50 protein-coding genes and 3 pseudogenes (2 of these 53 cut by a window edge) are annotated in these 57,513 nt (G+C 72.9%); 32 read left to right on the forward strand and 21 right to left on the reverse strand.

Annotation, left to right across the window (positions count from 1 at the left end; all coding sequences use genetic code 11):
• The 5 genes from FRAAL_RS23810 to FRAAL_RS23830 all read left to right on the forward strand — a co-directional run.
• Window positions 1-330 carry the final stretch of a Zn-dependent alcohol dehydrogenase gene (locus FRAAL_RS23810; protein WP_011606548.1) on the forward strand. 747 nt of this gene lie to the left of the window's left edge, so the window shows 330 of its 1,077 coding nt (coding positions 748-1,077); the start codon falls outside the window, past its left edge; the stop codon is at window positions 328-330.
• A gap of 47 nt (window positions 331-377) precedes the next feature.
• Window positions 378-1,118 carry an SDR family oxidoreductase gene (locus FRAAL_RS23815; RefSeq protein ID WP_011606549.1) on the forward strand — a complete coding sequence of 247 codons (741 nt, stop codon included), beginning with the start codon at window positions 378-380 and terminating at the stop codon, window positions 1,116-1,118.
• Window positions 1,119-1,261: 143 nt separating this feature from the next.
• The gene (locus tag FRAAL_RS23820) at window positions 1,262-2,185 is read left to right on the forward strand and encodes an LLM class F420-dependent oxidoreductase (protein ID WP_050997235.1); all 924 of its coding nucleotides are present in this window, start codon (window positions 1,262-1,264) and stop codon (window positions 2,183-2,185) included.
• A 154-nt stretch (window positions 2,186-2,339) separates the two neighbouring features.
• Entirely contained in the window at window positions 2,340-2,870 is a 531-nt protein-coding gene (locus tag FRAAL_RS33265; RefSeq protein WP_011606555.1) for an effector-associated domain EAD1-containing protein, read from the forward strand.
• Window positions 2,871-3,048: 178 nt separating this feature from the next.
• The gene (locus FRAAL_RS23830; protein ID WP_011606556.1) at window positions 3,049-3,675 is read left to right on the forward strand and encodes a malonic semialdehyde reductase; all 627 of its coding nucleotides are present in this window, start codon (window positions 3,049-3,051) and stop codon (window positions 3,673-3,675) included.
• Between the two features lie 153 nt (window positions 3,676-3,828).
• Here the strand turns inward: FRAAL_RS23830 and FRAAL_RS23835 are convergent, their stop codons facing one another.
• The 4 genes and pseudogenes from FRAAL_RS23835 to FRAAL_RS23845 all read right to left on the reverse strand — a co-directional run bounded on the left by FRAAL_RS23835 (window position 3,829) and on the right by FRAAL_RS23845 (window position 7,564).
• The gene (locus tag FRAAL_RS23835; protein ID WP_197537222.1) at window positions 3,829-4,464 is read right to left on the reverse strand and encodes a class F sortase; all 636 of its coding nucleotides are present in this window, start codon (window positions 4,462-4,464) and stop codon (window positions 3,829-3,831) included.
• 175 nt (window positions 4,465-4,639) lie between these two features.
• Window positions 4,640-4,948, reverse strand: a complete 309-nt coding sequence (locus FRAAL_RS34330) for a hypothetical protein (RefSeq protein ID WP_197537223.1) — start codon at window positions 4,946-4,948, stop codon at window positions 4,640-4,642.
• 568 nt (window positions 4,949-5,516) lie between these two features.
• Window positions 5,517-6,212: pseudogene (locus tag FRAAL_RS36200) on the reverse strand (ice-binding family protein); the annotation flags it as partial.
• A 509-nt stretch (window positions 6,213-6,721) separates the two neighbouring features.
• Entirely contained in the window at window positions 6,722-7,564 is an 843-nt protein-coding gene (locus FRAAL_RS23845) for a metal-dependent hydrolase (RefSeq protein ID WP_011606560.1), read from the reverse strand.
• Window positions 7,565-7,952: 388 nt separating this feature from the next.
• Here FRAAL_RS23845 and FRAAL_RS23850 point away from each other — a divergent pair, with 388 nt between their 5' ends.
• A complete protein-coding gene (locus tag FRAAL_RS23850; protein WP_011606561.1) occupies window positions 7,953-8,870 on the forward strand; it encodes an LLM class flavin-dependent oxidoreductase in 918 nt (305 codons plus the stop codon).
• Between the two features lie 101 nt (window positions 8,871-8,971).
• Here FRAAL_RS23850 and FRAAL_RS23855 read toward each other — a convergent pair whose 3' ends face one another.
• Entirely contained in the window at window positions 8,972-9,739 is a 768-nt protein-coding gene (locus FRAAL_RS23855; RefSeq protein WP_011606562.1) for a helix-turn-helix domain-containing protein, read from the reverse strand.
• 87 nt (window positions 9,740-9,826) lie between these two features.
• Between FRAAL_RS23855 and FRAAL_RS23860 the strand changes: the two genes are divergently transcribed.
• Window positions 9,827-10,948 (forward strand): LLM class flavin-dependent oxidoreductase, encoded by a 1,122-nt coding sequence (locus FRAAL_RS23860; RefSeq protein WP_011606563.1) that lies wholly within the window; start codon window positions 9,827-9,829, stop codon window positions 10,946-10,948.
• Here FRAAL_RS23860 and FRAAL_RS23865 read toward each other — a convergent pair.
• Window positions 10,853-11,608, reverse strand: coding sequence for an IclR family transcriptional regulator (locus tag FRAAL_RS23865; protein WP_041939713.1), 756 nt, complete (start codon window positions 11,606-11,608; stop codon window positions 10,853-10,855). The two genes, FRAAL_RS23860 and FRAAL_RS23865, sit on opposite strands and share 96 nt — an antisense overlap.
• A gap of 279 nt (window positions 11,609-11,887) precedes the next feature.
• Between FRAAL_RS23865 and FRAAL_RS23870 the strand changes: the two genes are divergently transcribed.
• From FRAAL_RS23870 to FRAAL_RS23885, 4 genes are all read left to right on the forward strand, one after another.
• Complete coding sequence (locus FRAAL_RS23870) at window positions 11,888-13,273, forward strand: FAD-binding oxidoreductase (RefSeq protein WP_011606565.1); 1,386 nt, start codon at window positions 11,888-11,890, stop codon at window positions 13,271-13,273.
• Window positions 13,274-13,389: 116 nt separating this feature from the next.
• Window positions 13,390-15,567: a malate synthase G gene (locus FRAAL_RS23875; protein WP_011606566.1), complete on the forward strand. Its 2,178-nt coding sequence runs from the start codon at window positions 13,390-13,392 to the stop codon at window positions 15,565-15,567.
• A 64-nt stretch (window positions 15,568-15,631) separates the two neighbouring features.
• Window positions 15,632-16,780 (forward strand): thiolase family protein, encoded by a 1,149-nt coding sequence (locus FRAAL_RS23880; RefSeq protein ID WP_041940940.1) that lies wholly within the window; start codon window positions 15,632-15,634, stop codon window positions 16,778-16,780.
• Window positions 16,781-16,878: 98 nt separating this feature from the next.
• Window positions 16,879-17,667 carry an enoyl-CoA hydratase/isomerase family protein gene (locus tag FRAAL_RS23885; protein ID WP_011606568.1) on the forward strand — a complete coding sequence of 263 codons (789 nt, stop codon included), beginning with the start codon at window positions 16,879-16,881 and terminating at the stop codon, window positions 17,665-17,667.
• Between the two features lie 70 nt (window positions 17,668-17,737).
• Here the strand turns inward: FRAAL_RS23885 and FRAAL_RS30685 are convergent, their stop codons facing one another.
• Complete coding sequence (locus FRAAL_RS30685) at window positions 17,738-18,577, reverse strand: ABC-2 membrane transporter-related protein (RefSeq protein WP_011606569.1); 840 nt, start codon at window positions 18,575-18,577, stop codon at window positions 17,738-17,740.
• 95 nt (window positions 18,578-18,672) lie between these two features.
• Between FRAAL_RS30685 and FRAAL_RS35640 the strand changes: the two are divergent.
• A pseudogene (locus FRAAL_RS35640) lies at window positions 18,673-18,771 on the forward strand (helix-turn-helix domain-containing protein); the annotation flags it as partial.
• Window positions 18,772-18,783: 12 nt separating this feature from the next.
• Window positions 18,784-18,978 (forward strand): annotated as a pseudogene (locus FRAAL_RS35260) (RNA-guided endonuclease TnpB family protein); the annotation flags it as partial.
• Between the two features lie 101 nt (window positions 18,979-19,079).
• Here the strand turns inward: FRAAL_RS35260 and FRAAL_RS23900 are convergent.
• From FRAAL_RS23900 to FRAAL_RS23910, 3 genes are all read right to left on the reverse strand, one after another.
• Window positions 19,080-19,949 (reverse strand): ATP-binding cassette domain-containing protein, encoded by an 870-nt coding sequence (locus FRAAL_RS23900; RefSeq protein WP_011606571.1) that lies wholly within the window; start codon window positions 19,947-19,949, stop codon window positions 19,080-19,082.
• The gene (locus FRAAL_RS23905; RefSeq protein WP_041939714.1) at window positions 19,946-20,356 is read right to left on the reverse strand and encodes a GntR family transcriptional regulator; all 411 of its coding nucleotides are present in this window, start codon (window positions 20,354-20,356) and stop codon (window positions 19,946-19,948) included. Before FRAAL_RS23905 ends, FRAAL_RS23900 begins: the two co-directional genes overlap by 4 nt.
• Window positions 20,357-20,488: 132 nt before the next feature.
• On the reverse strand, window positions 20,489-21,058 hold the full coding sequence (locus tag FRAAL_RS23910) for a TetR/AcrR family transcriptional regulator (protein WP_011606573.1): 570 nt from the start codon (window positions 21,056-21,058) through the stop codon (window positions 20,489-20,491).
• 119 nt (window positions 21,059-21,177) lie between these two features.
• Between FRAAL_RS23910 and FRAAL_RS23915 the strand changes: the two genes are divergently transcribed.
• From FRAAL_RS23915 to FRAAL_RS23935, 5 genes are all read left to right on the forward strand, one after another.
• Window positions 21,178-22,404 carry a cytochrome P450 gene (locus FRAAL_RS23915; RefSeq protein WP_041939715.1) on the forward strand — a complete coding sequence of 409 codons (1,227 nt, stop codon included), beginning with the start codon at window positions 21,178-21,180 and terminating at the stop codon, window positions 22,402-22,404.
• Window positions 22,405-22,610: 206 nt separating this feature from the next.
• Window positions 22,611-23,054 carry a nuclear transport factor 2 family protein gene (locus tag FRAAL_RS23920; RefSeq protein WP_011606575.1) on the forward strand — a complete coding sequence of 148 codons (444 nt, stop codon included), beginning with the start codon at window positions 22,611-22,613 and terminating at the stop codon, window positions 23,052-23,054.
• Window positions 23,051-24,124: a ResA-like WAxxUGC motif-containing protein gene (locus FRAAL_RS23925; RefSeq protein WP_041939716.1), complete on the forward strand. Its 1,074-nt coding sequence runs from the start codon at window positions 23,051-23,053 to the stop codon at window positions 24,122-24,124. The genes FRAAL_RS23920 and FRAAL_RS23925 overlap by 4 nt, the downstream gene beginning before the upstream one ends.
• A complete protein-coding gene (locus FRAAL_RS23930; protein ID WP_011606577.1) occupies window positions 24,121-25,539 on the forward strand; it encodes a phosphotransferase family protein in 1,419 nt (472 codons plus the stop codon). Before FRAAL_RS23925 ends, FRAAL_RS23930 begins: the two co-directional genes overlap by 4 nt.
• Before the next feature lie 87 nt (window positions 25,540-25,626).
• Window positions 25,627-26,766 (forward strand): ResA-like WAxxUGC motif-containing protein, encoded by a 1,140-nt coding sequence (locus FRAAL_RS23935; protein WP_011606578.1) that lies wholly within the window; start codon window positions 25,627-25,629, stop codon window positions 26,764-26,766.
• Here the strand turns inward: FRAAL_RS23935 and FRAAL_RS23940 are convergent.
• The 5 genes from FRAAL_RS23940 to FRAAL_RS23960 all read right to left on the reverse strand — a co-directional run bounded on the left by FRAAL_RS23940 (window position 26,745) and on the right by FRAAL_RS23960 (window position 33,523).
• Window positions 26,745-26,966: a hypothetical protein gene (locus FRAAL_RS23940; protein WP_011606579.1), complete on the reverse strand. Its 222-nt coding sequence runs from the start codon at window positions 26,964-26,966 to the stop codon at window positions 26,745-26,747. The genes FRAAL_RS23935 and FRAAL_RS23940 overlap by 22 nt on opposite strands.
• A gap of 31 nt (window positions 26,967-26,997) precedes the next feature.
• Window positions 26,998-29,715, reverse strand: a complete 2,718-nt coding sequence (locus FRAAL_RS30690) for an MFS transporter (RefSeq protein WP_050997236.1) — start codon at window positions 29,713-29,715, stop codon at window positions 26,998-27,000.
• Window positions 29,716-29,773: 58 nt separating this feature from the next.
• Entirely contained in the window at window positions 29,774-31,279 is a 1,506-nt protein-coding gene (locus FRAAL_RS23950; protein WP_231861286.1) for a N,N-dimethylformamidase beta subunit family domain-containing protein, read from the reverse strand.
• Window positions 31,280-31,408: 129 nt separating this feature from the next.
• Window positions 31,409-31,651: a hypothetical protein gene (locus tag FRAAL_RS23955; RefSeq protein WP_041939717.1), complete on the reverse strand. Its 243-nt coding sequence runs from the start codon at window positions 31,649-31,651 to the stop codon at window positions 31,409-31,411.
• Window positions 31,652-31,837: 186 nt separating this feature from the next.
• Window positions 31,838-33,523, reverse strand: a complete 1,686-nt coding sequence (locus tag FRAAL_RS23960) for a toll/interleukin-1 receptor domain-containing protein (RefSeq protein ID WP_011606583.1) — start codon at window positions 33,521-33,523, stop codon at window positions 31,838-31,840.
• A gap of 566 nt (window positions 33,524-34,089) precedes the next feature.
• On the opposite strand from FRAAL_RS23960, the gene FRAAL_RS23965 reads away from it, so the two are divergent.
• From FRAAL_RS23965 to FRAAL_RS23975, 3 genes are all read left to right on the forward strand, one after another.
• Window positions 34,090-34,299 (forward strand): DUF397 domain-containing protein, encoded by a 210-nt coding sequence (locus FRAAL_RS23965; RefSeq protein ID WP_011606585.1) that lies wholly within the window; start codon window positions 34,090-34,092, stop codon window positions 34,297-34,299.
• Between the two features lie 632 nt (window positions 34,300-34,931).
• Window positions 34,932-35,840 carry a helix-turn-helix domain-containing protein gene (locus FRAAL_RS23970; protein ID WP_041940943.1) on the forward strand — a complete coding sequence of 303 codons (909 nt, stop codon included), beginning with the start codon at window positions 34,932-34,934 and terminating at the stop codon, window positions 35,838-35,840.
• Between the two features lie 238 nt (window positions 35,841-36,078).
• The gene (locus FRAAL_RS23975) at window positions 36,079-36,315 is read left to right on the forward strand and encodes a hypothetical protein (RefSeq protein ID WP_011606587.1); all 237 of its coding nucleotides are present in this window, start codon (window positions 36,079-36,081) and stop codon (window positions 36,313-36,315) included.
• Window positions 36,316-36,350: 35 nt separating this feature from the next.
• On the opposite strand, the gene FRAAL_RS23980 is transcribed toward FRAAL_RS23975, so the two are convergent.
• From FRAAL_RS23980 to FRAAL_RS23990, 3 genes are all read right to left on the reverse strand, one after another.
• Window positions 36,351-36,614: a hypothetical protein gene (locus FRAAL_RS23980; RefSeq protein WP_157734434.1), complete on the reverse strand. Its 264-nt coding sequence runs from the start codon at window positions 36,612-36,614 to the stop codon at window positions 36,351-36,353.
• A gap of 279 nt (window positions 36,615-36,893) precedes the next feature.
• Window positions 36,894-37,469: a flavoprotein gene (locus FRAAL_RS23985; RefSeq protein WP_041939721.1), complete on the reverse strand. Its 576-nt coding sequence runs from the start codon at window positions 37,467-37,469 to the stop codon at window positions 36,894-36,896.
• A gap of 51 nt (window positions 37,470-37,520) precedes the next feature.
• Window positions 37,521-39,971, reverse strand: a complete 2,451-nt coding sequence (locus FRAAL_RS23990) for a serine/threonine-protein kinase (protein WP_011606590.1) — start codon at window positions 39,969-39,971, stop codon at window positions 37,521-37,523.
• A 514-nt stretch (window positions 39,972-40,485) separates the two neighbouring features.
• On the opposite strand from FRAAL_RS23990, the gene FRAAL_RS23995 reads away from it, so the two are divergent.
• From FRAAL_RS23995 to FRAAL_RS24035, 10 genes are all read left to right on the forward strand, one after another.
• The gene (locus tag FRAAL_RS23995; RefSeq protein WP_011606591.1) at window positions 40,486-42,630 is read left to right on the forward strand and encodes a TIR domain-containing protein; all 2,145 of its coding nucleotides are present in this window, start codon (window positions 40,486-40,488) and stop codon (window positions 42,628-42,630) included.
• Between the two features lie 4 nt (window positions 42,631-42,634).
• Window positions 42,635-43,531 carry a hypothetical protein gene (locus FRAAL_RS24000; RefSeq protein WP_011606592.1) on the forward strand — a complete coding sequence of 299 codons (897 nt, stop codon included), beginning with the start codon at window positions 42,635-42,637 and terminating at the stop codon, window positions 43,529-43,531.
• Window positions 43,528-46,914, forward strand: coding sequence for a helicase HerA domain-containing protein (locus tag FRAAL_RS24005; RefSeq protein WP_011606593.1), 3,387 nt, complete (start codon window positions 43,528-43,530; stop codon window positions 46,912-46,914). The genes FRAAL_RS24000 and FRAAL_RS24005 overlap by 4 nt, the downstream gene beginning before the upstream one ends.
• 102 nt (window positions 46,915-47,016) lie before the next feature.
• Window positions 47,017-47,325 carry a ParA family protein gene (locus tag FRAAL_RS36205; RefSeq protein WP_372667087.1) on the forward strand — a complete coding sequence of 103 codons (309 nt, stop codon included), beginning with the start codon at window positions 47,017-47,019 and terminating at the stop codon, window positions 47,323-47,325.
• Between the two features lie 29 nt (window positions 47,326-47,354).
• A complete protein-coding gene (locus tag FRAAL_RS24010) occupies window positions 47,355-47,600 on the forward strand; it encodes a hypothetical protein (RefSeq protein WP_011606595.1) in 246 nt (81 codons plus the stop codon).
• 504 nt (window positions 47,601-48,104) lie between these two features.
• Window positions 48,105-49,400, forward strand: a complete 1,296-nt coding sequence (locus tag FRAAL_RS24015) for a PIN-like domain-containing protein (RefSeq protein WP_231861309.1) — start codon at window positions 48,105-48,107, stop codon at window positions 49,398-49,400.
• 22 nt (window positions 49,401-49,422) lie between these two features.
• Window positions 49,423-49,854, forward strand: a complete 432-nt coding sequence (locus tag FRAAL_RS24020) for an NUDIX hydrolase (RefSeq protein WP_011606598.1) — start codon at window positions 49,423-49,425, stop codon at window positions 49,852-49,854.
• A gap of 113 nt (window positions 49,855-49,967) precedes the next feature.
• On the forward strand, window positions 49,968-51,236 hold the full coding sequence (locus FRAAL_RS24025) for an esterase-like activity of phytase family protein (RefSeq protein ID WP_011606599.1): 1,269 nt from the start codon (window positions 49,968-49,970) through the stop codon (window positions 51,234-51,236).
• 462 nt (window positions 51,237-51,698) lie between these two features.
• Window positions 51,699-53,042, forward strand: a complete 1,344-nt coding sequence (locus tag FRAAL_RS24030) for an ATP-binding protein (RefSeq protein ID WP_011606600.1) — start codon at window positions 51,699-51,701, stop codon at window positions 53,040-53,042.
• 153 nt (window positions 53,043-53,195) lie between these two features.
• Window positions 53,196-53,750: a flavoprotein gene (locus tag FRAAL_RS24035; protein WP_011606601.1), complete on the forward strand. Its 555-nt coding sequence runs from the start codon at window positions 53,196-53,198 to the stop codon at window positions 53,748-53,750.
• A 95-nt stretch (window positions 53,751-53,845) separates the two neighbouring features.
• Here FRAAL_RS24035 and FRAAL_RS24040 read toward each other — a convergent pair whose 3' ends face one another.
• From FRAAL_RS24040 to FRAAL_RS24050, 3 genes are all read right to left on the reverse strand, one after another.
• Window positions 53,846-54,289 (reverse strand): hypothetical protein, encoded by a 444-nt coding sequence (locus FRAAL_RS24040; RefSeq protein WP_011606602.1) that lies wholly within the window; start codon window positions 54,287-54,289, stop codon window positions 53,846-53,848.
• Between the two features lie 47 nt (window positions 54,290-54,336).
• The gene (locus FRAAL_RS24045) at window positions 54,337-55,659 is read right to left on the reverse strand and encodes a sensor histidine kinase (RefSeq protein WP_231861313.1); all 1,323 of its coding nucleotides are present in this window, start codon (window positions 55,657-55,659) and stop codon (window positions 54,337-54,339) included.
• A 217-nt stretch (window positions 55,660-55,876) separates the two neighbouring features.
• Complete coding sequence (locus FRAAL_RS24050; protein ID WP_011606604.1) at window positions 55,877-56,797, reverse strand: NmrA family NAD(P)-binding protein; 921 nt, start codon at window positions 56,795-56,797, stop codon at window positions 55,877-55,879.
• A 142-nt stretch (window positions 56,798-56,939) separates the two neighbouring features.
• Between FRAAL_RS24050 and FRAAL_RS24055 the strand changes: the two genes are divergently transcribed.
• A protein-coding gene (locus FRAAL_RS24055; protein ID WP_157892207.1) for a TetR/AcrR family transcriptional regulator crosses the window boundary here: on the forward strand, window positions 56,940-57,513 show its 5' portion. 146 nt of this gene lie beyond the right edge of the window; the window shows 574 of its 720 coding nt (coding positions 1-574); it begins with the start codon at window positions 56,940-56,942; the stop codon falls past the right edge of the window.

A 57,513-nucleotide genomic window follows, 5' to 3' on the forward strand; every position in this document is an offset into this window, starting at 1 on the left:
GCGTTCGAGGCGGCGGGACGCGTCGACACGACGCTGGCCGCCTACCGGATGACCCGCGCGGCGGGAACCGTCGTCGCCGTCGGAGCGGCGGAGGCGACGGCGGTCCTCGCCCTGGGCGCCTGGGAGCACGTCAGCAGCGGCCGAAACTTCACCAGCGCGGTGTACGGCTCCGCCGACATCGACGTCGACTTCCCGCTGCTGGTGCGCCTGGCGGAGGCCGGCCGCCTGAACCTCGAACGGCTCGTCTCCACGCGCATCGGCCTGTCGGCCGCCGACATCACCGCCGCGTTCGCCGACACCGAGTCCGTCCGCTCCGTGATCCTCCCCTGACCGCCCGACGAGAACGGCACCGCCGCCGTTCCCCGCGAAAGGCTGACATGACACTCTCCGGCAAGACCGCGCTCGTCACCGGCGCCGGCCGTGGCATCGGCCGCGCGATCGCCCGTCGGCTCGCCCGCGACGGCGCGGCCGTCATCGTGAACTACGCGAGCAGCGCCGAGCAGGCCGCCAGCCTGGTCAAGGAGATCGAGGCGGCCGGCGGCGACGCCTGGGCGGAGCAGGCCGACGTCGCCGATCTGGCCCAGATCGACGATCTGTTCACGCGAATCCAGGCCCGCACCGACCGCGTCGACGTCCTCGTCAACAACGCCGGACGCGGGGCCGGTGGCATGCCGGCCCTGGCCGCGACGACGCCGACCATCTACGACTCCACCTTCGGCCTCAACGCCCGCGGCCTGTTCTTCGTGACGCAGGGGGCGGTCGCGCTCATGCCCGACGGCGGGCGCGTCATCAGCATCAGCAGCGGCAGCTCGTCGACCCGCCAGCCCGGACTGTCGGCCTACGCGGGCAGCAAGGCGGCGATCGAGGCCTTCACCCGCGTCTGGGCCACCGAGCTGGCCCCCCGCAAGGTGACGGTGAACGCGGTGGTCCCCGGCATCGTGGACACCGATCTGATCCGCAACGGGATGACTCCACAGCTCGCCGAGCACTACGGCAGCCTGGTCCCGCTCGGCCGGCTCGGACAGCCTGAGGACATCGCGGACGTGGTGGCCTTCCTCGCCGGCGACGACGCCCGCTGGATCACCGGCCAGTGCGTGACAGCCAGCGGCGGCGCCTGACCGACAGCCCTGATCCCGTGCCCCTGATCCCGTGCCCTGGTCCAGTCGGCCTGGGCCAGTCCCCCTGATCCAGCAGCTCGCCTGCCTGCTTGATCCAGCAGCTCGCCTGCCCGCCGCCCGCCATCGCAGTCAGGAGCGCCGTCGTGCACGTCACCGTCGAGTTCCCCGTGTCGGACCCGCACTACAGCCCCGAGCTGGTGACCGCGGCGGGGGTCACCCGGGTGGTCCAGGCGGCCGAGCGTCTCGGCTACGCGGCGGTCGCCTTCACCGAACACCCGGCGCCGTCGACGAAGTGGCTCAGGTCGGGCGGGCACGAGGCGCTCGACGTCGTCCCGGCGCTGGCGTTCTGCGCCGCGGCGACGACGCGGCTTCGCCTCATGACGTACCTGCTCGTGCTGCCGTACCGCAATCCCCTGCTCACCGCCCGGGCGGCGGCGACCGTGGACATCCTGTCCGCGGGCCGGTTGACCGTCGTCGTCGGAACCGGCTATCTGCGCTCGGAGTTCCGGGCCCTGGGCGTGGACTTCGACGAGCGCAACCTGCTGTTCGACGAGGCCCTCGAGGTGCTGCGGGGGGTGTGGAGCCGATCCCCCTTCGACTATGAGGGCAGGCACTTCACCGCCGCCTCGATCGCCTCGCTCCCGATGCCCGTCACGCCGGGCGGACCGCCGATCTGGGTCGGCGGCAACAGCGCCGTGGCCCGGCGCCGGGCGGCCCGGGTGCAGGGCTGGAGCCCCCTGATGATCCCCGACGCGATCGCCGGCACGACGCGCACGCCCGCCCTGACGACGTTCGCCCAGCTCAGGTCGGCGGTGACGGAAGTCAACGAGCTTGCCTCCCGGGAGCGCGGACGGGACGTCACCGTCGACGTCCAGCTCCAGTCCCTGCAGAGCACGTGGCTCCAGGACCCGAACGGCTCCCCCGACGAGCACCTGAACTTCCTGGGCCAGGCCAGGGACGCGGGCGCCACCTGGTTCGTCGTGCAGCCCCCCGGACACAGCGTCGCGGCCTGCATCGAGGCCCTCGAGCGCTATGCCGAGGTCGTCCACCTCACGGGCGAGTCCTGAGCTGCGTCGTGTACGCGATCTGATTCGCGCTTGCCCGTGCCCGTCGGGGTTCAGGCGGAACCGTGCCGCGTAGAGTGATCCCTCCGTCACCTGCCTCGGGGAGGGAAAGATCGCGGGGATTCCGGGCGGTTCCCACGCGGCGCACATCGGGGCGATGTCGGTGTCCCTGGGGCTGTCCCTGCTGGGGCTGGTGCCCGCTCTCCTCGCCCGGGAGCATCCTTCTCGTCCCGCTCGCTTCGACGCGGCCCCGCGGTCGACGGCAGCGCCAGCAGCGTCGGGCGCGCGTACGGGTCGAACGGGCCATGGTCGCGCTCGCACCCCGGCCGGATCTGTTGCCGGCCGATCGGGTCACGGAGAACTGCTGCGGCGGGAGCTGGCCAGGATCTACACCTCGTCCGCGGCAGCGGACCAGGTGCTGGCACGGGTGGATTATCCCCGGGAACAGCGTCCGAGCATCGACTATCACCGGCCCGACGTCGCCTGGCGGGAGATATTCCATGACTTCGAGCTCGGAGTCGTCGCGGACCCGTATCGGCGCCTGCTCGCCGGAGCGCTCGAAACCTACGGCGCGAATGTTGTGCTGCGGGACCTGGCGCACCGACACGGCGTTCCCGTTCCGCCGGCGCGGGCGCCCCTGCGACGGATCACGAACTTGAAACGATGGCTGCGCCGCCCGCCCGTCTGACGTCCGAGATGATGACCACCGCGGGCCAGCCGCCCCGGCAGGGCCCGCCCCGAGGCCGGGTTCGCCGTCGATCTCGAGCGGCATGTGGCGCAGCGGACAGCGGAACGGGGACTCCGGACGGCCCGGCTAGAGTTACGACGGTAGTACGGGGGGCCACACATACTCAGGGAGCACACGCATGACCTCTGCCGTCGAGAGCATCGAGGCGACGGGCGTTCCCGGCCTCGACGAGGCCGGGCGCGCCCTGCTGTTCACCGAGGCCCGGACGGCGAACGCCTTCGCGGACACCCCGGTCAGCGACGAGGAACTCGCGGGCATCTGGGAGCTCACCCGGTGGGCGCCGACCAGCGCCAACCTGCAGCCGCTGCGGGTGACCTTCGTGCGCACGCCCGAGGGCAAGGAGCGGCTGCTGCCGCTGATGGCCGAGGGCAACCGGGTCAAGACCGCCTCGGCGCCCGTCACCGCCATCCTCGCCGTCGACTCGCGCTTCCATGAGCACGCCCCCACGCTGCTGCCGATCCGGCCGCAGATGAAGGACGTACTCGAGGCGGACGAGTCCCTGCGGACCACGATGGGCCAGTTCAACGCGCCCCTGCAGGCGGGCTACTTCATCCTCGCCATTCGTGCCCAGGGGCTCGTCGCCGGGCCGATGGCCGGCTTCGACGCCGCGGCGATCGACGCCGAGTTCTACCCGGACGGCCGGTGGAAGTCCGTGCTCGTCGTCAACATCGGCCACCCCGGGGAGAACCCCTGGTTCGACCGGCTCCCCCGGCTCGACCCCGCCGACGTCGTCCGCTGGGCCTGACCGCCGGCGCGGGCTGAAGAGGCCCGAGTCCAGCGTCTCGCGTCTCCGCATCATCGCCGACGGCCACGTCGCCCCCAGGGCGACGAGCCGTCGGTGATGGTCCGCATCGAGAACTCCGGACCACTCGTTACCAGAACGGCCGCCTGCTGGGGACTAGTTCTTGGGGGTGGTCATCCCCGGAGCCCTTGCCGTGGTGATGGAGACGAGTGAGGTGTACGCGACGACGTTGGACTGATAGCTGTGGGTCCGGGTGTCGAACACCCCTCCGCAGGTGACGAGTTGCAGCGCACTGTAGCCATGCGATCCGTATACCTGGCGTGCCGGAAACTGTCGTTTCGGATACGTCCTCACCGCGTTGACCTCGAAGTGCGCGATCGCGCCGTCGGCCAATGTCACGTCGACCCGGTCACCCGCATTCAGGTACCGCAGCCGGAAGAAGACCGCCGGACCGCTGTGCGAGTCGACGTGACCCAGGATGACCGCCGAGCCCACCTGCCCGGGCGAGGGCCCGAGCCGGAACCAGCCCGGTTCCCGAAAATCGGTGGGTACCTGCACCGTGCGATCGGGATTGAGCCCCAGCGCGGACACCGGAACCTCCACCCCGATGGCCGGAATTCGCAACGCGACCGGAGTCGAGCGGACCGCCGTACTCACGGCCCGCCGTCCGTTCCCCCTGTTGTCGGTGGCCTCAGGCGGCCGTGCGGCCGAGGATTCCTCCGAGCCTTCCAGAACGGTTCGATGGCCGCGCAGGCCCGCCTCGAAACTCCCTCCCGCGATGAGCAGGAGCACAGCGGCGAGCGCCCACCAACGCCACGCCCGGCGCCGAACGGCCTCCGTCGCCCGGGCGGAGGTCATTCATCGCCGTCCCGCTTACCGCCGTTCACCCCGTCCTGGCTCGAACCGTCATCGGTGAGAAGCTCACGGCGCCGTCGGCCGGCGAACCCGATCGCGAGGCCGGCTCCCATCACGGCCATCGCGCCGATGGCCAGCTGCGTGCGGCCACTCGTGTGAGCCGCTCCCCCGGCACCTGTCTCCGGATGCCCCGCGGGGATGACCTCACCACCGGTGCCGGCGCCTCCGGCACCACCAGCCCCGGCACCACCAGCCCCGATGCCACCAGCCCCGATGCCACCAGCCCCGGCACCACCAGCCCCGGCACCACCAGCCCCGATGCCACCAGCCCCGGCACCACCAGCCCCGATGCCACCAGCCCCGGCACCACCAGCCCCGGCGCCGCCACCCCCGGGACCGAAGCCGCCCGCCCCACCGCCACCGGAGCCACCGGAGCCACCCGGACCGAAGATCTCGCCGATGTCTCCAAGGTCGAATCCGCCACCGCCGAAGCCTCCGCCCCTTGGCATGGTCGGGGTCGGAGTAATCGATGGACTTGGCGTGGTCGTAGGCGTCGCCGTCGGTACGACGGTCGGAGTCGCGGTCGGCGCGACCGTCGGAGTCACAGTCGGCGCGACCGTCGGGGTGACCGTCGGAGTCGCGGTCGGCGCGACCGTCGGAGTCACAGTCGGCGCGACCGTCGGGGTGACCGTCGGAGTCGCGGTCGGCGCGACCGTCGGAGTCACAGTCGGCGCGACCGTCGGAGTCGCGGTCGGCGCGACCGTCGGAGTCACAGTCGGGGTGACCGTCGGAGTCACAGTCGGGGTGACCGTCGGAGTCACAGTCGGCGCGACCGTCGGAGTCGCAGTCGGCACGACCGTCGGAGTCGGCGTCGGCGCGACCGTCGGAGTCGGCGTCGGGGTCGAGGGAGGCAGGCATCCCCAGCGCGTGGCCGTGTTGGTGTCAAGACTGACCTGGCCGTTACGAGCCAGGATCCGGCCGGCGACGGTGGATCTGGTTTTTACCGTAACCGAGGTCAACGCCAGGATGTTGCCGACGAAGGTGGTGTTGGTTCCCAGGGTCGCCGAACTTCCGACCTGCCAGAAGACGTTGCAGGGCCGGGCGCCGTTGACGAGCGCGACGGTGCTGTTCGGTGCAGTGATCAAGGTCGATCCCGCCTGGAAGATGAACACCGCGTCCGGATCGTTCTGTGCATCCAACGTGACCGTGCCGGTCACGCCCATGGCGGCAGCCGTTTTGTACACACCTTGGACCAGGGTCTGGCCACCGAGATCACTGGGCGCGGCGATGGCCGGCGTCCGCCCAGCCGCATCGTTGTAGGCCGTCGTGAGGTCCGACTTGGCCTGGAGGGCGACAGCATCGGCCACATGCCGGGCGCCGTTGATCACAATGCCTGGAGGAAATCCGGTGACCGCCGTGCCGGGGCTCAGGCCCAGATCACCCGAGATGACCGAGGGTCCAGTATTGGTGATGGTCGCACCCGCCAGAACCGCGAATGACGTGGCGGTTCCCAACCCGACGACAGGCTGGGCCGCCGATGCCGCGGGTGTCCCGACCAGTCCGGTAAGAAATATTATGACGAGCGCGGTTCCGGCGGCAAGTACTGTAGCGAGCCATCCGCGCACAAACCCTGTGCGAGGTGTACCGATCACAGATGTCCCCTTACCGACAGATCCCCGCTCCACCGGCAGACTCTCACGGCGAACAGCCAGGTTATTGCAACTCGACTGGGCGACGGCGTGTCCAGCGGATCAGGAGGACAGGAATTTCCTGGATACGGGAGGAATAAGAATGGGATGGCGAGGGCGAATGGCCGCGACTCCGACGCCCGGCAGACAACCGGCCACCCTCCAGCGACAACACGCATGGACTGCGACTGGCAGTGAAACGGTCGCCGGGGTCCGCCGGAATCCGCATAACCGCCGGTTGGTCGGCGAGGAGGTCCCCGGGCCGCCTGGTGTGGCGCAGCGTCCGTTCGTGCAGCCAGGCGAGCTGGTCGCCCCGGCGAGCGTGGCGGGTGCCTCGGCCCCGCCGGCCGAGGCACCCCATCGATCACTTCTTCGATTTCCGCGGCGGCTCCGTCCGAACCTCGAAGGTCGATCAGCCCCCGGCTGAGCCCGTGGCTGCCCGCGGCGGTGTCCCGCTGGTCAGGGCGGCGCGACTCTGCCACCCATCCGAGGCCCCGGCGTCGGGATCACGTGTTCGTCGGCCGTCCGGCGGCCGCGGGGTAGCGGGCCAGGGTGGCCTGCTGACCCGCGGGCGGGGGCGTCGTGGCCGGGTCGTAGAACGGGGAGAACGCGCGGGCGAGCCGGCGGAGGTTCGCCGCGCCGAGTCTCCTGGCGGTGGCCGCCTCCCGCTCCTGCGACTGCCGACGCTGCTCGTCCGTCATCGTGCGGCGGTCGGTGTCCAGCAGATATCGCCGTAGCGGCGAGGTGCGCCGGTTCAGGTGCCGGGACGCGGTGACGATGCCCCGGGCCCGGTACAACCACGCGAACAGCCGGGGGCGGCCGTAAAGGCGGTGATAGACGCGGTTCACAACCGTGCGGTGTTCGTACTCCTCGGCGAGATGCCATTTCCACAGCTCGACCGCCGGTGACGGCGCGGCGCCGAGTTCGGCCTCCATCAGGCCGTCGACCCACAGTTCCGCGCCGGTCGAGCCGATGGTCTCGAAGCCCTCGCAGTAGGCGAGCAGCCAGCGTAACGACCTGGTCCGCAGGAAGTGCTCGTAGTCCCGTTCGAAGACGGCCTCATAGTCGGTCATGTCCGGGTAACCGCCGTCGCGGATCATCGCGTTGAACGCCCGGTGCAGCCGGTAGTGCTGGCCCTCCTGCCGGTTGAACAGGTCGATGTCCCGCAGCAGCTCGGCGTCGACCAGCGGATCCAGCTCCTCGGCCGCGCGGCGCATCACCTTGATGAGGAACGGTTCGATGTAGGCCGGGATGATGCCCTGCGCGTTGACCAGGTGGACAGCCTCCAGATTCGCGCCCCAGCGCGGCGAGACGTCGGTGAAGTCGAATTCCGGCGAACGGACACGCATAGCCACACCAGACCCTTCCGAGCACGGACGGTACGACCCGGGAGCGGATCGTGATCTCGACGTCCGATTCGCCGACAATGATCCGACACTCGGGGGCCGCGGGAGGCGGATCTCGCTGCACAGGCCCGGTAGGTGCCCACGACCGTCGCTGCCGCGTGCTCCGGATCCGAGCCCGCCAAGAGTGGCCCTGTCCGTACCAGCCCCGGCCCGGCCTTCCTGTACTCCGCGCCGAGGCCGAGAGTGAGAGACCGGGCCGCGCCGAGGCTCGACGGTCGGCGCCGAGGCTCGACGCTCGACGCGGGGCCGGGCCGGGCCGGGCTCGCCGATCTCGGCGGGACATCATGACCACCGGGCCGAGGCCCGCGACCGACAGGACAGGAATGGAGGCGTGAACGCCGTGACTCACGAGAAGGTGCTGTTCGGATTCGGCCTCGAGACCGGCGTCGGCGAGGTGGACGCCCTGCTCGCGCACGCGACGCAGGCGGATCGCGACGCTCTTGACCTGGTCACGCTGTCGGATCATCCGTACTTCGCCGACCGGCTGGACGCCTACGCGGTCCTCGGTGTCGTCCTGGGCCGGACGGTGCGGGTCACCGGGGCGGTGAACGTGACCAACGTGCCGAGCCGACCCGCGCCGATGCTGGCCCGGACGGTCACCGCGCTGTCCGCGCTGTCGGGCGGGCGCGTCGCGCTCGGGATCGGGGCGGGCGGCCTGTGGGACGACATGGCCCGGCTCGGCCTCCCCCGACGTTCTCCGGCGCAGGCCGTCCGGGCGATGGAGGAGGCGATCGTCGTCGTGAAGGCACTCTGCGGCGGCGGGGACCCGGTGACCTTCGACGGGGAGTTCTACCAGGTCGCGGGCCTCGTTCCGGCGTCCGTCGCGGCCCCGCCGATCTGGACGGGTTCGGGCGGCCCGATGTCGCTGGCGGTCACGGGCCGGCTCGCCGACGGCTGGCTGCCCGGCTACGCCGCCGACTGGCGCAGTGCCCGGGTGGCCCGCTCGCGCCCCCTCATCGACGCGGCGGCCGCGGCGGCCGGCCGGGATCCCGCGCAGATCGCGACCATCTACAATCTGCCCGGCCGCTTCACCGCGGCGCCGCTGGCCGCCACCCGCGACGATGCCGGCCGCTGGATCGGTGGTTCGGTCACCCAGTGGGTCGACGAGCTCACCGCGGCCGTGTTGACATCCGGCGCCGGCGGATTCGTCTACTTCCCGGTCCAGGACGATACGACGACGGACCTCGCCCTCGGAACGTGGGCGGGCGAGGTCGTGCCGGCCGTCCGCGAGGCGGTCGCCCGAGGCTAGCCAGACCCGAGGCCAGCCAGAGCAGTGTCGCGGATGACCCACTTCCCGCCGTGCTTCAACCCCGATTTGTCCCCGCAGGAAGCGCCGTCACGCCGGGGCCGCTACCGGGCGGCCGCGCGGCGCAGGAGGGTGGCGGTGGGCTGGTCGGCGGGGAGGAAGGCCTCGAGCTTCAGTTCGGCGATGGTGACGTCGACGGCCGTGGCGAAGGTGGTGATTGTGCTGATGAGCCGCAGCTCCCCGCCCGCGGAGCGAAGGTGCAGAGGAACGGCGAAGCCGAGATGATCTGGCCGAAGCGGTTCGGCCGGCACGTACCGGCGGAGTTCGGCGTGGAGATCGCCGAGGCGGTCGTCGGGATTGCGCAGGATCTCGGCGTGAATGCCGTCGAGGATGTGCCGGCACCATTCGGCGAGGTTCACGATGCGCGGCGCGAGCCCCGCGGGATGCAACGCGAGGCGGTAGACGTTGGCGCCGGGCCCGAGCAGGTCCGGCGCCGCGCCGTCGGCGAGGAGGGCGAAGGCCTCGTTGGCGGCGACGAGGTCGCCGTGGTGGTCGACGACGATCGCCGGGTAGGGCAGGTGCCCGGTCAGAACGTGCGTCAGCGCGGCGCGCACCGGCGCCAGCGGCGGGTCGTCCAACGAGGTGCGCGGATAGGCGGGGGCATAGCCCGCGGCGAGCAGCAGACTGTTGCGCTCCCGCAACGGCAGGTCGAGAGATTCCGCAAGCCGGACGACCATGGCCCGGCCCGGTTCCGACCGGCCGTTCTCCAGAAAACTGACGTGCCGCTGGGTGGTCCCCGCCCGCTCGGCCAGTTCGAGCTGGCTGAGGCGCCGACGAAGCCGACGTTCACGCAGCGCCCGCGGGAAGTCCACGAGCCTCGTTGTACCGCCCGGGAACGACCGCCGGCCATTCCTCCCGGGGAATTGCCGCCCGTCACCGCCGCGGACACCATGCGGCGCATGGATGATGACAGCTGCACGACCGATGACAGGCAGCCGAACGATGCCAGGCAACCGACCGGCATCCGCCTCGGCGTGCTCGTCCCGGTCGGAAAGGCCCAGTGGGGCGCGGGAACCGACCCACGTGAGCTCGTCGACTTCGCGGTCCGGGCCGAGGAACTCGGGTACGACTCGCTGTGGGTCAACGACTCGCTGCTCGGTCCGCGCATCGAGGCGCTGACCATGCTCGCCGCCGTGGCACCGGTCACCCACCGCGTCACTCTCGGCACCGCGACCCTCCTGCCGGTACTGCGCCGGCCCGTGCAGGCGGCGCAGACCCTCGCCTCCCTCGACCTGCTGTCCGGCGGACGGCTGACGGTCGCTGTGGGCGCGGCCTTTCCCGGCCGCTTCGGCCGGCCGTTGCACGACCTATCCGCGGTTCCCTGGGCCGACCGGTTTGCCCGGCTCGACGAGACAGTTGCCCTGTGGCGCCGGCTGTGGACCGCCGACGGTCCGACCTCGTTCCACGGCGACGTCCTGCACGTCGACGACATCCCGCCGGCCACGGCGCCCAGCCAGGCCGGTGGCCCGCCGATCTGGCTCGGCGGCGCCGCGCCCGCGGCGCTCATCCGCGCCGGCCGGCGCTACGACGGGTGGCTGCCCTACCCGCCCGACCGGGCGGACTACCGGAGCGGTCTGGCGCAGGTACGAGCGGCGGCCGCCGACGCGGGCCGCGGGCCGAACACGATCACGCCTGCCCTGTTCGCGTCGGTGCTGATCGCCGACTCCGTGGCGAGCGGGCGCGACACCCTGGCGGCCTACAGCCAGGCCAACTACGGGCTCGGGCTGCGCGAGCTCGAGGCCATCCAGGCCGTGATCACCGGACCGGCGGCGCAGGTGGTCGCGCGGCTGGCGGGTTACATCGCCGCCGGCGCGCGCCACCTCGTCTGCCGGCTCGGCACCGTCGACCTCGGGGCCGCCCGCGACCAGCTCGAACGGCTCGCCGACATCCTCCCGCTCCTACGGCGGGCTGCCGGTGGTTCAGGCTCAGGTGAGGGCGGTGGCGAGGGCGGCGCAGGCGTGGACGAGGGCCGGCGCGGCCCGGCCGGCGAGGTCGTCGCTCATGCGCGCCGCGGGGCCTGACACGGACAGCGCCATCGGCGCCATGCCGGGCACGGACACCGGCATCGCGACGCAGCGCACCCCGACCTCCATCTCTCCCTCGTCGAGCGCGTAGCCGCGGGCGCGGATGCCGGCCAGCTCGTCGAGCAGCGCGTCGACCTCGACGATGGTCGTGGCGGTGTGGGTGGACAGCGTCGAACGCGCCAGGATGGCGCGGGCCTCGTCGTCACCGAGGGTCGACAGCAGCGCCTTGCCGACGCCGGTGCAGTGCAGGGGGACCCGCCGGCCCACCTCGGTGAAGGTGCGCATCGAGTACACCCCGGGGGCCTGGGCGACGTACTCGGCCCGCTCGCCGGCCAGGACCGCGAGGTTGGCCGACTCGCCGAGCCCGTCGGCGAGCGCGCGCAGGACCGGGGCGGCCCGCTCGCCGAGCAGCGCGTTCGCGCCGGCGCCCAACGGGACCAGCCGGGAACCCAGGCAGTACCGGCGGTCGGGCAGGCGGCGCAGGTAGCCGCGGGTGGTGAGGGTCTGCACCAGCCGGTGGATGGTCGGCAGCGGCAGGCCGGTCGCCGTGGCCATCGCGCTGATCGAACAGCCGCCGCCCGCCGCCTCGACCACCTCGAGGATGTCCAGGGCACGCTGGACCGACTGCACCCCCGCCGCACGCTGCTCGACCGGCATCCCCACACGCCTTCCTCTCACCTCGGGCCGGACATCGGCCCCGGGCACCCACACCCGGCTCGCACTCCACCGTCATGGCCCCCTCACGGCCCGGACGGCCAGCACGCGGCCTGCGCATCGCCCGCACGCCCGCCTGCACATCGTCGACCGCCTTGACCGAGGCGGCGGTACCGCCCTACGTTCGTATCACGATACAGATTTCTTTTTCCGTATGGTGGAAGCTGACAGGGTCGCCCGCGACGTCGCGGGCGGACCCTCCCCTCGGAAAGGCTGGCCCCTGTGACTGTGGAGGACGTCACCATCGCCGAGCTCGCCGAGCTGGTCGACGCGCTGCCCGCCGGGGTGGTTGTCACCGATCCGGACCAGCTCGACAAGTACCGCCGTGACCGCGCGGCGGACCCGCTGGCCGGGCAGCCGCTCGCGGCGGTGCGCGCGGAGTCGACCGACCATGTCCAGATCGCCGTCCGGTGGGCGGCGCGGCACCGCGTGGCGGTGGTGCCGCGGGGAGCGGGCACCGGGTTGTCCGGGGGCTCCACCGCCGTCACCGGGGGCATCGTGCTGTCGACGGAGCGGATGCGCGCGATGCGCGTCGACCCGCTCACCCGGATGGCCGTCGTGCAGCCGGGCCTGCTCAACGCCGAGGTCAAGGCGGCGGCCGCGGCCCACGGGCTGTGGTACCCGCCGGACCCGTCGTCGTTCGAGATCTGTTCGATCGGGGGAAACGTCGCGACGAACGCCGGCGGCCTGTGCTGCGTGAAGTACGGCGTCACGACCGACTACGTGCTCGGGCTGCAGGTCGTGCTCGCGGACGGGCGGGCGGTGCGCCTCGGCGGCCCGCGGCTCAAGGACGTCGCCGGGCTGTCGCTGACCAAGCTGTTCGTCGGTAGCGAGGGGACGCTCGGCATCGTCACCGAGGCCACCCTGCGGCTCATCCCGGCCCAGCCGCCGTCGAGCACGCTGGTGGCCACCTTCCCCACCACCGAGGCGGCCACCGCGGCCATCCTGGCGATCACGTCCGCCATCCGGCCCGCGATGCTGGAGTACATGGACCAGACGTCGATCAATGCCGTCGAGGACGTCCTGCACATGGGGCTCGACCGCGGCGCCGCCGCGCTGCTCGTGGCCCGCTCCGACAGCCAACATCTCGCCGCCGAGCGAGAAATGACGATCATGAACGACGCCTGCGTGGCCAGCGGCGCCACCGAGACGCTGGCCACCGACGATCCGGGCGAGGGCGAGGCGTTCGTCGCCGCGCGCCGGGCAGCCATCCCCGCGGTGGAGCGGCGCGGGGCCCTGCTGCTCGAGGATGTCGGCGTGCCTTTACCGCGATTACCGCAGCTCGTCCAGGGCATCGAGACGATCGCGGCCGACCGTGCGCTGACGATCGCGCTGATCGCGCACGCCGGCGACGGCAACACCCATCCCCTCATCGTCTTCGACCCGGCGGACGAGGACATGACCCGCCGCGCCGAACTCGCCTTCGGCGAGGTGATGGACCTCGCCCTCACGCTCGACGGCACGATCACCGGCGAGCACGGCGTCGGCCGGCTCAAGAAGGCCTGGCTGCCCGGCCAGCTCGGCCCGGAGGTGATGGAGCTGTCCCTGCGCATCAAGCGGGCGCTCGATCCCCTGGGCATCCTCAACCCCGGGGCGATCTTTCCCTGACGGCGAGGGCCGCCGGCGGACGACCGCCCCGGGCCCCGTTCACGCGAGACCTCCCGACCGCGCCGAACATTCCGACCACGCCGCTCGGCACCGCAACCACACGACAAGGACAGACGATGACCGAACGGATCCAGATCGGCGCTCTCCAGGTGGCGGCGAGCCTGCACGAGTTCGTGCAGACCGCCGCCCTGCCCGGCTCGGGCGTCGAGCCCGCGGCCTTCTGGCGGGGCGTCGAGGAGATCTTCACCGCGCTCACGCCCGTCAACCGGGCCCTGCTCGCCGAGCGCGACGAGCTGCAGAGGAAGATCGACGACTGGCACCGCGCCCGCGCCGGCAGCGGGCACGACGCGCAGGCCTATCACGACTTCCTCGTCGAGATCGGCTATCTGCGGCCCGAGCCCGAGCCGTTCGAGATCGCGACCGAGAACGTCGACGACGAGATCGCGCTGACCGCCGGTCCGCAGCTCGTCGTGCCGGTCCTCAACGCCCGGTACGCGCTCAACGCCGCGAACGCCCGCTGGGGCTCGCTGTACGACGCGCTCTACGGCACCGACGCGATCGCCGAGGACGACGGTGCGCACCGCGACGGGCCCTACAATCCGGTCCGCGGCGCGAAGGTCATCGCCCAGGCGCGGGCGCTGCTCGACGAGGTCGCGCCGCTGCGCGAGGGCGGCCACGCCGACGCGGCGCAGTACGCCGTCGTCGACGGCGAGCTGGTCGTCACGCTGACCACCGGTACGACGACCGGCCTCGCCGACCCCTCGGCGCTGCGCGGCTACACCGGCGCGGCGGCGTCCCCCAGCGGAATCCTGCTGGTCCACCACGGCCTGCATGTCGAGATCCTCATCGACCGCGCCGGTGCGATCGGCGCCGGCGACCCCGCCGGGGTGCAGGACGTCGTCCTCGAGGCCGCGCTCACCACGATCGTCGACTTCGAGGACTCCATCGCCGCCGTCGATGCCGAGGACAAGGTGGCGGCCTACGCGAACTGGCTGGCGCTGAACCAGGGCACCCTGACCGCGACGGTGACCAAGGGCGGGTCGTCGTTCGACCGCGCGCTGGCCGCGGACCGGACGTTCACCGCGCCGGACGGCGGGCAGATCCTGCTCCCGGGCCGGGCGCTGCTGCTGGTCCGCAACGTCGGGCACCTGATGACCACCGACGCGATCCTCGACGCCGACGGCGCGGAGGTGTTCGAGGGCATCCTCGACGCGATCATCACGTCCCTGGCGGCGCTGCCGAGCCTGCGCGCGGACGCGGCCCGGCGCAACAGCCGCACCGGTTCGATCTACATCGTCAAGCCGAAGATGCACGGCCCGGCCGAGGCCGCCCTCACCGTCGACCTGTTCACCCGGGTCGAGAAGCTGCTCGGCCTGCCCGCCGACACCCTCAAGATCGGGATCATGGACGAGGAACGCCGCACCACGGTGAACCTCGCCGCGTCGATCGAGGCGGCGCGGCGGCGGGTGGTGTTCATCAACACCGGCTTCCTGGACCGGTCCGGCGACGAGATCCACACCTCCTTCGAGGCCGGGCCGATGGTGCGCAAGGCCGACATGAAGACGCAGACCTGGATCACCACCTACGAGAACAACAACGTCGACCAGGGGCTGGCGGCCGGCATGTCGGGGCGCGCACAGATCGGCAAGGGCATGTGGGCGATGCCCGACCTGATGGCAGACATGCTGACCCAGAAGATCGGCCAGCTCCGGGCCGGCGCGACGACGGCCTGGGTGCCCTCCCCCACCGCGGCGACCCTGCACGCGCTGCACTACCACCAGGTCGACGTCTTCGCCCGCCAGCGCGAGCTGGCCGAACGGCCCCGCGCGGACCTGGCCGACATCCTGCGGATCCCGCTGGGTGACCCGAGCGCGTGGAGCGCCGAGGACCGCCAGCAGGAGATCGACAACAACGCGCAGTCGATCCTGGGTTACGTCGTGCGCTGGATCGACCAGGGCATCGGCTGCTCGAAGGTGCCCGACATCCACGACGTCGCGCTGATGGAGGACCGCGCGACCCTGCGGATCTCCAGCCAGCTCATGGCCAACTGGCTGCGCCACGGCGTCGTCACCCCGGAGCAGGTGCACGCCAGCCTCCAGCGGATGGCCGCCGTCGTCGACAAGCAGAACGCCGACGACCCGGCCTACCGGCCGATGGCCCCGGACTTCGACGGTGTCGCCTTCCGCTGCGCCACCAGCCTCGTCTTCGACGGCGCCCGGCAGCCCAACGGCTACACCGAGCCGATCCTGCACGCCCATCGCCGGGAGGCGAAGGCGCTGGCCGCGAGCCTGTGACGCCCTGACGTGTGACGCTGGCGGTAAGGGAGACTTGGACGACTATGGGCAGGGTGGTGTGGTCATGCGGGATGCAGTGATCGTCGAAGCGGTGCGCTCGCCGGTGGGCAAGCGGAACGGGGCGCTGGCCGGGGTCCATCCCGGCGATCTGTCGGCGCACGTCCTGACGGAGCTCGCCGCCCGCAGCGGGATCGATCCCGGGCTGGTCGACGACGTCGTGTGGGGGGTCGTCTCGCAGGTCGGCGAGCAGGCCCTCGACGTCGCCCGCACCGCGGTGATCACCGCCGGGTGGCCGGAGCACGTGCCGGGGACGACCGTCGACCGGCAGTGCGGCTCGTCGCAGCAGGCAGTCCACTTCGCCGCCGCCGGGCTCATCGCCGGGCACTACGACGTGGTCGTGGCGGGCGGCGTCGAGTCGATGACCCGGGTGCCGATGGGGTCCGCGGTCGGCGACGCCAAGCCGCATCCGGCCAGGTTCATCGAGTACTGCGGCGGGGTGCGCCCGAATCAGGGCGTCGGCGCCGAGATGATCGCCGAGAAGTGGGGCTTCTCGCGGACCGACTGCGACGAGTTCTCCCTCGCCAGCCACGCGCGGGCGGCGGCGGCCCAGGACGCCGGCCGCTTCGACGCGCAGATCGCCCCGCTCGACCTGCCGGGCGGCGGCGTGTTCACCGCCGACGAGGGCATCCGCCGCGGCGGCACCGTCGAGACCCTCGGCAAGCTCAAGACCGTGTTCCGCCCGGACGGTGGCGTCGTCACGGCCGGCAACGCCTCGCAGATCTCCGACGGTTCCGCCGCCCTGCTCCTGACGACCAGCGAGAAGGCCGCTGAGCTCGGGCTCACCCCGATCGCCCGGGTGCACACCGCCGTCGTCGTCGGCTCCGATCCCGTCATGATGCTGACCGGTCCCATCCCGGCCACCCACAAGGCGCTGGCGCGCAGCGGCCTGTCCCTCGGCGACATCGGCGCGTTCGAGGTCAACGAGGCGTTCGCGCCGGTCCCGCTGGCGTGGCTGGCCGAGTTCGGCGCCGACCCCGCGACGGTCAACCCCAACGGCGGCGCGATCGCCCTCGGCCACCCCCTGGGCGGATCGGGCGCACGGATCATGACCACGCTCGTCCACCACCTGCGCGACAACGGCATCCGGTACGGCCTGCAGACCATGTGCGAGGGCGGCGGTCAGGCCAACGCCACCATCCTCGAGCTGCTCTGACCCTGGAGCTGCTCTGACCCTGGAGCTGCTCTGAGCCGCGGGCGACTGCGGCCGGCTCCCAACCCCCCTTTCCGTCCTCACGAAGTGGAACAGTCCCAGTGGTAGACGACGCCCACGACCTGCTGCGTTACGAGTCGGTCGGCCCGATCCGGGTCATCACGCTGAACGACCCCGACAAGCTCAACCCGATGACCGACGCGCTGCACGAGGCGCTCACCGACGTCTGGGTGAAGGTCATGCGCGACCGCGAGGTCCGCGCCGTCGTGCTCACCGGCGCCGGGCGCGCCTTCTCCGCCGGCGGCGACGTGCCGGGCTTCCTGGCCTGCGTCGAGGACCTCGACCACCGCCGGTCCAACATGCGCACCGCCCGGCTGCTGGTCGACCACATCCTCGGCTGCCACGTGCCGGTGATCGCCGCGGTGAACGGCCCGGCGGTCGGCCTCGGCTGCAGCATCGCGGTGTCCTGCGACATCGTGCTGATGTCGGAGAAGGCCTACCTGGCCGACACCCACGTCAACGTCGGCCTCGTCGCCGGCGACGGCGGCGTGGTGACCTGGCCGTTCATGATGAGCCTGCTCAAGGCCAAGGAGTACCTGTTCACCGGCGAGCGGATCCCGGCCGCCACCGCCGTCGAGCTGGGCCTGGCCAACCGGGTCGTGGCGCACGACAAGCTGCTGGACGAGGCGATGGCGCTGGCGGAGAAGCTGGCCGGGCAGCCCGCCCAGGCGCTGCAGGAGACCAAGCGCTCCCTCAACCTGCACCTGCAGCACGCCGCCCTGAAGGTGCTGCCCTACGCCCTGTCGACCGAGAGCGAGTCCTTCTCCTCACCGGAGGTCGCCGAGCGGGCCCGCGCCTTCGCGGCCCGCTCCAGCAACGGCAAGGGCTGATCCACTCGAATCCCGGCGGGCGGGTTCCTGAAACGGCTGCGGCCAGAACAGGAGCTCGGCCGCGCGGGGTTCACGCGCCGTGGGTGCGGGTGGCGCGCCAGCCGAACGCGAGCAGGCCGGTGGCGAGTACGAGCAGGGTGATCAGGAAAGTGACCTGCAGCGGCCAGAACTGGCTCGCGGGGTGGTAGCTGCTGTTGCCGTGGATGATCCAGCCGTCGCGGGGGACGCTCGGCCGGGGCCCGGTGGTGTGGCTGGTGGGTGTGAGTGTCTGGACGGCCCGACCGGTGCACAGCAGGAGTACGAGGAACCCGACCAGCGCGATGCCGACGGCGGGCAGGGTGCGTCGTAGCCAGGCGCCGGCGGCGACGGCGAGGGCGAAGGACAGCAGGATCTCCCCCACCGGGGCGAGGCCGACGGAGAAGAACCACGGCCAGCGTGAGCTGGTGAGGCCGCCTTCGGTGAGGGGGCGCTGGAGCCGGTCGTTGGCGAGGCCGGCGATGAGCCCGGTGAGGGCGAGCACGGCGGCGGCGGTGAGTACCTTCGCCGTGTACCAACGCCGTCGGGGCACGGACTGGGTCCAGGCGGCGAGGTGGGTGCGTTGCTCGAACTCGCGGGCGACCAGGGGTGCGCCGACCAGGGCGCCGATGACCGCGACGACCAGCGGGACGCCGAGCTCGAACAGGGGTATCGCGTAGTTGAAGTCCGGGCCGAACCCCTCGAGTCCCGCGCAGCCGGAGCCGTGCAGTTCGCTCGGGTCCTGGCCCCGGCCGATGCAGCCGGCGGCCCGGAACGGCGCGAGCGTGTGGGAGGCGTGCAGCCCGACCCGGAGCATGAGGGCGCACAGGGCCGCGACGGTGAGCGCGGCCCACAGCGCCTGCCCGCGGTGCTGCCGCCAGGCGAACCAGGTCATCGGGACTGCGGCAGGGAGACCCCGCCGTTCACGGCGGGGAGGAAACGCCGCTCCATCTCGTCCATCGATCGATATCCCTTTCGTAGAATGGAGGCATGTCCCGTTACCGGCTCCATCCGACCGCCGAACAGGCGGCTGTGATGGAGGACCATTGCGGGCATGCGCAGTACGTGTGGAACCTCGCCGTGGAACAGCAGTCGTGGTATCGGCCGGCGGCTCGGGAAGCCCACCGGCACAAGGACTGGGTCGAGAAGACCAGCACCAGCCTTGCCCGCCGGCACGACCTGATCCGCATCGAGGATCTGCCTATCGGGCATATGACCCGTTCGGCGCGGGGGATCATCGCCGAACCGGGACGGAACGTGCGGCAGAAAGCCGGGCTGAACCGGAGCATCGAGGCGACGGCACCAGCCGGCCGGTGAACCGCGAACCTCAACACTGCGCACCCCCTCTCTCGGTGGATGTGTAGGAGTTGGAATCCCCCGCGTTCACGGGGAGGATGTCAAGTCAGTGCCTCCTGCGGGGTGTGGCGGGCGTCGTCGAGGTAGCCGAGCACCAGTTCGTCGAAGGTGGGCTGGGATTCGTCGAGGCCCGGTCCGGCGACGGCGGCCGGGTCGGAGCGGACCAGCGCGGTGGTCCGCCCAGCGGTGCTCCGCGCGCTGATGACCGACCACCCGCCGGCCTGCGGCCAGTCGGCCGGCCCGGAGACGACCCGGTGGTCCTGCCGCAGGTCGTCGAGGTCGCCGGCGAGGCGCACCCGGCCGCCGCGCAGCACGATGAGGTAGTCGCAGATGCGTTCCAGTTCGGCCACGACGTGGGAGGAGAACACCACGGCGACGCCGGTCTCGGTGCACGCGGCGAGCATCGAGGCCAGGAAGTCCCGTCGGGCGAGCGGGTCGAGGTTGGCCAACGGCTCGTCGAGCAGCAGCAGGTCCGGCCGTTTGGCCAGGACCAGGGTGAGCGCGACCTGGGCGCGTTGCCCGCCGGACAGGGTGTGGATCCGGGCGCGTGGCGGGATGTCGAGCCGCCCGATCCGGCCGGCCGCCAGCACCGCGTCGAAGCGGGGGTTGAGGTGCCGACCCGCATCGAGGAGGTCGGCGACCCGCAGGCGCGGCCACAGCGGCGCGTCCTGGGCGACGAAACCGATCCGCGCGAGCTGGCGGGCCGGGGCGAGGCCGGCGACGTGGACCGTTCCCGCGCTGGGGGGCAGCAGCCCCGCGGCCAGGTGCAGCAGGGTGGTCTTTCCGGAGCCGTTGGGGCCGACCAGCGCCACCACCCGTCCGGCGGGCACGTCGACGGTGCACTCGCGCAGCCCCCACGTGCTGCGTCCGTAACGGCGTCCCAACCCGTCCGCGCGCAACACGGTCGTCATGCGGCACCTCCGGCGCTGCGGTGGACGGCGGCACCGGTGCCCGGCTCGTCCAGCGCGACGGCGACCAGCGCCCGGATCTGTTCGGCGGACAGCCCCTCCTGCCTGGCCCGCCGGACCCAGCGGACCAGCGCGGCCAGCAGCGCGGGCGGCGCCTCCAGCGGCGGCGTCGGTGGCGCGGACGCGACGAAGGTCCCCACGCCCTGGCGGCGCACCACGATCCCCCCATGCTCCAGCTCGCCGTAGGCCTTCACCACCGTGTTCGGGTTGACCGCGAGCGCCTCCACCACCTCCTTCACCGTCGGGAGCTGCTCGCCCGGCTTCAGCCGGCCGAGCATGACGTCCCGGCGCACCTGCTGCACGAGCTGCCGGTAGATCGGCACGCCGGATCCGGCGTCGAGACGAAACATACTCACTCCTAGATCACGGGTCTACTAGTAGACTAGTGGTCTAAGGGTTGGCGATGCAATACCGGCAGCGCGGCGCGCGCGCAGCGGCGCGAGAGCCCCGGTTCGCCGAGACGACGCTTGCGGACCGTCTCGCTAGGCCGCGGGGCCGAGGGCGGCGTCGACGATGCGATCGGCGAAGGCGCGGTCGACGGGGGCGCGTTGGATCGTCACCCGGAAGATCAGCGGGCCGAGGATCTGGGCGAGCAGCTCGTCGTTGTCGCGTTCCGCCACCGTCTCGCCGGCGGCGACCGCCCGGTCGATCGCGCCGCGCAGCAGTGACGAGATGCGCCGCAGCAGATCATCCCGGAGTGCGGCCACGGCCGGGTTCTGGTCGGCGGTGGCGATGACGGTCGTGAGGAACTGCCGCGCGACCGGCTGGGCCAGATCGGCCGCGGACCGGATCAGCTCGCGGCTGAGCCACTCTCGCAGGGGGCCTTCGCCGGCGCGCAGCAGCGGCTGCTCGGTGATTGTCATGGCCTCGGTGACCAGGTCGATCTGGCGCGGCCAGTGCCGGTAGATCGTGGCACGGCCCACCTCGGCCCGCTGCGCCACGCGCTGGTGCGTCAGCGCCGCGGGCCCCTCCTCCTCGAACAGCGACCGCACGGCCTCACGCACCGCGGCGCGGGTGCGGGCGATCCGGGCGTCCTCGACCGTCGTCTCCACGGCTCGAAATTCTATGAGACACCTTGACTCACAAAAGAGATATGAGGCACTCTGCCTCACACGCCTGGAATGAGTCGTGGGTCACACGGCGCGCCGGTGAACGAGTCGAGGGGACAGCGATGACCGACGACCGCAACAACGAGAAAGTCACACTCAGCAATCTTCCGATCGCACGGGATCGGGACGCGGCCTGGCGTCAGCTGCGCGAGCACGGCCGCACAGTGCTCCTCGACGGCGGCCTCGCGGCGACCGACGTCGAGACCGTCGAGACCGTGTTACGGCAGCCGGCGATCTTTTCGTCGAAGAAGGCGTTCGACGTCCTCGGCAGCCCACTGCCGCTCGTGCCCATCGCGTTCGACCCGCCCGACCAGACCCGCTACCGGCGCATTCTCCAGCCGTTCTTCAGCCCGCGGGCCATCCGACCGCTGGAGGACGAGCTGCGCCGGCAGATCGTCGAGATCGTCGAGCCGTTGGTGCGGCGCGGGTCGTGCGAATACGTCTCCGAGGTGGCGGGAATCTTCCCGGTCCAGGTGTTCCTGACGCTGTTCGGGTTGCCGCTGGAAATGCGCGACCAGTTCATCGAGTGGAAGGACGCCATCCTCGGGCTCTCCGATCCTTCCGGCAACACCGCCCTCGACGAGGCCGCGACCGAGGCCGCCATGGCCACGGCGCTGGGGCTGTTCAGCTACCTGGCCGACCTCGTCCCGGCGCGCCGCGGGGTCGCGGGCGACGACGTCCTGAGCCAGCTTCTCTGCCTGGAGGGCGACGAGGCCCTCACCGACGAGGAGGCCGTCGGCCTGTGCTTCCTGTTCGTCCTGGCGGGCCTGGACACCGTCGTCGACGCGCTCAGCTTCGGCACGGACCGGCTGATCCGCAACCCGGACCGGCGCCGCGAGATCGTCGACGATCCCGCGCTCATCCCGGCCGCGATCGAGGAGCTCCTGCGCCTCGACCCGCCCGCGCCGTTCGTGCCGCGGGTGACCACCGAACAGACGGTGCTCGACGGCCGGACGCTGCCCGCGGGCACCCGGGTCACCACCAACCTCGCCGCCGCGAACCGGGACCCCGCCCGCCATCCCGACCCCTACACGGTGAACTTCCACCGCGGCGAGAGCCCGCACCTGAGCTTCGGCGCCGGGGTGCACCGCTGCCTGGGATCGCACCTGGCGCGGTTGGAGATGCGGCTGGTGTTCGAGGAGTGGCACCGGCTGATCCCCGACTACGACCTCGCCCCGGGTGCGTCGCCGCAGGTGAAGTGGCCGCGCGGCACACTCGGGCTGGACGCTCTGCCGCTGGTCTTCCCCGCGTCGGCGCCGGCCGCCGGGGCGGGTGGGCAGGCGTCATGAGACCGGAGGAGAGACGACGCAAGATAGGCCGAAGAGTTCATTTATCAACCTGATCCTTGCGGTTCGTCGGGGGCGGTGGTTATGGTTCGCCCGGGCCTGCCCGGAGGATCCCGCTGCCCCCGGACGCCTCGCCGGAGACCTCGCGCGAAGGCCCAGCAGCTGCCGACCCAGCGGGCCGACCCGACCCCGAGGAGGGCTCCCCGCCCATGGGTACACGGCAGGAAGCACCCGTCCGCGAACTCCTTCGTCTGTTCGACGAGGGCGACTTCGTCGGCAACATGGACCGGCTACTGGCCCAGTTCGCCGAGGACGCGACGTACCAGATGAGCGTGCCCGGCCGGGAGGCGCTGCGAGGTCGGGAGCTCATCGCCACCGAGCTCGCCCGGCAGGCGGGCGACTACTCCGACTGCGTCTGCGAGATCCTCACCGTGGTCAGCGACGACCGGCACGTCGTCACCGAACGGATCGACCATGTGACGATGCTGCATGACGGCACGCGGGTGTCGAACCCACTGCTCGCCATCTTCGAGGTGAACGACGACGGCCTCATCGTCGCGTGGCGCGAGTACTGGGACGCCCTGTCGCTGTCGCACCGCATGGGCGTCGACCCCGGGACCATGCTCGGCCTGATGGGACTGGAGACGGCGTGATCCTCGACGATCTCACCGTGGACCCCGCCGGCTTCCAGGCCGGCACCGGTTGGGCGATCAAGCCGCAGGGCGCCTGCAAGGGCGACGTGTGCGTGCCGTTACCGAGCTCCGTGCGCCGTCCCGACGGCCGGCTCGACGTGACCGGGCTCGCCGAGCGCCTCGGTATGGGCCTGGTCGCGGACGAGGCGCACGGTGTGTGGGCGCTGGGCCCGGAGTCCGCGGTCACCGGCCGGGCGCTCACCACCGCGCAGGCGCCGCCGCTCGAACTGCCCCGCCTCGACGGGACGCCGTTTCGGCTGGACAGCCTGCGCGGGCAGAAGGTCGTGCTGGTGGCGTGGGCCTCCTGGTGCGGGTGCCGGGAGGACCTGCGGCTGTGGAGCGCGCTGCGCGAACAGCTGCACCCGCGGGGTCTCGAGGTCGTCACGGTCGCGCTGGACACCGGCGGTCCGGACGCCGCCCGGCCCTGGATCGAGAAGGCCGGCGGTAGCCATCCCGCGCTCATCGACATCCGGCACGAACTCGGCGCGAAGTTCGGCGTCGTCAACGTGCCGAACGGGTTGTGGATCGACGAGGACGGCATCATCGTCCGCCCGGCGGAGCCGGCGTGGATCGAGGATCCGCACGCCAGCTCCGAGACCGCCGCGCGGTCGCTCGACGAGCTCCCCCCCGACCACCGCGACGTCCGCGCCGAGATCGGGAAGATGACCATCGACCCGGCGGTGTACCCGGCGATGATCCGGGACTGGGTGGCCAACGGCCGCGCCAGCCGGTACGCCCTCGAACCGCACGAGGTGCTCGACCGGGCCCGCCCGCGCGACGCCGCCGTCAGTCGGGCCGCCGCCCGCTTCGAACTCGGCGAGTACGTCCACCGCGCCGGCGACCACACCGCCGCCGTCGCCCACTGGCGCGAGGCGCACCGCCTGCAGCCCGACAACTGGACGTACAAGCGCCAGGCCTGGAATCTCGCCGACCCCGAGTCCGTGCGGACGATCGACGCCTACGGCACCGGCTGGCTCGACGACGTCCGCGCCCTCGGCGCCGAGAACTACTACCCCGAGATCCAGCCATGACCGCCGCCGAGGCCGCCGAGGCCGCCGAGGCCGCCGCAGACGCCCCCGGAGGCGAGGCCGGACCGGCGCCCACCGCCCGCACCGCGGAGGAGGACCGCCTCGTCGCCCGAGTCGAGGAGCTGCTCGGGGGCCGGGTCACCGCGATCGAGCGCCAGCCGCGCTGGCGCAAGGCCTGGTACCTCACCGTCGACCGGGACGGCACCGACATCCCGATCTATGTCCGCGGAGACAAGCAGATCGACGCCGAGCCCTACCCGGGCCTGGACCGCGAGGCCGCGATCCTGCGGATCCTGGAGCGCAACGGCGTCCCGGTCCCCCACGTCCACGGCATGAGCAGCGATCCGATCGGCATCGTCATGGACCGGGTGCCCGGGACCCGCGACGTCGCCGAGGCGGCGGACGACGCCCAGCGCCGGGGCATCGCCGAGCAGTACATGGAGATCCTCGCCCGGATGCACGGCATCGACGTGGCCGAGTTCGCCGCCGCCGGCATCGAGGTTCCGACCACGCCCGCGGGCGCGCAGCTCGCCTTCGTCGACGCCAACGAGCGGCTGTACCGGCGGACGAAGAAGGCCCCCGAGCCGCTCGTCGAGTGGGCGCTGCGCTGGGCGCGGCACCGGCTGCCCACCGCCGGCAACCGGGCGCGGTTCATCCACGGCGACACCGGCCAGTTCCTGTTCGTCGACGGCCGGATCACCTGCGTCTACGACTTTGAGGCGTCGCACATCGGCGACCCGCTGTCCGACCTGGCCGGGCTGCGCACTCGGGCCGGCACCGAGCCGCTCGGCGCGGACATCGAGCACATGATCCGCCACTACCAGCGGGTGGCCGGCACGACCGTCGACCCCTCGGCGCTGTCGTTCTACACGGCCACGTACATGCTCACCGCGGTGATGGCGCTCAGCGGGCCGCTGACCGAGCTGCGCCCCGCCGATCAGCAGGCCGAGTACCTGACCTGGGATCTGATGGTGCGCCGGGCGATGCTGTGGGCGATCGCCGAGGTCGAGGGCGTCAAGATCGAGCCCGCGCCGCCGGTGACCGTCCCGCCGGGCTATCCCGCCCGGATCGCCACGGTGCTCGAGGGCACCGTGCGGCGGATGGTGCCGGCGACGCCGGTCGACGAGGCCAACCAGAGCGCGGCGCTCGCGCTGGCCCGGTGGGCCGGGGCGATGGTCGCCGTGGGGGCGGCGAACGTCGAGCGCGACCTCGACCGGGCCGCCGTCCTGCTCGGCCACCGCCCCGCCGACCAGGCCACCGCCGACGCCGAGCTGGAACGGTTCGTGCTGGCCGCCGGCCCCGAGCACGACCTCGCCCTGCTGGAGTACTTCGCCGCCCAGACCGAGGCGCGGGTCGCCGAGGCCGTCCCGATGCGGCAGCGGCTGGAGCAGTACGCGCTGCCGAAGGTCGTCCTCTGAGCCCGAGCGCGAGCCTGGGCCTGGGCGCGAGCGCGAGCCTGCGCCCGGGCGCGACCCCACGCCAGCCCTGATCCGAGGGAGCAACGCATGCTGGTGAGCACGGACACCGTGGACCCGGCGGTCTTCACCGCGGGCACCGGATGGTCGATCAAACCGCAGGGCGCCTGCAAGGGCGAGCACTGCGTGCCGCTGCCGGCCGAGGCCCGGGACGCGGCCGGTGACCTCGTCGTCGAGGTGGTCGCCGGCCGGCTCGGGATGCCGCTCGTCGTCGACGCCGAGCACGGGCTGACGGCGGTCGGGCCCGAGGCCGCCGTCACCGGCCGGATGCTGACCACCGCCGAGGCGCCGGAGCTGACGCTGCCGACGTTCGACGGTGCGACGTTCCAGCTCTCGCGGCTGCGCGGGACGAAGGTGCTGCTCGTGGCCTGGGCGTCCTGGTGTGGCTGCGCCCACGACCTGCCGCTGTGGGCCGAGCTGCGGGAGCGGCTGCGCGGGAACAACCTGGAGATCGTCACGGTGGCGATGGACGTCGCGGGGCCCGACGCCGGGCGGCAGTTCGTCGAGCGGGCGACGCCGCGGCACCCGGCGGCGATCGATGCCGAGCACAGCCTCGGCCGGCTGTTCGGCGTCGTCAACGTGCCGAGCGGGGTGTGGATCGACGAGGCGGGGATGATCGTGCGCCCCGCCGAGCCGGCCTTCCCCGGCCGGGTCGTCATCTTCGACGAACTGCGCAAGGCCGACCTGGCACGGGAGGCCGCCGCGAGCGCCGGCACCCTCGACCGGATGCGCGAGGTGCTGCGCAGCGACGAGGGGCTGTCCGACTCGACCGTCTCGCTGGTCGAGATGACCCGGGTCATCGCCGACCACGCCGAACCGGAGCTGTACCTGCGGATGCTGCTGGACTGGGCGGACAAGGGCGCGGACAGCGAGTACGTCCTGACGCCGGACGAGGTCGTCGAACGCTCCGCTCCCCGCCCGCCCGACGTCGCGACGGCCGCCGCCCACTTCGAACTCGGCCAGCACTTCGAACGCCACGGCGACCACCTCGCCGCGGTGGCGCACTGGCGGCGTGCCCACGAGCTGCAGCCGTTGAACTGGACCTACAAGCGCCAGGCCTGGCGCTTCGAATACGGCCCCGACGGCCAACCGGACCGCTACGACAGCTCGATGGAACACGACCTACGCGCCGTCGGCCCGGAGAACTACTACCCCAGACTGCTGCCCTGACCGCCGCCGAGGGGGCGGGACGCATAAATGCGGTGGGCCGCCTTCACGTAGACGCCGCCGACCATGAATCCGCCGGCGGCATAGCCGTCGGTGCCGGAGTCGAGCCAATCGCCCGCCCAGCCACCGACGATCCCCGTCACGACGGGCGCGGAAGCGAAGAGTACAAGCAGCAGCGCAAACCGCCACCAGGGCTGTTTCATCTCGCAATCGTTCCATGACGGAGGGCTCGCGTCAGCCCGGCGCAGCCGGCGCGACCGGGACCGCGGACTGGGCGGCCGGGACGAGCAGCCGCGGATGACCGGTGCCGTCGGCCGGGACGATCCAGGTGTCGGCGAGGGGCGCGCCGGGGCCGGCGTTCGCCACGGCATAGCTGACGTGGTCGCCGTCGGTCCAGGCGGCCTGGTCGTCCACGTTGCGGGTCTCGGCGAGCGGACGGTCCGCGCCGGTGGCGAGGTCGAGGACGTGCAGGCGCCAGGTGGCGGGGGCGAAGCCGTGGCTGAGCCGGGACTTGTAGGCGACGCGGTGCTCGTCCGGGGACAGCGACGGGCACTCCACGCCGTCGCGGAGAACCTCCGCTCGCCGGTCGTGCACGTGCCCGCGGATCAGGTAGAAGTGATCGCCGGTGTGCAGGGTGGCGTAGAAGGTGTCGGAGTCCGCCGCGAACGTGACCCCCCAGAGGTTCTCGTCGATGGCGTGCAGCCGGCGCCCGGCGCGCGTCACGGCGAAGTCCTCCAGGTCGGCGAGGATGCGGCCGGCGGTGAGGTCGAGCAGCAGCGTCCGGGTCGAGAACGAGTCGGTGTTGTAGGCGTCGCCGACGACGAAGGTGGTCACCGCGCCGATCCGCCCGTTCGGCGCGACCCGCGTCCGGCTGGCCAGCCCCGCGATCGGCAGTCGGAACAGCACGCGCAGCCGGTCGTCGAACACGGCGATCCCGGCGCGGGCGGACGCGCGGTCGTCGCGCAGGCAGAGGCCGCGCCCGGCCCGCTGGTCCAGCCGATCACAGGTCAGGGCCGTCGGCGCGCGCGGCCCGGCCGGATCGCGCACGTCGGCGGCCTCGACCCGGCCGAAACGCGCTCCTTCGGCGGCGTCGAGCACCAGCAGGTGCGGGCGGGCCAGCAGCGACGGCAACGACGCGGTCATCGGCACCGCGCGGGCGGTGGCGCCCGGCGACGCCGAGCCCGCGGTCCGGTGGGTGGCCGATGCCCGGGTGGCGGCCGCCCCCCGCCGCCCGTCCCGGGCGCTCACCGCCACCACACCGGTCAGGCACACCGCGACGACCAGGGCAAATGCCCCCACCCGCGGGCCCGACGGCCAGCGCAGTCCCCGCACCAGGCCCCGGCCGCGGCCCGGCACTCCCGGAGAGGCTGCGGATACCTCGGACGCGGAGAACTCAGCCGCGACAACGGCGGATGCGGGGATCGCGGACGCGGGGGGCCGGGGAGCGGGAACGGCGTCGGCGGGGCGGGGCGCCGGGTGTCCGGATCGGAAGGGACGCAGCAGTACCGCCGCGAACGTCCCGCTCACCAGCGTCAGCACGAGCGCGTCGGCGAGGGCGACGTCCGGCCCGGACCGGGTCCAGACCGCGCCGAAACCGAGCGTCGCGGTCCCCCGCCCGGCGGCCAGCACGACACCGACGAGGGCGAGCCCCGTGGTGCGCGCCGAGGCGGGCACGGTCTGGCTGGTCAGCGCGGCGATCACGCCGTCCGAGGCGGCGAAGTAGATCCCCAGCAGCACGGGCAGGGCAAGCACGCTCCACCCGCGCGGCGCCGGGGCGAGCAGGACGGCGAAGCAGCAGCCGAGCGCCACCTGGCCGCCGAGCAGCACCCGCCCGGCGCCGACGCGGTCGGCCAGCCGGCCCATCGGCACCGCGAACGCCAGGAAGGCGAGCGACTCGACGACGAACAGGGACGGGAAGAACCGGCTGTCCACGCGGGCCTGCTGGCGCAGCGCCAGGAACAGCAGCGAGTCGGTCACCGCGGGCAGGCTCAGCAGCGCCGCCACCGCGAGCAGCCGACGCAGCGCGCGGTTCGCCCACAGCTCGGCGAGAGGAGTCCACAACCGGCCGGGCGCCCTGCCGGCCTGCGTGATCGCGGGCGTCGGCGCGGCGTCCGCGGGGCGGCGGTTCTCCACGAACAGGGCCAGGACCGCGAGGCCGATGACGGCGATGAGGAACGCCGCGGTGAACACCGTCGAGTAGGAACCGGGCGCGACGCCGAGCAGGGCCACGGCCAGCAGCGGCCCGAGCAGCGCACCGCCCGTGTCCAACGCCCGGTGCAGCCCGAACGCCTCGGTGAGCCGCCCGCGGGGCGCGGACAGCGAGAGCAGCGCGTCGCGGGGACCGGTCCGGATCCCCTTGCCGAGCCGATCGGTGCCGAGCCAGGCCAGCACGGGCAGCCAGCCGTGCGCCCCGAGCAGGCCCAGCCGGGACGCCGCCGACAGCGCGTACCCGGCACCGGCGGCCTCGCGGTAGCGTCGCCACCGGTCGGCGAGCAGCGCCCCGGCCAGCGCGGCGACCGCGGCGAAGACCTGCAGGAGACCGTCGGCGGCGCCGAACTGCAGAGCGCTGAAGCCTAGGCGCACGGTCAGGTACAGGGGCAGCACCGAGGCCACCATCTCGGCGGACAGGTCGGTGACCAGGCTCGTCAGACCGAGGAACAGCACGTTGGCGGACGGGGCGGGCGCCTCGGCCGCCGCCCCGACATCGGCCTCGGTCCCGACATCGGCCTCGGTCCCGACATCGGCCTCGGTCCCGACATCGGCCTCGGTCCCGACGTCGGCCTCGGTCCCGACGTCGGGCCCCGCCCCGGCATCGGTTTCGACACCGGCCCGGGCGTCGGCGCCCGCGCCGACCTCGGCTTCGGCGGCGCCGCTCGGGTCGTCGCCGGCGTCGCCGCCACCTTTGTGGCTGCGTGCGGACTCGGGCAGCGGGCCCCGCCCCGCCAGGTACACGGCCGGCCCCGCTACCGGACCCGAACCCGAACCCGGCCCCGGCCCCGGCCCCGGCCGGTCAGTTCTTCTCTCCCGGCGCGGCGCCGCCATGGTCCTCGGCCGGGACGGCGTCGACGGCGGGATGGCGCACCCCGGCGGGACCCGCGGCAAAGGCGGTCAGCAGGTTCGTGGTGATCTGGGTGATCGCCCGTTGGATCGCCGGGCCACCGGCACCGGGCCCGCAGACGTCGGCCAGCGGGCAGACCCAGGCGCTGGTCCCACTGTCGAACACGCCCGCCCCGGACGGCGTCGTGTAGTAGCTGACGTCGGAGAAGTCGTGGACGCCGCGGCAGGTGATCGGCGAATGGGCGATCACCTCGATCGGCCGCGGGGTGGGGTAGGCGAGGTCGACCCGGTCGTACTCGGAGCCGATCAGGCCGGGCAGGCGGGCGTCCGCGGCGAGCCCGGTGCCCTCGAGCAGCCACGACCGCGGGCGGGCGACGACCATGTCACCGTGGACCGGGTTGCACTGGTACATCCCACCGGTCAGCGAGCTTTCCGGATCCGCGTTCGGCGGGGAGGGCCAGTTGGCGGTGATGTGCGCGTCGTCGCGGCCGTACAGGGGATCCTCCTGCGCGACCTTGTAGGCCGTCTCCAGCCGGTCCGGTCCCAGCGGCGACGGGTCGAGGCGGATGCGCCGGTACACGGCGTTCGCGCCGAGGAACGCGAGGTTCGTGCCGCGGTCACGGGCGGCGCTCAGCGCGGCCCGCATCGCCGGGGAGTAGTACTCGTCGTGGCCCAGCGAGATCACCGCCCGGGCGCCGTCGAGCAGGTGCGGGTCGGCGTGCAGGTCGAGGTCGGTGGCGTAGGACACCGGCAGGCCGAGGCGCTCGGCGAGGGCCACGAGGGGCTCCTCGTTGCCGGTGAAGTCCGCCGCGCCGTCGCCGTAGTCGTACGGCCGGTCGAACGAGACGACCCTGGCCCGGTCCGCGAAACCGCGCGGACCGTGGTAGAGGCTGTAGCCGCCCCAGGCGTTGTAGGCCTGCCAGGTGGTCACCGCGTTGAGGATCACCACCCGACCCGCGGCGGACGGCCCGCGGACGGTCAGCGGCACGTACCGGTGGTTGCCGTCGGAGGCGTCCAGCCGGAACAGGTAGTCCCCGGGCGGCCAGGAGGCGGTGGGGAAGGTGGCGGTCGGCGCCCACGACGCCGCGGAGATCGTGTTGGTGGCGGGGCTGTGCGCCTGGCCGGCCTGCCGACGGCCGGGAAGCGGCCCGACCGTCGTCAGCAGGCGACAGGTTCGTCCGCCGTACCATCCGGTGCGAAAAACCGAGATCGTCAGCGTGGGGGCCGTGGTGGATGCGAACAGGCGCACCGGCGTGCCCGCGGCGATGCCGGCATGGTCGAGCCAGCCCTCCACCGCGTTCTGCGGGCCGAGCTGGCTCAGGCCGCACTCGGCCCCCGGACGGGCGTTCTCGGCCCGGACGTCGAAGCCCCCTTGCTGGTCGCCGGGCGGGCCGGTCGGCGTCGGGAGCCGGGCCGCCTCGGGCCGGCGTGGCGGGGGCGTGCCACCGACACATCCCACGAGGGCGAACCCGCATGCCCACACACAGACAGAGGCCACAAGGCGGATGAGTCGGCGCCGACGCACGGCTCATCGTCGCAGCATCCACCCCGCCCGGCCTCTCGGGGTGGCCGAATTGCACCGGATCGGTCAGGTCACGGCGGAACCCGCGGCCGGAGTGCCGGACAGGTGGCTGAGGTACCGGTGGCAGGCCCTCGCGCGGTCGGCGTCCTCCCTCATCACGGTGCGGAAGAACTCGGCGATCTCCCGCTCGTCGGCGTTCTCCGCGTCGCGGATGAACTGTTCGTAGTCGTGCCCGGCCTTCAGCGCGTGGTACTGCACCGTGATCAGGTCGTGAACGATGTCGCTGAACCCAGTTTCACCAGTCGCCATGGGATCGCTCCTTCTCGCCGTTCCGGGAGGTCGCAGCAGACATCCTCGGCGTTCCGCGGGGGCTCGCCGCCAAACCTCCCGCGCCGCGGGCCCGCTCGGGCGCGGCGCCGCCGGGTGCGCTGCCCGGACCGGTGACGCCGGGCGCGACGGGCTCGTCGGACATGACCCGGACGCGGCTCCGTCCTGTCAGGCGTCGACCGGCGTCCCGCCGGTGATCCCCGCGACGTGGTAAAGGCGCAGGCAGCCGTCCGAGCTGCCGGCGGCGAGCACATCCCCGCGCGGGGAGAAGGCAAGGGAGGTGACCCGCCCGCCTGCCGGGGACAGCACCGCGGCCGGGTTGGGCAGGTCCGGGCGGCGGACGTCCCACACCCTCACGGCATTGTCGTCGCTGCCGCTGGCGAGCAACGTGCCGTCGGGCGAGAACGACACCGCTCGGATCCTGCCCTGGTGGGCGTCGATCCTGGCGACCTGCACGGGAGGGTGGTCCGACGCCTCCAACCGCCACAGGCTGATGCTCGCCTCGTCGCTGCCGGCCGCCAGCAGGCGCCCGGCCGAGGCAAAGGCGAGCGCCCAGACGTCCCCGTCCTGACCGGCGAGTCGGACCGGCTCCGGGAGCGCGCCGTCCCGGTCCAGCCGCCACATGAGGACCGTCGCGTCCTGGCCCGCGCTCACCAACACTCGGCGGGAGGGGAAGACGACGGCGCCGACGGACCCGCGATGACCCGGCAGATCCACGATCGGGCGTGGTGCGGACAGGTCGTCGAGATCCCAGACTCGCAGGTGGCCCTCGATGCCCCCGACGGCCAGCCGGGCGCCGTCGGGGGTGAACGCCGTCGCCCAGGCCCGGTCCGTCCCGGCGGGGAAGCTCGCGAGGGGCGCCGCCGCGGTCGGGTGGCGGGCACTGCGTACGACGATCGTCCCATCCGTCCCAGCGCTGGCGACAAGGCCACGGTGCGCATCGACGGCGATCGCGCGAACCCAGTCCGTGTGATCGTGGAAGCCGGCGACCCGCCTCGGCGCGGTCGGGTTGCGGACATCCCACAGCCTGGTCCGGCCATCGTCCGCCCCGGTCACGAGCAGCGCGGCGTCACCGGTGAAGGCGAGTGCACCGATCCAGAACAGCCGGCTTGCCCGCCGAAGCGGCCCGGCGTGTGCCACCACCGCCAGTGGCGGCTCGGCGCGCCGCCTGCGGCGGGTTCGCGAGGACCCGTCAGCGCCCGGCGCCGCCCCGGGCCCCCTCGCGGGGCCGGGCGTCGCGGGGTCGGGCGTCTCCCGGCCGGGCGAGGGGTCGTCGGTGGCGTTCGGTGCTACCGGCACGGCGTCGGCGTCCGCCGCGGCCGCCGGGGACCGCCCCCCTGGCATCGCGAGGGACTGCCGTGCCAGCACGCGTCGGTCCGGCCCAGGGAACGCCGGCGGGGCGGCCGGCTTGACCCGGCCGGCGACGGCGGCGTCGATCCGGCGCAACAACCGCCCCAGCGCGTCGGACTCGCTCAGGCCGTGCAGCTCGATGTCCTCCAGGGTGCCGACGAGGTCGGGCACGTCGGCGTCGTCGATCCGGATCGGAACGACCCTGCGACCGCGCCCGCCGGGATCGGCCGCGGTGGCGGTGAGCAGCTCCTGCAACCGGGTGGACGAGGCGAGGTAGGCGCGGGACACCACGGCGATCAGGCGCTCGGCGTCGTGCAGCGCGTCGAAGAGGTAGCGCTGCCGATTCGAGCCGGGCGGCAGGTCCCACGCCCTCAGGGTCACCCGGTAGCCCGACTCCTCCAGGTACCAGGCGATCCACTCGGCCCAGCCGCGGTCCTGTGCCACGTACGACACGAAGAAGTCCCACCGCCGGGCCTCATGACGGTCCCCCGATCCCTCGACCACATTCATCAGCATGACATGCAGCCCAAAACGGCCACGGCGAACATGGATATGGTTCCGCTGACCGGGCCTTTCCGCGCCGCATTCATGGCCGGGACGTCGCGCCGGGACCCACCTTCGCCTTCCGGCGCGGCCCGGCCCGCTCGGCTCGGGCATGCACCGACGATCCAGGCCGGCCCGGCTGTCCCTGACCGCCAGGCCAACCGGTCTGGCGCGGTGCGGCGCCACAATCCCTATCGCTGCCGAGCGGAACGCCATCCGGCGAATCGTTTGACGGCCGCCTGCGCTGTCGCCGACGGCAACCGTCTCGGCGGCACTGTCCGCCCTGCGTCCAGGAGCTACGCCCGCCGGGCCATCGCCTGCTGGCACGGCGCCGCATTGCAGGACGCCGCTTGACAAAACGCCCTAGATCCCAACGATTAGCCGGGTCGGCTACGGATCGGTCGAACCTGGCGCGAACCGCCGGTATTCTTGCTGCTCTGGCCGAATGAGCGCTTACCCTCATTCGGCCACTGACAGTTAGCGCGCATCTCTCGTACGGGAGACGCCGTATCTCCCAGGAGGCAGGCATGCTGCCGACCGATCCGGCCGGGCTGGTGTGGCGCAAGAGTCGAGCCAGCAACTCGTCAAACTGCGTGGAGGTGGCCATCGTTCCCGGCCACGTACTGATACGCGACTCGAAGAACCCCGGGGGTGGGATGCTTTCGTTCACCGAGGCGGAGTGGGCCGCGTTCCTCGTGGGGGCACGCGCGGGCGAGTTCGACCTGCCCGAGGTCTGACACCGCCACGCTCCGCCGACCTTCGAGGCGAGACGAGCACAGCACGACCCATGCTCGGGCGCGCCCGGTTCCGTACGCGGCCCACCCGCTGTCCGCAGTCTGTACTCCACGCTGTCCGCGGTCTGTCTGCGCACTGCCCGCGGTCTGTCTTCGGCACCGCCCGCGGTCCGTTCACGCCGCCGCCGGCGTCCGGTCGTCCCCGGACGGACAATCGGCGTCCCGCATCGCGCGGTCCCGCCCCCGCACGGACGACCTCGCCTGCCCCGGACGAAGGGCGCGCTGGCACCGCCTCCCCACACCCGCACGGAGCCGACGCGCCGGGCGGGGGCACGCACCCATGCCCTTGCAGCCGCCTGACCAGCACATTCACGACCCAAGAATCGGTCGTGCGCCTATGCGGCAGGAGGTGTACGGGGGGCCAGTAGGCGGGCGGTTGCCCGGCAGATGTCCAGTAGTCGTTCCAACTGCGGCATCCCGGGACCAGTCGGGAGGGGATGTTCCGGTCGGATGAATAGCCGACGGGGGTGTCGCAAAGTGAACCTGGCCGACCGGAGCCTGCCGACCGCCTGTAGGCAGCATGCCATATGGCATATTGAGCCGCGACAGCGTAGTCTCGGTTTGGAGGGGTGCTCATGGTCGGCGAACGTAATCCAGCGGTCCTGCGGAGAAGGCTCCGCACGGAGTTGCGCCGCGCCCGCGCGGCCGCCGGCATGACCCAGCGCGACGCCGCCACCGGGCTGGACTGGTCGCCGTCGAAGCTCATCCGCATCGAGAACGGGTCGGTGGGAATCACCCCGGTCGACCTGCGGGCACTGCTCGGCCTCTACGGCGTCACCGACAACGACCGGATTGAGTCACTGGTCGAGATGGCCCGGGCGAGCCGGCGTTCCGGCTGGGGCGAGTACAAGGACGTCCTCTCCCGCGAGTTCCTCATCTACCTGGAAAACGAGGCGTCCGCCTCGGCCATCCGGCAGACCGAGCCGCTACTGGTACCGGGGCTTCTGCAGACCGAGGAGTACGGCCGGGCGCTGCTGCGCAGCGGAACCATCGGCCGGGACAACGCGGCGTTCGTCGATCGGGCCTGGGAGGTCCGCCTCTCCCGGCAGGAGATTCTCGAGCAGACCGACCGGCCCGAGATGGTCTTCATCCTCGACGAGGCGGCGATCCGGCGCCAGGTCGGCGGCGCCGGGGTGATGCGCCGACAGCTCGAGTACCTTCGGGCCCTGGCGCGGGACGGTCGCGCGGAGATCGCGGCGATTCCTTTCTCCGCCGGCGCCCACCAGGGCATGCGGGGCCCGTTCACGATCCTCGAGTTCGCCGAACCCGAGGACGATCCGGTGCTCTACTTCGAGAACAGCCTCGGCGACACGATCAACCGTGACGACACCGAGCTCACCTCGCAGTATCTGACCACGTTTCTGGAACTGCAGGAACTGGCGGTGAGCGGGCCGGCATTCGAGGACATGATCGACCGGGCGGTGGCCGAGATGACCGGTGCCATCGAGGTGTCCGTTCCGCGACCGGTCTCCTCCACGACCTGATTCCACCGATCGCGGCGACTCGCCGATCAGGGCGACCCACCGATCACGACGACAGAGCGGGGAAGGATGACGACAACTGAGGTAGGCGTCCTCGCTGCCGGGTGGCCGTCGGACCGGGCCCGCCCGGCCGCGCCGCGCCGACGGACCTAGCGTCGGGTGGCCACGTCCCATGCCCGTCGATGAGGTACCGCAGAGCGATCGACAGGACGCGTCCGTAGGTCTCGACGGATGGCGCCTGGTGGAGGGGTTCGCCAGATACGTCGTCTCCAGTTGGGGAGTCACGCTCCGCTTCGTGGTGGTGCTGTCGATTCCCACCGTCTCCGCGCTGCTCGTCGTGGTCGCGCTGGTCGAGGTCGACCACGATCCGCTGTGGCTGCTCGGCGCCCTGCCGAGCGCCGTCCTGGTCGTCGCCCTCGCGAGATTCCTGCGAACGCTCCGGCGCCATCGAGCGAAGACCGGTCCCGATCGTTGGTGACCGGACGGGTCTTCGTCGCAGCCGGCGACCGGACCTCAGCGGCGGCTGGCACGCATCCGCGCGACGATGGCGTCGGCGTACCAGGCGGCCACGATCACCAGTGCGAAGGTGACGCCCACCATGACCGCGAGCTGGGCGATGCGGTCGACCAGGTCGCCCAGCAGCAGCCCGACGAGGGAGCCGGCGCCGAACGACAGGACGCCGGCCACGAGACCGTAGGCAGCCGCGGCGCCGTCCACGGGCACACGCGGGGTGAAGCGGCGACGCGAGGGCGATGGAGACGGTCCGGGGTTAGCCATCCATGCCTCCATCATCTGACCCCGAGCGTTCATCGTACCGCCATCAGATCTCGATCAACAGGTCGATCATGAACCGGCCCGCCCTCGCGACGGCGTAACCCGCACCGCCGCCCCGCGCGCAGGGCGCCCGCAGGACTGACGCGGCGCACGTGCCGGGCGGCGGGAGTGTGGTGACGGCATGCTATCTGGCAGTCGCCGACAGAGATAGAGGCCGACGCCGCCGAACCCTACGCGCAGGCCCCACGCGGAGCCCGGGGGCCTCGCCGTCGAAACAGCGGTTCAGCTGTCCGCGTCTGCGCCGCGCGGCGGGACGGTGCGCAGGGTGGCGAGCGCGGTGCGCAGGTCGTCCCAGGGGAAGGCAGTGTTCTCCCGGCCGGGCTGATCGGCTCCGGCGCGCGGGTCGCCGGGTCGTCCGATCACCAGGCGCACGCCCCAGGACCGCAGGGTGGCGATGCTCGCCGCGTACGCGGGGTGAGCGGCCAGGGCGCTGTTCGGGTACGGCGCGATGATGATCGGCAGACCGGCGCCGACGGCCTCGTTGAGCAGGCCCAGGGCCAGGGTGTCCGAGACGCCAGCGACGATCTTGTTGACGGTGTTGAACGTCGCCGGTGCGACGACGATGGCGTCGGCCGGCGGCAGCACGTCGGGCTCCCCCGGCCGCTTGTACGCGGAGCGAACCGGATGGCCGGTCAGCTCGGCGAGCCGCCCCGCATCGAGGAACCCGGTCGCCGACGGGGTGGCGACCACGCACACGTCCCAGCCCGCGCCCTGGGCGTACTCGACGAACGCCGGCAGGTCCGCGGCCGGATAACCGCCGCAGGCCACGAGGTAGAGCACCGGATCGTCGGCTGTCATGGACATCCCTTCCAGAAGCCGGCCCGCACTGCCGGGACGTGGAGCGAGCGGTCAGTACAGCAGGCGCTGACCCGGGCCGGACCCGCCGGCGGCGAGCGCCCGCGCCGACATCCGGTACAGCGACGCCTGGGTGGCGTCGTTGCAGGTGTAGTACAGGTCGCCGCCGGGATCGGCGAGGACGCCGAACAGCCGCTCGGTGTCGCCCACGCACGCCTGCCGCAGGACCGGCCGGACCGGTGCAGCGGTGCCGGTGCCCTCAGTGCCCGTGCCGCCGGTGTCGGGGCCGGTGCGGGTGCCGGGGCCGGTGCCGCCCGGCCGGTCGCCGACCTGCCAGATCGCCCCGTGCCGGGCGTCGGTGAACAGCACTCCCCCGCCGCCGCCCGGAGCCGGTGTGAGGCTGGTGATGGCGGCGTCGTCGAGGGTGCGGTCGACGACGGTCCTGATCGTTCCGTTCTCGACGACGTGGATGCGGGCGTGCCCGTCGGCGTACGACAGGACGAACACCCGTCCCGCGGCGTCGACCGCGACGCTGTAGGCGTTGGCCAGCGGCACCTCGGTCGCCCGGTCGGTGCCGTCGTCGTACCGGCGTTCGTGGGCCACCCGGTGGCCGCGGTCGGTGGCGGCGCCGTTGCCGGCGACGAGCTGCGCCGCCGTGGTGCGGTAGTCGCCCGTCCCGGCGGCGGGATCGATCTTCCAGACCTGGCCGGCGTAGCCGGTGGTGAAGTACAGCGCGCCGCCCGGGCTCACCGCGACGCTGGTCGGCGTGCCGATCTGCGCGCCGACGTTCTTCGGCCCGGCCGCGCCGCCCGCCGGGCAGATCGTCGCCGGCGCCACCGCCTTACCGCCGTCGGCCGCCCCCGCCAGCACCCGGTCCACCGTCTCCGTCGACGGCCGCCCGGCCACGGTCTCGACCCGCCACGGCTGCCCCGCCGGCCGGTAGACCCGGCGGACGACGCAGTTCCACTCGTCGGCGATGAAGATCGACCCGTCACCACCGCCGGCGGCGATGCCGGCCGGGCGGCGCAGCGCGGCGACCGCGGCCGGTTCGTCCCGGGCCGGTCCCGGCTGGCCGCTGCGGTCGGCGCCGGCCCGGCCGACGACCGTGCTGGCCGCCCCCCGCGCGAACAGCGTCAGCGCGTGCTGGCTGGAGTCGGCGAGCAGGATGTCGCCACCGCCGTCCGCCGCCAGGCTGACCAGGCCACGCAGCGGCAGCGGCGCGCTCACCGGGTACGCCGGCGCGGCACTCGGCCGGACGGGCGCCGCCGCGGGCCCGCCGCCGCCGCCCGGCCCGACGCGCAGGACGCCCGTGGCGAGCAGCACGACGACCGCGAGAACGACCGCGATCAGGCCCGACGCGGACCAGCCGAGCTCCCCCACCCGCGCCCGCGCCCACGCCGACCCGCCCCGCTCCCGCAGCGACCGCAGGACCCCGGCGTACCGCGACCGGACCCCGCCGGCCTGCCCGCCACCGATCAGCCCGGTGGCGGGAAGCCACCCGTTGGTCGGGGGGCTGGTGGTCGGGGGGCTGGTGGTCGGGGGGCTGGTGGTCGGGGGGCTGGTGGTCGGGGGGCTGGCGTCGGCCGGCCGGTAACGCCGCGTCGGCGGGAGCGGGCCGCGGCTGCGGCGGCGCAGGTCCTCGTCGCCGCGGAAGCTGATCCCGGTGCCCGCCAGCCAGTCCGGTCCGAACGCGTACCGGGTGGCGTCGATCAGGTCCGCGGCGAAGGCGAGCGCACTCGGCTGGCGCTCCGCCGGATCCTTCGCGAGCGCCCGCAGGGCGACGGCCGCCACCTCGGCAGGGATGCGCGGCAGCGGGTGCGGCACGGCCCGGCGGTGCCGCTCGGCCATGACGTGCGGCCGCGGGTCGGCGCCGAACGGCGGCGAGCCGGCGAGCAGCTCGTAGAGCACGGCGCCGAGGGCGTAGACGTCGGCGGCCATCCCGGCGGCGGCGAGGTCGAACTGCTCGGGCGCCAGGTACGGCGTCGAGCCGACCACGCTCGTCGGCGTGGCGGTGCCCGTCGACTCCAGCAGGCGCGCGATGCCGAAGTCGGTGAGCTTGGGCGCCCCGTCCGCGGCGAACAGGATGTTCGACGGCTTGATGTCGCGGTGCAGCAGGCCCTCGCGGTGCACCCGGTCGAGGGCGACGGCGACCGCCGCGACGGTGGCGCAGGCGGCCGGCGGCGCGAGCCCCGCCTGCGCGCGCCCGGCCAGCGTCCCGCCGGGCAGCAGCTCCATGACGATGAGGGCCATGTCCGCGTCGCGCACGTAGTCGAAGACCCGGACGATGTGCGGATGGTCGAGGCTGGCGACGATCCGCGCCTCGGCGTCGACGCCGTCGGCGGGCGGCTCCGACGCGGGCGCGGGCACCGCCAGCACCTTGACCGCCACGTCCCGGTCGAGCCGGCGATGCCGGGCGGCGAACACCCGGCCAAACCCGCCGCGGCCGAGCTCGGCGCCGATCTCGTAGTCCGGCAGCACCGCCTGGACGTGCCCCTGCACGATCACGCGCTACCCCGCGTCCGCCGCGTTCCCCGCCATTCCAGGCCCGCCACCAGGCCGGGATCATCTGTGAGCCGACTATAACCGAGCACCTGCGACCGATCCGCCACCGAGCGGTCAGGGCGCCGGGGCGCGGACGACGACCGGGACAGGGGACAGCGAGCGCCCGTGGCCGCCCGGGATTACCGCCGACGTCCTATCCACCGTCCCCGACGCGGGCCCGATGGGTTCTTCGAAACGGCAGTTCGGGGCGGGAGGACTCCCTCGCCGTTGTTCTCCGAGCAAACACCTCGGACTTCTCAGCCGGGAGGTCGGCGGGTTTCGGGGAACACCGCGTCGGTCGGATCGCGAGAGAAGGTGCCACGAAAAGCACGGGCCGCTCGACGTCCGGCGGTGGGTGATCGGCTGTCGGCTGCGGGCGGCCCTGCGGGTACCGGAACCACCGGCCGTCACGGGTCTTGCGGCCCGGTGGCACAATCGGCGCCGAGTCCGAAACGGGGGTGAGGACGGCGTGTCGGCCATGGGACGATGGGACTTCTTTCTTTCGTATGCGGCCGAAGATCGTCTGTGGGCCGAGTGGCTCGCCTGGCAACTGGAGTCCGCGCATTACCGGGTGCTCATCCGGGCCTGGGACTTCGTGCCGGGATCGAACTGGAGCCTGCATATCCAGCAGGGCGTCGTCGGCGCGGAACGCACCATCGTCGTGCTGTCTGCGGCGTATCTGCGCTCCCTGGACGACACCCCGGAGTGGCAGGCGGCGTTCGCCGCCGACCCATCCGGAGCCGGGCGGCGGCTCCTGCCTGTCCGGGTCGAGGACTGCGAGCTGCCCGGGTTACTGAAGCAGCTCGCCCCCATCGACCTGTTCGACCAGCCCGCCGATTCCGCCCGTGACACGCTGATCGCCCTGGTCCGGCACGCGATCGACGGACGCGCGAAGCCGAACATCGAACCAGCCTTCCCAGCCCAGGCGCAAACCCGGCTGGCCGAACCCGCCTTTCCCTCGGCCCCAACCGGCTGTGGCTCGCGGGCCGGAAGTCCGGCCACACCGCCGACCGGCGAAGCGGCGTCCGCATGGCGACGAAGAACGAACCAGGCCGCCGGCACTCCTCGCCCCCCAGTCGCCGCACCCGGTGGTCCGCCCCGGACCACGCAGCCACGGCCCGCGACGATGCTGGCGATCCGGCCGGGCAGCGGCAATGACTCAGCGCCTTCCCCTCCGAACGCGGCCCCAGTCTCTCCGCTCTCCGACCCTGCCGCCCGGGGCCCAGAGGAGGCCGCCCGCAATCCGGGGCAGGCTGCCCGAGACGCACCGCGCGCGAACCCGCCGCAGAAGTCAGGTCGGCCGGCGGCGGCGCCCCGGCGCCGGCGCGGTGGATCCTGGGCGACGCTGCCCGCGGACCGGGTCATCCGACTGGCCGACACGGTCGAACCGGCGGTCCGCGCCGCGCTGGACCCGTTGCCCGCCGACGCGCCCGCCGTCCTCGGCTACCGCCCGGACGCACAGCCCTCGCTCGCCGCCTGCCAACGGGCGTTGCTCGCCGATCTGGAGTCGGTCGCGGTGGCGCTGTTCCCCGACTGGCTGCCAGGCGCCGAGGTCATCGAGTCGGCGGGCGGGGTGGGCGTGGCCGCGGCGCGGGCCCTCGCCAGCCGGAGCGCCGCCGCGCTGGACGTCTTCGGGCCGTACCTGGCGGATCTGGCCGAGCGGTCCCTGCGCGGGGCGCCGACGGGCACGCGGTTCACCGTCGAGGTACGGGCCGCGGGCGTCGCGAAGGCCATCGCCGCCGGGTTCGGCCGTGAGCGGCTGGTACTGCTCGTCGATCCGGGGGCATCCGGGGGTCGGCTCCGCGACCGACGGACCGCCCTTGACGCACTGGCCTGGTTCGCCTATACGGCACGCGTCGGCGTGTGGTTGACCGGGCTCCCCGACGGCCCGGACGCCGACCGGGCCAGGACCGTGTCCTGCCCCGCGAGCGGGCGCCCGGCCCCGGCCGACGGGGCGTCCGAGCCGGCGGCGTCCCCGCTGCCGGGCGAGGTCGCCACACCGACCCCCGCGACCCTTAGCACGGCCGCGATCAACCAGATGGAGCCGACGGCAGCGACGCGCGAGGGGCGCATCCGGGCGCGGAGCGCCGGGGCGGAGCCGGCCCGGCCGCAGTCCACCTGGAGGGCGCCGGCCGCCCCACCGTCGTCGACGACGATGGCACCGACGACGACGACACCGACGACGGCGACGGCGACGGCGACGGATGAGCCGGGTATGCCGGCGGGCGGCGATGACCGACCGAACCGAGTGGTGCTGCCCGCGGTCGTCGGCCGGCCGCATCCGGCGAGCCGGGCGGAGAAGCGGCTCGAAGGCGCGTTGCGCGCCAAGGAGTGGGCGCACGGGCGGGCCTGGAACCAGCCCTACCGCTCCGGCCCCCTGACCGGGCTGCACTACCTCGACCTCATCTGGTCCGCCGAGCGGGTGGTCATCGAGGTCGACGGCCCGGAACACCGCGGGGTTGCGCACTACGAATCGGACCGGCGGCGGGACGCCGAACTCGTCCTCGACGGCTTCGCCGTCCTGCGGTTCACCAACGACCAGGTGCTCGACGACGTGGACGCCGTCGCGAGCCAGATCGAACGATGCGTCGAGGCGCGCCGAAAGACTCCGAAAGAGGCATAGGACCATGACCCCCGCCAGCTCCCCGACCCCCACGAGCGACCCGGCCCGCCCGACCACGGCGCGCCGCACGGGATCAGCCAGCCGCGACCGCTCAGCTCTGTCTGCCCGGGAGGCGGCGATCCTGCTGGCCCTGCTCGCCCAGGACCGGCCGATCTCCAACGAGGAGCTGCGCGAGCGGTTCCGCTTCACCCTGGTCGGCGCCGAGCGCCGCCGGCTCAACGAGCTGCGCCTCGTCGAGAGCGGCAAGGTGCCCGGACACGGCAACTTCCTGTTCCATCAGGTCACCGACGCCGGCTGGGCACGGGGCTGCCAGGAGTTGGCGCCGCGTCCGATCGAGACGGGCACCCTGCCCGCCGGGGTCTTCTTCGCCGTCGCCGAGGGCCTGCACCGGTTCCTGGAACGGGAGCAGATCGCCATCGGCGAGTTGTTCCGCGCCGATCCGCCCGGCCCGGCCGATTCCCCGCCGGCGAGTGCCACGCCCCCGGCGCTGCCCGATCCGAGCACGGAACCGGCGGCGGGCACCGCGACGGCTCCATCGACTGCGGCGACGGCAACCGTGGACGCCGAGCCCGCGGACGAAGCCAGGCCAGCGGACAGCGGTCGGCCCGCGGACGACATGGTCGACGAGGACGGTGGCGTGGCCATCGAGGCGGCTATCCGGGCGGCGTACGCCAGTCTCGCCGCCGGGCCGTACGACTGGGTGCGGCTGGCGAAGGTCCGCCCGCTTCTCGGCGGCACGGCCAAGGCGCAGGTCGACCGGGCGTTGCGGCGGATGGCGCGCCAGCCGGACGTGCGGGTCGTGCCGGACGAGGACCAGAAGTCGCTGAATGCCGCGGACCGCGCGGCGGCGGTCCGCATCGGCGAGCACGACAACCACCTGCTGCTGATCGGGCCGGCATGATCACCGAACTGGACGCCCTGGCCGCTGTCAGGCTGGACTGGGTGCACGCGCTGGAGGACGTCTGGCGCAGCTCCCCGGTCCATGTCGACGGCCTGCACACGCAGCCGCGGCGACGCATCCTCGCCGCGCTGATGGAGGCCGACACGCGCAAGCCGCTCGGCGTCGTCGTGCAGGGCCAGGCCGGCGCGGGCAAGACGCACCTGCTTGGCTGGGTCCGTCAGCAGGTCCAGGAACTCGGCGGGTACTTCTTCCTGGTCGGGCACGCGAGCAGCGAGGCGTTCCATGCCAGCGTCGTCGGGTCGATGCTGTCCGACCTGTTCCGGCCCGTCGACGGGGAGACCCAGCTTCGACGGTTCCTGCGGTCGCTGTGCGAGCTGCTGCGCGTACCCGCGGAGCTGACCGCCTCCGTCGTGGGCGAGACGGCGTTGGAGCCGGGGCACCTGAAGGACCTCATCGTCGCGCTGGGCGACCACGACCGGGCGCTGGCCCGGGAATGTCAGCACACCCTGCGGGCCCTGACGCTGTACAACTCCGACGACTACGACGAGCTGACCGTTGGCGAGACCTATCTGCGATCGATGGACGAACAGGAGCCCGGCGAGCGGGCCCGCCGCGGCATCCGGCCCGCCACCCGCCGCCCGGCCGACATCGTGCACGAGCTGTCCCGGCTGCTGGCCCTGACCGGGCCAAGCGTGATTGCGGTGGACCAGGTCGACACGGTTGTGGCCGAGGCAGCGGTCCGTGACGACGATCCGGACGGGCGGCGCGGCGGGTCGGTGGCGTTCAACGTGCTCGCCGATGGGCTGCTCATGCTGCACGAGCGGACCGAGCGGACGCTGTGCCTGCTGGCCTGCCTGCCGGCGAGCTGGATCCTGTTCCGGGAGAACGCGGTGACGTCCGTGCGCGACCGCTTCCACGAGATCATGCCGCTCAATCGGCTTGAGGATCCCGCGATCACCGTCCGGATCATCGAGCGGCGGTTCCGGGAGGACTTCGACCGGATCGGCTTCACCCCGCCGTACCCGACCTGGCCGGTGAAGCGCGCGGCGTTCGACCGCGCTCCCCATTACACCCCGCGCGAGCTGCTACAACGCATCGACCGGCATCTGGAGACCTGCCTGTCCGCCGGCGTCGTCCGCGAGCTGGACGACTTCTCCGCGCAACCCGACGCGCACGCTGCCGCCCGGGCCGCCGAACCAGCCACGCCCGATGCGTCCGCAACCGCGGCCGGATCCGCCGGGACCGTCGGATCCGGTATGGCTGGGATCGCGGGGGAAGTGGCCGGCCAGGCCGAAGCCCAGCCGGCGGCGGCGTCCCAGGAGGGTGCGAGGCGGGTCGGTTCGACACCCGCGGCGGACGGGAACTCGACCGGGCCGGCCTCGACCGCGGGGACGCCGCCGCACCCGGCCGAACCGTCCCTGGCGGCGCTGGACGCGGTGTTCGCCGAACTGGTCGCAACCGTGCCGAGCGTGACGCCGGCCAATGAGGACATCGTCATGCCGGAGCTACTGAACGCGGGACTCACCGCCTGGATCACCGAGAACGGCGGGACGCGCCGCGGCTTCGGCCTCGAACCGAGCCCGAGCGCCCGGCCGCCGCTGCACGCCCGGCTGTCCCACATCCTCAACGCCGAGACCGGCGAGCAGGCTCAGTGGTCGTTCCGGGCGATCACTTCCGGCCACGGCCGGGCGATCCTGCCCCGCATCACCAGCGCCTGCGTCATGTCCGGGATCGCCGCCGGCAACCCGCGCCGGCGGCTGTTCCTGCTGCGCAACACCGACTGGGGCCACGGCACGAAGACGCACGAGGCACTCGCCGCCTTCACCGAGGCGGGCGGCGTCGTGCACCGCCTCGACCGCGACGACCTGGCAACCTTCGCGGCGCTGCGGACCCTGTTCGACCGCCAGCATCCCCACCTGCGCGAATGGCTGACCGCGCGCCGCCCCGCCAGCGCAACGTCCCTGCTGCGCACGGCCTTGGGGGACGCCGCCGTCGAACCCCCCGGCGGCGCCGCGGAACCCGAGGCCGGCGCCGCGCGGACAGTGGACGACAGGGCGGGTGCGGCCGGCGGCTGTCCGACACCGGCGAACGGCTCCCCCGACCGGGTCGCCGGCATCCCCGCCCCCACCAAGCGGACGAGCGCGCCGGGCACGCCGTCCGCGTTCGTACTCGGCACCTCGCTGGCTTCGGCGGAACCGGCCCGGCTCGATCTGGCCGTCCTGCGCCGGCACGTGGCGATCTTCGCCGGGTCGGGGTCGGGCAAGACCGTCCTGATCCGGCGGCTGATCGAGGAGGCGGCGCTGCGGGGCGTGTCCTCGATCGTGCTGGACCCGAACAACGACCTGGCCCGGCTGGGCGAGGCGTGGCCGAGTCCGCCGGCCGGCTGGCAGGGCGAGGACAAGAGCCTCGCCGACGACTACCTCGCCGGCACCGACGTGGTGATCTGGACGCCACGGCGCGACGGCGGCCGGCCGGTGAGCTTCCAGCCGCTGCCCGACTTCGCCGGTCTGCGCGACGACCCGGACGAGTTCGCCGCGGCGATCGACGCGGCCGTGGCCACTCTCGCGGCGCGGGCGGGCGTGACCGGCGCGACGTCCCGGGCCAGCATCGGCCGGGCGATCCTCACCGCCGCGCTGCGCCATTTCGCCCGAGGGAACCGGTCCGGTCTGACCGCGTTCGTCGAGCTGCTCGCGGACCTGCCCGACGGGGTGACCGACCTCGACCCGGCGGACAAGCTCGCGAAGGGCCTGGCCCAGACACTGCGCGCGGCGATGGTGAATGATCCGCTGTTCGGCGGGCAGGGCGCGCCGGTCGATCCCGGGGCGCTGCTGCGCCCGGCCCCGGGACGCCGCGCCCGCGTCTCCGTGATCAGCCTGATCGGGCTGCCCCAGGACGAGCAGCGGCAGAGCTTCGTCAACCAGCTCCAGCTCGCCCTGTTCGCCTGGGTGAAACGCAACCCCGCGGGCGAGCGTCCCCTCGGCGGGCTGTTCGTCATGGACGAGGCGCAGACGTTCGCCCCGTCCGGGCCGACCACCGCCTGCACCGCCAGCACGCTGGCGCTGGCCGCCCAGGCGCGCAAGTACGGCCTCGGGCTGGTGTTCGCGACCCAGGCGCCGAAGAACCTGCACAACGGCATCCCCGGCAACGCCACCACGCAGTTGTTCGGCCGGCTCAACAGCCCGACCCAGATCGACGCGGCCCGGCTGATGGCGCGCGCCAGCGGCGGCGACGCGGCGGACATCGGCCGGCTCGGCGTCGGCGAGTTCTACGCCACCAGCGAGGCGCTGACCTTCGAGAAGATCCGCACCCCGCTGTGCCTGACCCACCATCCCGCCTCCCCCCTGACCGACGAGGAGGTCATCGCCCGCGCCAGGGAGGACTAATGACCCCGAGACGCGCACCGACGACGGTTCCAATGCGCCCGTCTCGCGCACCCGCGAGAAGCGAAAGCTGATCTGCGGCTGAGCGGCGCCGAGGAGCGACTTATCCACGAGCTCGGCGGCCCGAATCCCCCACGAACGCCGTTCCTCCGGGTATACGGACGACTTGTCGCTGCGCTGGAGACCGTGCGGGAGGCCAGTTATGATCTCGTGCTGTTCGACTGCGCGCCGAACTTCGGAGTTCTGACCCGGACGGCGATCGTCGCCAGCAACTGCCTACTGGTACCGAGCCGTCGGATCGGCTTTCCACTCAGGCGATCGACCACCTCGGGGAACGGCTCGATCATTTCGTCGGCGAGTACGACGACAGAGCGGGCCCGGCAGCGACACGGAAGGGAATTCCTGCTCGGCTGATCCCTCGGATCCTTGGAGTCGTCTTCACGATGGTGCGGTCATACCAGCGCGACGAGGTCGCCCCCTCTCAACGCAACGCGATCGACCAGGTCCAGCGCAAGCTTCCGGTGCTGAACTCCATCATCTTCGACACCGTCCGGTATGGCGGCACGACAGCGACCGCGCCTATCGTGCTTGCGGATCCGCAATCCCGCCAGCAGCGGGACATTCCCGGCCAGTGGCAGGCTCTAGCAGCCGAGTTCACCGCGAGACTGGAGGCGCTGCACGATGAATGACACGAGGCCGGCGGCGCTCGCGGCCGCGCTTCGACGGCTCGCCGACCTGGTTGAGAGTCTGGACCTCGCGAGCCTAAACGATCTCCTCTCCGGCCGGCGATCTCTGATCCTCGGCGCACGAGAGCAGTCGGCGAACGCCCGCCAGGCTGGACGCTCCCCTGTTCCAGCCACCTCCACCAAACCGGCCTTCGGCGACGATCTTGGGCATATCGTCTCGCCGCAGGAGGCCACTGCCGCGCACGCCGCCCTGACGGCGATGTCTAGCCGAGAGGAGGCGGCGGCGATACCTCGACACCTTCATTCCCCGGTTGACGGCACTTGCCGACGCGCTGCACGTCCCGCACCGTGCGCGGGAACGACGAGCCGATCTCATTGACAAGATAGCGGACGCGACCGTCGGCGTTCGCCTGGACACCCGGGCCATGCGAAGAACCCCGCCGAGACCCGCCCCGTGACCAAGGCATAAAGTTTTCCGGTGTGGGGGACTCCGCGGTAACACCAGGATTGGCGGCAAGCAAGTTCGGCCTGTTCGACGGGTTCGAGGCGTACCGCACGCCGTCGGTCGAGGACTACCGGCGGGTGCTGACGAGTGGCATGGTCGTGCCGGACACGAACGTCCTGCTCAACCTGTATCGCTATCACCCGGACGCGCGCGACAACCTGTTGGATGTGCTCACCGGGCTCGGCGAACGGGTGTGGGCACCGCATCAGGTGGTCGCGGAGTTCTGGACCCAGCGCACCAACGTGCTGCGCGACCCGCGGGGCACGACGGCGGCCCAGAGCGAGCTGCTGAAGCTGCGCGACCAGGCTGACAAGGTGATACGCACCTGGGTTAACCGGCTCTCCCTCGACCTGGTGGAGGCGACCGGCCTACACAGGGCCCTCGCTGCCGGGTTCGACCATGTGTCGGAGCGGATCGCGGCCACCCATGACCGCGAGATGGCACGATATTCCACCGACTCGAACCTCGACCCCGTCGTGAAGCGACTGGCGACCATTCTCGAGCGGCGGGTCGGTCCCGCTCTGCCGCCCGACGAGCACCGCGAGGCGGTCGACGAGGGTCTGCGCAGGGTCGAGCAGCAGCGCCCGCCCGGTTACAAGGACGGCACGAAGAAGGGTGCCGCTCCGGCTGGCGACTACGTGCTCTGGAAGCAGATCCAGGTGGAGGCCGGCGCGCGACACTGCGCCGTCCTCTTCGTCACCGGAGACGTCAAGGAGGACTGGTGGCGTCTCGACCAGGGCCTCCCCGTGGGCCCGCGGCCCGAACTCGTCCGGGAGCTGCTCGACACCGCCGGCTGCGCCCTGTACATGGTCCGGCCCGACACGCTGCTCCGGCTGGCCGGGGAGATGCTCAGCGTCGAGGTGCCCGCCGCCGCGCTGGCCGACGTCGGTCGCGTCCAGCAACTGCAGCAGGAGCGGAACGATCGGGACGACGAGCCCGAGGACCAGGAGACCGGCTGGACCGCGGTGGCGCTCGACGCGGTCCTCGGCCGGCTGCGCCAGGAGGCGGCGGTGCAGGCGCGGGCGATCGAGCGGGCCGCCGAGTCCGACGGTTTCATCAGCCGCGAGGAGGTGTACCGGATCGGCTACGGGGCGGACCGCAGCCTGCGCGGGTTCACCCGTCCCGTGCGCCGCATCGTCGCCTACTTCCAGGGCCGCGGGCGCATCCCGCTCGACGCCGAGCCGCTGCTGGACGCCGTCTACGACGACCAGTCCGGCCAGGCCATCGGCTTCCAGCTCCCCGTCTCCGTCACCGCGCTGCTCGGCTCCCCCGCCGACCCGGCGGTCGACGAGGACTGAATCCACCGGCCCTGGAGTTCCGATGACCTACACGAGTCCCGTGGACGTGCTTCTGCTCCTGGTCCGCGACGACCAGGTGCTGCTTGCCCTGCGTGCGGGAACCGGATTCGCCGACGGTTGGTGGAACCTGCCCAGCGGGAAGCTCGAACACAACGAGGACGCCGCCAGCGCGCTCGTGCGCGAGGCCCGCGAGGAGACCGGCCTCGTCCTCGATCGGTCCAGGCTCTGCCTCACCGCCACGATCCACTCCCGCAATGACCGCGGCAGCGCGCGCCTCGGCCTGGTCTTCCGGCCGGCGAGTTGGACGGGCGAGCCGGTCAACGCCGAGCCGGAGAAGTGCGCCGGAATCGCCTGGTTCCCCCTCGACGCGATCCCCGCGCGGACCTACAGAACCTCCCGCACCGGCATCGAGCTGTTCCGCCGCGGCGAGAACTTCGCCGCCAAGGGATGGTGATGTGCCCGCCCACCCGACCAAGTAGCGGCCGCGTTCATTCGGTGGCATGAGTTCGGGCGCCGTTCATCTCACCGGCCTTCCGCCGGTCACCCCTGCCCGAGAAGGGTGACAGTGTGACATCGATCCGTCGCACCGTTCTGGCCGCCGCCGCGGCCGCGGCACTCGCGTGTTCCGCCGCCGCGACCGCAAGCGCATCGACGACGACAGCCGCGTCGACGACGGCGAGCACGCTGACGACGGCCCCCGGGAGTCGTGCGGCGGCCGGTGCCTCGGCGGCGCCGGGCGGGCCGCGGGAGCGGGTCTGCCCGCCCGGCGCGGTCGCCGTCGGGTTCAGCGACGCGCTGGACAAGGCGTCGATCGGCGGCGTGACGGTCGGCGGGTTGTCGGGGCTCGCGGCGGACTGGCGCAGCGGCGGGTACGTGGCGGTCCAGGACCACAGCGGGACGGATCCGGCGCGGCTGTTCTTCTTCCGCGACCCGCGCCACCCCACGCCGACGGGCACGCTGACCCTGCGCCGACCGGACGGCATCCCGTACGACGCGGCGGGCTTCGACGGGGAGGGTGTCGCCGTCCTGCCGGACGGGCGGTTCCTGGTCAGCTCGGAGACGGAGCCGTCCGTGCGGGTGTTCGGCCGGGACGGTCGGCAGGCCGGGCAGCTCGCGGTGCCGGCCCGGTTCGCGGTCGCGCCCGCCGGCGAGGCGACGGCGAACGCCACCCTGGAGGGCCTGTCGATCTCGCCGTCGGGGCGGTTCGTCTACGCCGCGATGGAGGGCACGCTCGCCGGGGACGCCCCGGCCACAGAGGCCGCCGCCACAGACGCCGCCGGTCCCGGACAGCCGGGGAGCGGACAGCCCGGGAGCGGACAGCCCGGGGCCGGACAGCCCGGGAGCGGGCAGGCCCCGTTCCGGCGGATCCTCGTCTACGCCGCCGACCCCGGCGCGGCCGACGGCTTCCGGCTGATCCGCCAGCTCGGCTACCGGGTCGACCCGGGCAACCGGATCGCCGAGGCGACGGCCTACGGTGACGGGCGGCTGGTCGTGCTGGAGGCGGCGTTCACGCCGAACGTCGGCAACACCGCGACCCTCTACGCCGTCACCGGCGCCGACCGGGCCCCGGACGTCGGCGGCATCGCCGACCTCGCCACCGCGCCGGCCGCCGACATCATCGTCAAGCAGCCGGTCGCGGACCTCGTCCGCTGCCCGACCCTCGGCGCGCCCAGCCGGGAGCCGCAGCTCAACCCGCTGCTCGACAACTACGAGGGGCTCGCCGTCGCCGCGCCGCCGGCCGGTCGCGGCCCGGCGACGCTCACCCTGATCAGCGACGACAACCTCGCCGCCACCCAGATCACCCGCGTACTCACCCTCGCCGCGCCCCTGCCCTGACCACCGCCCGCGCCGACCCCTCGGCGAGGCGATCCGGGCGGTGACTCCCCTGCCCCGCGGGGCGGTGCCGGACATCGTCCGAACGCAGGGCGATGCACCCGTTCGGGGGCGCCGGGGCGGAGTGGTCACCCCCGGATGGGCGTGGCGGGGTCCACGATGCGGGCGCCCGAACGAGCGTCACCGGGCCGGCCGTCGAAGGTGCCTGGCGAGCAGCGTCACCACCGCCGCGCGCCGCGCGCCCACCAGCGTCGCCGCGGCCGGCCGGGCGCCGTCGCGTGCCGTCGGGCGTCGGGACGGCGACCCCGCCCGGGGGAGCACCCCCGGGCACACAGACTGCCTTCGTCAACCGGTGCCGGTCCCTAGGTCCCCTTACAAAACTCCAACAGTCCCGGCGGGTTCGCCGGGACCGCCCAGGCAGAGTCGTCTCGACGATCCGTCGGTGACCGACCTGAAGGAGCCAGCGTGCCCATCTGGCACATCCGTCCCTACGAGACCGTCGACTACGCGGCCACCGTGCGGCTGCTCGAGGAGGTGCGCAGCACCCCGGGCGGACCGCCGATCAACCTGACCGACACCGTGCTGGCGCTGCGGCACGAGCCGCCCGACACCGAGTCCCCCGTCGTGGTCGCCGTCGCGGGCGAGCACATCGTGGGGGCCGCGATCGGGCGCAAGGAGGGTGGCGCGGGCCGGGTCCTCACGGTCGCGATCGCGCCGGCCTGGCGTCACCACGGCATCGGCTCCGGCCTGCTGCAGAGCGTGGAGAACCTGCTCCTCCACGCCGGCTGCCGGCGGATCACCACCCTGATCACCCCCGGCCAGTCCGGGGAGGAGGCGTTCCTCAACCGCGGCTTCAGCGCCACCGGGCAGGTGCTCTACGACAAGCAGATCCCGCTGCGCCCGGCGGACGTGTCGACCGTCGAACGCTGGGGTGGGGCGCTGCTGAGCACGTCCGAGTGGTCGAACCTCGCGGGCATGGAGGACGAGCGCAAGCTCATCGAGCAGCGGCTGCTGCTGCCGGTGCGCGAGCGAGAGCTGGCCGAGGCCTACGGCGTGGTCATCCCCACGGCGATGCTGTTGTTCGGGCCGCCGGGAACCGGTAAGACGTCGTTCGCCCGCGCGATCGCCGCCCGGCTGGAGTGGCCGTTCGTGGAGCTGCTGCCGTCGCGGCTGGCCTCGGGGGCGGCCGGGCTCGCCGCCGAGCTGCGTTCGGCGATCGACGACCTGATGGGCGTCGAACGCGTCGTCGTGTTCATCGACGAGGTCGACGAGATCGCCCAGTCCCGCGAGACCCGGCCGGAGAACCAGTCGGTCGTCAACGAGCTGCTCAAGGCGATCCCGCTGTTCCGCGGGGTGCAGGGACGGCTGCTGATCTGCGCGACGAACGCGGTGTCGGCGCTGGACCCGGCGTTCGTCCGGCCCGGCCGGTTCGACCTGGTACTCCCCGTCGGGCCGCCGGACGCCAGCGGACGCCGCGTGCTGCTGGCGGGCCTGCTGGAGCGGGTCGCCAACAAGGAGGACATCGACCTGGACGCGGTGGTGGCCGCGACCGACCTGTTCACCCCCGCGGACCTCTCGGCGGTCGTGCAGCGCTCGGCCGCGGCGGCCTTCCACCGGGCCGCGGACGGCACCTGGCTGCATGGCAAGCCCGGCTCGGACGCGGCCGGTCCCGACGGCGGCGAGAACCCCGCGGCGACGCCGCTGACCACCGCCGACCTGCTCGACGCGGCCCGACAGGCCCGTCCGACGATCAGCCTGACCGAGCTCGACCGCTTCCGCCGGGACGCGGAGGCCTTCACCCGCATCTGAGGTCCTTTGCCGGTGCCGGGTGCGGCGGGACCTTCGGTCCGTCCGCACCCGACGTTCGGCTGCTCCGCCCGGAAAGCGGCCGATCCGGCGGAGAATGACGACTGGAACAGATGCTTCTGGTTTCTCCGCGGCCTCGAGATGGGTTTCTTCGCCATGACTGTCGGAAATCGCGCGCTCTACATCGTCGTCTGCGGCGGCGGGTATCCCGCCGACGACCTCCCCGTCTTCGTCAAGCAGGCGCAGTCGACCGGATGGGACATCCGGGTCGTCGCCACCCCGTCGTCGCTGAAGTTCATCGACACCGGCCTGCTCGCCAACCTCACCGGTCACGGGGTGCGCAGCGAGTACACGCTGGTCGAGGACGACAACGAGGAGCGCCCGGTACCCGACGCCATCGTGGTGGCGCCGGCCACCTTCAACACGGTGAACAAGTTCGCCGGCGGGATCTCCGACACCCTCGCACTCAGCCTGCTCAACGAGACGATCTGCTCGGGGATCCCCATCATCATCGGGCTGCCGCCGAACCCGACCCACGCGAAGCATCCCGCGTTCCTCGCGAACATCGCGACCCTGCGTTCCTGGGGCGTACAGGTGATCTTCGAATACGAGGACGTCGTGCTGGAGAACGTCCCCGACATCGAGGCGTGGAAGGCGTTGTTCCCCTGGCAGAAGCTCCTCGACGCGCTCGAGGCCGCGAAGACCTCCTGAAAGACTGCCGCGCTACCCGGCCATCAGGCTCCCGGGCCACCAGGTCATCGGACCACCAGGTGATCGGGTGACCGTGTGCGACATCCCCCGCGCGGTCACCCGAGTGCCGGCGCCTGTCCGGCGGTCGGCGCCGGTGCGGCCGTCCGGGTCCGCAGACCGGTTCGGACGGCCGCGCCGGCCAGGAGCAGCAGTCCGACGGCGGCCCAGACGACGAGGCAGCCGACACCGGCGGCGATGCCCCGGCCATCGAAGTACTGGCCGCCGCGCAGCACCGACAGGCCGCCGCCGTGGGGAGAGTACGGGGTCAGCGCGGCCACGGTCCCCAGGACGCGCCCCAGCACCGTGGCGCCAAGCGCGCTGCCGATCGCCAGGAAGACGATCGCGTAGAACTCGATCGTTCCGTTGGGATTCGTGGACGCGGTCGGGGCCAGGTCCGTGACGGTCAGCTTCGTCCCGCTCGCGGCGGCGAAGCGCTGGCCGACCTGGACCAGGGCGTCTCGACGGAGCGCGCCGCCCCGCTCGCGACCACGAGGGATCATTTTTCGGGTCGAGCCGTCACGGGTCGGCCCAGCCCGCCACGATCCGGTCACGCGTGCAGCGGCAGATCCACGGTCACGGCGGTCGGGCCGCCGGACGGGCTGGTGACGGCGAGCCAGCCGTCCACAGTGCGGACCCGCTCCACCAGGCCGGCGAGCCCCCCGTCGCCGCCGGGGTCGACGCGCGCCCCGCCGGCACCGTCGTCGCCGACGACGACGCGCACCCGCCTGGCGCGCCCGACGATGCTGACGTGCGCCTCGCCGGCATGGCTGTGCTGGGCCGCGTTGGCCAGCAGCTCGGCGACGCAGCAGTAGGCGATCGTCTCGATCGCCGCCGACGGCCGGTCCGGCAGGTCGACGTTCACCCGCACCGGCAGCGCGCTGCTCGCGGTGAGGCTCACCAGCGCCGCGCCGAGGCCCCGGTCGAGGATCGGCGGGTGGATCCCGCGGGCGATGTTCCGCAGTTCGACGAGGACCTCCTTGACGTCGCGGTGGGCGGCGTCGACGAGCGTGCGGGTGGTCTCCAGGTCGACGGCGTCGCCGTCGGCGGCGAGGTGTTCGCGGGCGATGCCGAGGTTCATCGCCATCGCCACCAGCCGGACCTGCGCCCCGTCGTGCAGATCGCGTTCGATGCGGCGCAGCGCCGCGGCCGAGTCGTCCACGGCGGCGGCGCGGGTGCGTTCCAGGTCACGCACCCGCTGCGCGGTGAGCGATCGCCGGGTCGGGCCGAGCAGGCCGCGGCTCAGCAGCACGTCCAGTTGCACCAGCCCGCGCACCGTCCAGCGGGCGACGGGCAGCATCAGCAGCCCCGTCACGGTCACCCCGACGATGAGGGGGGCGGTGTCGAGGAAGTAGTCGGTGCCGAACGAGGCACCGCGGTGCCCCTGCCCGTCGCCGTCGTGCTGCAACGGCAGGGACGGCCGCCAGACCGCGTAGGTGACCGCGCCCAGCGCGTAGCCCCAGAGCGTGATCGAGACGATCCCGCTGACCAGCGAGAGCGGAAACTTCAGCAGCAGGTAGGCGAGAGCCCGCCAGCCGACCGTGTCGCCCAGCCCCGCCCGGATCCAGCCGGACGCACCGGGACGGCGTGGCCGGAACGGGCGGGGCGCGGGAACGCGCGCGTGCAGCAGCCCGACGGCCAGCCGCCGGTTCACCTCGCCGAGCCGGCGGGCGCCGACGATCAGTGCCGCCAGCAGCGGCAGGCCGACGACGGTGGCGGCGAGGCCGGCGCCGACGGAGATCGCGACGACCGCGTAGACGAAGGAGAGGATGCCCAGCAGCAGCCCGACCAGGGTGTGGGCGAACTCCCGGTGCACCCGCCAGCGCGGCGGTCCAGGCTCCCGCGCGGGGACGCCGGGCGGTGGGATCGTCATGATCATCGGTGCCTTCGGAAGCAGTATGTCACGGCCCGGTCGCCCGGGACACGGTCACCGCGGGACGCCCGGTCCCCGTGGGGACGCCTCTCAGCCTGCCGCCGCGTCCTCGACGCTCCCAGCCGGTGTGCCCACCACTCGCCTTCGGGTTATCCCGACCCCGCCCCGTCCCACGCAGATCCATCCCGCCCCGCCCCGTGGCCCCGCCCCGTCCCGTTCAGACGGGCGAGGCCAGCCTTGCGGCGGGAAACTCCGCGGCGTGCGTGTCGAGCCACTGCGCGTAGGTCCGCGGCGGGCGGCCGAGCAGCGCCTCGACGGTGGGCAGCACGGGCGACTCGTCGAGCGAGCCGTCGAGGTAGAAGTCGGCCATCGCGGCGGCGTACTGCGCCGGCATCGTCCGGTCGAGCTCCGCGCGGGCCTCGTCGGGCCCGAGTGCCACCAGCCGCAGCGGACGACCCAGCCGCTCGGCGAGCAGCCGGAGCCGCTCGGCCGGCAGCAGCGACTGCGGCCCGCTGACGGTGTGGATCGCCCCCGCCTGCCCGCCCGGAGCGGTCAGCACCCGCGCGGCCACGGCGGCGATGTCGGCTGGATCGATCACCGCGGCCGGGGCGTCCGGAAACGGCTCGCGCACCTCGTCGCCGGCCTCGAGCTGGGGCAGCCAGCGCAGCGTGTTCGACATGAACGCGAAGGGGCGCACGACCGTCCACGGCACCCCCGCGGCGGCCACGGCCTCCTCGGAGCGCACCATGTAGTCGGTGACGGCGTTGCTCCGGTCGCCGCTGGCCGCGGAGCTGCCGGACAACAGCACGACGTGCTCCACCCCGGCGCGGCGCGCCTCGGCGAGCACCCCCGGCATGTCCCGGTAGCCCGGCAGCAGGAACATCCCCCGCACGCCGGCCAGCGGACCGGCCAGAGTCTCCGGTCGGTCCAGGTCTCCGCGCACCACCTCGAGCGGCGCGCGTGACGTGGATGACTCCTCGGACGGGGATGACGCAGGTGACGGGGATGAGGCGGACGGCGCGGGCCGGGCGGGCAGCTCGCCGCGACGGGTCAGCGCGCGGACCGGCTGGCCGGCCGCGGCGAGCGCGTCGACGAGTTCCCGCCCGATGTTGCCGGTTGCTCCGGTGACGAGGTACATGATCGTCCTTCCCGGCGAGAGTGCTCAATGATCAGCTTGACGGCGGTACGGAACGTTCCCTAACAATGCGGGACCATAAACCTGCACGCCGCAACCCACGGCCCGCCCGGGTTCGACCACCGACGACGAGAGACTCACGACCGTGCCAGGTACAGGTAGGACGACCGACGGCGACTCCCCGGCCCCACCGCCGGCGACGCCACCGCCCTCACCGCCGCCCTCACCGCAGCCGTCACCGTCGCCACCGCGGCGCAGTGCGGCGCAGACCCGTGAGCACGTGCTGGCCGTGGCGCACGAGCTGTTCTACTGGCAGGGCATCCGCGCCACGGGAGTGGACACGCTCGCCGCGCAGGCCGGCGTCGCGCCGACCACCCTCTATCGGCTGTTCGCCGCGAAGGACGATCTCGTCGCCGCCTACGTGGAACGGGCGGGCGCGCTGTACCGGCAGTGGTTCACCGAGGCGGCGGAGGCGGGCGGGACGTCGCCTCGCGCGCGGATCCTCGCCGTGTTCGACGCCCTGGTCGAGCAGACGCGACCCGACCGCTGCCGCGGCTGCCCGTTCCTCATGGCGCTCGCCGAGATCCCCGACCCACAGGCGCCCGCCCATCGCCACGCCGTCGCCACCAAGGCCTGGGTCCGCGACCAGTTCGCCGCGATGACGGCCGCCCTAGCCGCCCCCGGCGCCGACCCCACCGCTCCCGGCGCCGACTCCACCT

The organism is Frankia alni ACN14a (genome assembly GCF_000058485.1).
GTDB lineage: Bacteria > Actinomycetota > Actinomycetes > Frankiales > Frankiaceae > Frankia > Frankia alni.

Coding starts and splice junctions, on each gene's coding strand:
- FRAAL_RS23815 (WP_011606549.1), top strand. CDS start 378: ATGACACTCTCCGGCAAGACCGCGCTCGTCACCGGCGCCGGCCGTGGC.
- FRAAL_RS33265 (WP_011606555.1), top strand. CDS start 2,340: ATGTCGGTGTCCCTGGGGCTGTCCCTGCTGGGGCTGGTGCCCGCTCTC.
- FRAAL_RS23830 (WP_011606556.1), top strand. CDS start 3,049: ATGACCTCTGCCGTCGAGAGCATCGAGGCGACGGGCGTTCCCGGCCTC.
- FRAAL_RS23845 (WP_011606560.1), bottom strand. CDS start 7,564: ATGCGTGTCCGTTCGCCGGAATTCGACTTCACCGACGTCTCGCCGCGC.
- FRAAL_RS23860 (WP_011606563.1), top strand. CDS start 9,827: ATGGATGATGACAGCTGCACGACCGATGACAGGCAGCCGAACGATGCC.
- FRAAL_RS23865 (WP_041939713.1), bottom strand. CDS start 11,608: ATGCCGGTCGAGCAGCGTGCGGCGGGGGTGCAGTCGGTCCAGCGTGCC.
- FRAAL_RS23875 (WP_011606566.1), top strand. CDS start 13,390: ATGACCGAACGGATCCAGATCGGCGCTCTCCAGGTGGCGGCGAGCCTG.
- FRAAL_RS23880 (WP_041940940.1), top strand. CDS start 15,632: ATGCGGGATGCAGTGATCGTCGAAGCGGTGCGCTCGCCGGTGGGCAAG.
- FRAAL_RS30685 (WP_011606569.1), bottom strand. CDS start 18,577: ATGACCTGGTTCGCCTGGCGGCAGCACCGCGGGCAGGCGCTGTGGGCC.
- FRAAL_RS23900 (WP_011606571.1), bottom strand. CDS start 19,949: ATGACGACCGTGTTGCGCGCGGACGGGTTGGGACGCCGTTACGGACGC.
- FRAAL_RS23905 (WP_041939714.1), bottom strand. CDS start 20,356: ATGTTTCGTCTCGACGCCGGATCCGGCGTGCCGATCTACCGGCAGCTC.
- FRAAL_RS23915 (WP_041939715.1), top strand. CDS start 21,178: ATGACCGACGACCGCAACAACGAGAAAGTCACACTCAGCAATCTTCCG.
- FRAAL_RS23920 (WP_011606575.1), top strand. CDS start 22,611: ATGGGTACACGGCAGGAAGCACCCGTCCGCGAACTCCTTCGTCTGTTC.
- FRAAL_RS23930 (WP_011606577.1), top strand. CDS start 24,121: ATGACCGCCGCCGAGGCCGCCGAGGCCGCCGAGGCCGCCGCAGACGCC.
- FRAAL_RS23935 (WP_011606578.1), top strand. CDS start 25,627: ATGCTGGTGAGCACGGACACCGTGGACCCGGCGGTCTTCACCGCGGGC.
- FRAAL_RS23940 (WP_011606579.1), bottom strand. CDS start 26,966: ATGAAACAGCCCTGGTGGCGGTTTGCGCTGCTGCTTGTACTCTTCGCT.
- FRAAL_RS23955 (WP_041939717.1), bottom strand. CDS start 31,651: ATGGCGACTGGTGAAACTGGGTTCAGCGACATCGTTCACGACCTGATC.
- FRAAL_RS23965 (WP_011606585.1), top strand. CDS start 34,090: ATGCTGCCGACCGATCCGGCCGGGCTGGTGTGGCGCAAGAGTCGAGCC.
- FRAAL_RS23970 (WP_041940943.1), top strand. CDS start 34,932: ATGGTCGGCGAACGTAATCCAGCGGTCCTGCGGAGAAGGCTCCGCACG.
- FRAAL_RS23980 (WP_157734434.1), bottom strand. CDS start 36,614: ATGGCTAACCCCGGACCGTCTCCATCGCCCTCGCGTCGCCGCTTCACC.
- FRAAL_RS23985 (WP_041939721.1), bottom strand. CDS start 37,469: ATGACAGCCGACGATCCGGTGCTCTACCTCGTGGCCTGCGGCGGTTAT.
- FRAAL_RS23995 (WP_011606591.1), top strand. CDS start 40,486: ATGGGACGATGGGACTTCTTTCTTTCGTATGCGGCCGAAGATCGTCTG.
- FRAAL_RS24000 (WP_011606592.1), top strand. CDS start 42,635: ATGACCCCCGCCAGCTCCCCGACCCCCACGAGCGACCCGGCCCGCCCG.
- FRAAL_RS24005 (WP_011606593.1), top strand. CDS start 43,528: ATGATCACCGAACTGGACGCCCTGGCCGCTGTCAGGCTGGACTGGGTG.
- FRAAL_RS24010 (WP_011606595.1), top strand. CDS start 47,355: ATGGTGCGGTCATACCAGCGCGACGAGGTCGCCCCCTCTCAACGCAAC.
- FRAAL_RS24020 (WP_011606598.1), top strand. CDS start 49,423: ATGACCTACACGAGTCCCGTGGACGTGCTTCTGCTCCTGGTCCGCGAC.
- FRAAL_RS24035 (WP_011606601.1), top strand. CDS start 53,196: ATGACTGTCGGAAATCGCGCGCTCTACATCGTCGTCTGCGGCGGCGGG.
- FRAAL_RS24040 (WP_011606602.1), bottom strand. CDS start 54,289: ATGATCCCTCGTGGTCGCGAGCGGGGCGGCGCGCTCCGTCGAGACGCC.
- FRAAL_RS24045 (WP_231861313.1), bottom strand. CDS start 55,659: ATGACGATCCCACCGCCCGGCGTCCCCGCGCGGGAGCCTGGACCGCCG.
- FRAAL_RS24050 (WP_011606604.1), bottom strand. CDS start 56,797: ATGTACCTCGTCACCGGAGCAACCGGCAACATCGGGCGGGAACTCGTC.